Annotated in this window: 53 protein-coding genes and 1 pseudogene (2 of these 54 only partly in view); 35 read left to right on the forward strand and 19 right to left on the reverse strand. The window is 43.1% G+C overall.

Annotation, left to right across the window (positions count from 1 at the left end; genetic code table 11):
• Window positions 1-688: the 5' portion of an inosine/guanosine kinase gene (locus QV280_RS14895; protein WP_023403728.1), read on the reverse strand. The gene continues 617 nt to the left of window position 1, outside the view; the window shows 688 of its 1305 coding nt (coding positions 1-688); the start codon lies at window positions 686-688; its stop codon lies beyond the left edge, outside the window.
• Window positions 689-911: 223 nt separating this feature from the next.
• Window positions 912-1361: pseudogene (locus tag QV280_RS14900) on the reverse strand (CreA family protein); the annotation flags it as partial.
• A gap of 152 nt (window positions 1362-1513) precedes the next feature.
• Here QV280_RS14900 and QV280_RS14905 point away from each other — a divergent pair.
• The 3 genes from QV280_RS14905 to QV280_RS14915 all read left to right on the forward strand — a co-directional run bounded on the left by QV280_RS14905 (window position 1514) and on the right by QV280_RS14915 (window position 3450).
• Entirely contained in the window at window positions 1514-2086 is a 573-nt protein-coding gene (locus QV280_RS14905; RefSeq protein ID WP_152820788.1) for a hypothetical protein, read from the forward strand.
• Between the two features lie 126 nt (window positions 2087-2212).
• Window positions 2213-2869: an HAD-IA family hydrolase gene (locus tag QV280_RS14910; RefSeq protein WP_023403731.1), complete on the forward strand. Its 657-nt coding sequence runs from the start codon at window positions 2213-2215 to the stop codon at window positions 2867-2869.
• 89 nt (window positions 2870-2958) lie between these two features.
• Window positions 2959-3450 carry a LabA-like NYN domain-containing protein gene (locus QV280_RS14915; RefSeq protein ID WP_152820791.1) on the forward strand — a complete coding sequence of 164 codons (492 nt, stop codon included), beginning with the start codon at window positions 2959-2961 and terminating at the stop codon, window positions 3448-3450.
• Window positions 3451-3581: 131 nt separating this feature from the next.
• On the opposite strand, the gene QV280_RS14920 is transcribed toward QV280_RS14915, so the two are convergent.
• Window positions 3582-3794: a DUF2986 domain-containing protein gene (locus QV280_RS14920; RefSeq protein WP_023403733.1), complete on the reverse strand. Its 213-nt coding sequence runs from the start codon at window positions 3792-3794 to the stop codon at window positions 3582-3584.
• Between the two features lie 223 nt (window positions 3795-4017).
• Between QV280_RS14920 and QV280_RS14925 the strand changes: the two genes are divergently transcribed.
• Together QV280_RS14925 and QV280_RS14930 are read left to right on the forward strand one after the other, a co-directional pair.
• On the forward strand, window positions 4018-5109 hold the full coding sequence (locus QV280_RS14925; RefSeq protein WP_152820792.1) for a ketoacyl-ACP synthase III: 1092 nt from the start codon (window positions 4018-4020) through the stop codon (window positions 5107-5109).
• A gap of 243 nt (window positions 5110-5352) precedes the next feature.
• Window positions 5353-6987 carry a peptide MFS transporter gene (locus tag QV280_RS14930; protein WP_052029596.1) on the forward strand — a complete coding sequence of 545 codons (1635 nt, stop codon included), beginning with the start codon at window positions 5353-5355 and terminating at the stop codon, window positions 6985-6987.
• 114 nt (window positions 6988-7101) lie between these two features.
• On the opposite strand, the gene QV280_RS14935 is transcribed toward QV280_RS14930, so the two are convergent.
• Both QV280_RS14935 and QV280_RS14940 read right to left on the reverse strand, forming a co-directional pair.
• A complete protein-coding gene (locus tag QV280_RS14935) occupies window positions 7102-8172 on the reverse strand; it encodes a DUF1254 domain-containing protein (protein WP_216643776.1) in 1071 nt (356 codons plus the stop codon).
• A gap of 217 nt (window positions 8173-8389) precedes the next feature.
• Window positions 8390-10048, reverse strand: a complete 1659-nt coding sequence (locus QV280_RS14940; protein ID WP_152820794.1) for an FAD-dependent oxidoreductase — start codon at window positions 10046-10048, stop codon at window positions 8390-8392.
• A gap of 206 nt (window positions 10049-10254) precedes the next feature.
• Here QV280_RS14940 and QV280_RS14945 point away from each other — a divergent pair, with 206 nt between their 5' ends.
• The 4 genes from QV280_RS14945 (at window position 10255) to QV280_RS14960 (ending at window position 12420) form a co-directional block, all read left to right on the forward strand.
• Window positions 10255-10542: an ArsR/SmtB family transcription factor gene (locus tag QV280_RS14945; protein WP_216643777.1), complete on the forward strand. Its 288-nt coding sequence runs from the start codon at window positions 10255-10257 to the stop codon at window positions 10540-10542.
• A gap of 10 nt (window positions 10543-10552) precedes the next feature.
• Window positions 10553-10975 (forward strand): YeeE/YedE family protein, encoded by a 423-nt coding sequence (locus tag QV280_RS14950; RefSeq protein ID WP_367869570.1) that lies wholly within the window; start codon window positions 10553-10555, stop codon window positions 10973-10975.
• 3 nt (window positions 10976-10978) lie between these two features.
• The gene (locus QV280_RS14955; protein WP_152820798.1) at window positions 10979-11395 is read left to right on the forward strand and encodes a YeeE/YedE family protein; all 417 of its coding nucleotides are present in this window, start codon (window positions 10979-10981) and stop codon (window positions 11393-11395) included.
• Between the two features lie 182 nt (window positions 11396-11577).
• Complete coding sequence (locus tag QV280_RS14960) at window positions 11578-12420, forward strand: WYL domain-containing protein (RefSeq protein ID WP_152820799.1); 843 nt, start codon at window positions 11578-11580, stop codon at window positions 12418-12420.
• Between the two features lie 92 nt (window positions 12421-12512).
• Here the strand turns inward: QV280_RS14960 and QV280_RS14965 are convergent, their stop codons facing one another.
• The gene (locus QV280_RS14965; RefSeq protein WP_367869571.1) at window positions 12513-13373 is read right to left on the reverse strand and encodes an endonuclease/exonuclease/phosphatase family protein; all 861 of its coding nucleotides are present in this window, start codon (window positions 13371-13373) and stop codon (window positions 12513-12515) included.
• Window positions 13374-13709: 336 nt separating this feature from the next.
• On the opposite strand from QV280_RS14965, the gene nrdD reads away from it, so the two are divergent.
• The 4 genes from nrdD to QV280_RS14985 all read left to right on the forward strand — a co-directional run bounded on the left by nrdD (window position 13710) and on the right by QV280_RS14985 (window position 18323).
• Complete coding sequence (gene nrdD, locus QV280_RS14970; RefSeq protein ID WP_367869572.1) at window positions 13710-15830, forward strand: anaerobic ribonucleoside-triphosphate reductase; 2121 nt, start codon at window positions 13710-13712, stop codon at window positions 15828-15830.
• A gap of 51 nt (window positions 15831-15881) precedes the next feature.
• A complete protein-coding gene (gene nrdG, locus QV280_RS14975) occupies window positions 15882-16352 on the forward strand; it encodes an anaerobic ribonucleoside-triphosphate reductase-activating protein (RefSeq protein WP_152820801.1) in 471 nt (156 codons plus the stop codon).
• A gap of 412 nt (window positions 16353-16764) precedes the next feature.
• Window positions 16765-17481: a HipA family kinase gene (locus QV280_RS14980; RefSeq protein ID WP_152820803.1), complete on the forward strand. Its 717-nt coding sequence runs from the start codon at window positions 16765-16767 to the stop codon at window positions 17479-17481.
• Window positions 17478-18323 (forward strand): DUF3037 domain-containing protein, encoded by an 846-nt coding sequence (locus QV280_RS14985; RefSeq protein WP_023403768.1) that lies wholly within the window; start codon window positions 17478-17480, stop codon window positions 18321-18323. Before QV280_RS14980 ends, QV280_RS14985 begins: the two co-directional genes overlap by 4 nt.
• 89 nt (window positions 18324-18412) lie before the next feature.
• Here the strand turns inward: QV280_RS14985 and QV280_RS14990 are convergent, their stop codons facing one another.
• The gene (locus QV280_RS14990; RefSeq protein ID WP_152820805.1) at window positions 18413-18589 is read right to left on the reverse strand and encodes a type II toxin-antitoxin system ParD family antitoxin; all 177 of its coding nucleotides are present in this window, start codon (window positions 18587-18589) and stop codon (window positions 18413-18415) included.
• Window positions 18590-18856: 267 nt separating this feature from the next.
• Here QV280_RS14990 and QV280_RS14995 point away from each other — a divergent pair, with 267 nt between their 5' ends.
• The 5 genes from QV280_RS14995 to modC are packed head-to-tail and all read left to right on the forward strand — an operon-like array spanning window position 18857 to window position 23405.
• Window positions 18857-20038: an amino acid aminotransferase gene (locus QV280_RS14995; protein WP_152820807.1), complete on the forward strand. Its 1182-nt coding sequence runs from the start codon at window positions 18857-18859 to the stop codon at window positions 20036-20038.
• 54 nt (window positions 20039-20092) lie between these two features.
• A complete protein-coding gene (locus tag QV280_RS15000; protein WP_023403770.1) occupies window positions 20093-20746 on the forward strand; it encodes an ATP-dependent zinc protease family protein in 654 nt (217 codons plus the stop codon).
• Between the two features lie 47 nt (window positions 20747-20793).
• Window positions 20794-21564 carry a molybdate ABC transporter substrate-binding protein gene (modA, locus tag QV280_RS15005; protein ID WP_152820808.1) on the forward strand — a complete coding sequence of 257 codons (771 nt, stop codon included), beginning with the start codon at window positions 20794-20796 and terminating at the stop codon, window positions 21562-21564.
• 57 nt (window positions 21565-21621) lie between these two features.
• A complete protein-coding gene (gene modB, locus QV280_RS15010) occupies window positions 21622-22314 on the forward strand; it encodes a molybdate ABC transporter permease subunit (protein ID WP_023403772.1) in 693 nt (230 codons plus the stop codon).
• On the forward strand, window positions 22311-23405 hold the full coding sequence (gene modC / locus QV280_RS15015) for a molybdenum ABC transporter ATP-binding protein ModC (protein WP_152820809.1): 1095 nt from the start codon (window positions 22311-22313) through the stop codon (window positions 23403-23405). Before modB ends, modC begins: the two co-directional genes overlap by 4 nt.
• A 97-nt stretch (window positions 23406-23502) precedes the next feature.
• Here modC and QV280_RS15020 read toward each other — a convergent pair whose 3' ends face one another.
• Window positions 23503-23937 carry a DUF3069 domain-containing protein gene (locus tag QV280_RS15020; RefSeq protein ID WP_023403774.1) on the reverse strand — a complete coding sequence of 145 codons (435 nt, stop codon included), beginning with the start codon at window positions 23935-23937 and terminating at the stop codon, window positions 23503-23505.
• A 314-nt stretch (window positions 23938-24251) separates the two neighbouring features.
• Between QV280_RS15020 and QV280_RS15025 the strand changes: the two genes are divergently transcribed.
• The 8 genes from QV280_RS15025 to QV280_RS15060 all read left to right on the forward strand — a co-directional run bounded on the left by QV280_RS15025 (window position 24252) and on the right by QV280_RS15060 (window position 32331).
• Window positions 24252-25235 carry a Solitary outer membrane autotransporter beta-barrel domain gene (locus QV280_RS15025; protein WP_240432764.1) on the forward strand — a complete coding sequence of 328 codons (984 nt, stop codon included), beginning with the start codon at window positions 24252-24254 and terminating at the stop codon, window positions 25233-25235.
• Between the two features lie 258 nt (window positions 25236-25493).
• The gene (locus QV280_RS15030; RefSeq protein WP_023403776.1) at window positions 25494-25775 is read left to right on the forward strand and encodes an HlyU family transcriptional regulator; all 282 of its coding nucleotides are present in this window, start codon (window positions 25494-25496) and stop codon (window positions 25773-25775) included.
• 173 nt (window positions 25776-25948) lie between these two features.
• Window positions 25949-27487, forward strand: a complete 1539-nt coding sequence (gene pntA, locus QV280_RS15035; RefSeq protein WP_152820810.1) for a Re/Si-specific NAD(P)(+) transhydrogenase subunit alpha — start codon at window positions 25949-25951, stop codon at window positions 27485-27487.
• A 10-nt stretch (window positions 27488-27497) separates the two neighbouring features.
• Window positions 27498-28877: a Re/Si-specific NAD(P)(+) transhydrogenase subunit beta gene (gene pntB, locus QV280_RS15040; RefSeq protein ID WP_152820811.1), complete on the forward strand. Its 1380-nt coding sequence runs from the start codon at window positions 27498-27500 to the stop codon at window positions 28875-28877.
• 304 nt (window positions 28878-29181) lie between these two features.
• The gene (gene vxrA / locus QV280_RS15045; protein WP_152820812.1) at window positions 29182-30636 is read left to right on the forward strand and encodes a sensor histidine kinase VxrA; all 1455 of its coding nucleotides are present in this window, start codon (window positions 29182-29184) and stop codon (window positions 30634-30636) included.
• Window positions 30611-31273, forward strand: a complete 663-nt coding sequence (gene vxrB, locus QV280_RS15050; RefSeq protein WP_023403780.1) for a response regulator transcription factor VxrB — start codon at window positions 30611-30613, stop codon at window positions 31271-31273. Before vxrA ends, vxrB begins: the two co-directional genes overlap by 26 nt.
• Window positions 31273-32154, forward strand: coding sequence for a DUF2861 family protein (locus QV280_RS15055; protein ID WP_023403781.1), 882 nt, complete (start codon window positions 31273-31275; stop codon window positions 32152-32154). Before vxrB ends, QV280_RS15055 begins: the two co-directional genes overlap by 1 nt.
• Window positions 32155-32175: 21 nt before the next feature.
• Complete coding sequence (locus QV280_RS15060; RefSeq protein ID WP_021713585.1) at window positions 32176-32331, forward strand: YoaH family protein; 156 nt, start codon at window positions 32176-32178, stop codon at window positions 32329-32331.
• A gap of 280 nt (window positions 32332-32611) precedes the next feature.
• Here QV280_RS15060 and QV280_RS15065 read toward each other — a convergent pair whose 3' ends face one another.
• The 4 genes from QV280_RS15065 to yciH all read right to left on the reverse strand — a co-directional run bounded on the left by QV280_RS15065 (window position 32612) and on the right by yciH (window position 36241).
• Entirely contained in the window at window positions 32612-32752 is a 141-nt protein-coding gene (locus QV280_RS15065; RefSeq protein WP_156916962.1) for a hypothetical protein, read from the reverse strand.
• A 373-nt stretch (window positions 32753-33125) separates the two neighbouring features.
• Window positions 33126-34478 (reverse strand): ISNCY family transposase, encoded by a 1353-nt coding sequence (locus QV280_RS15070; protein WP_447026284.1) that lies wholly within the window; start codon window positions 34476-34478, stop codon window positions 33126-33128.
• A gap of 787 nt (window positions 34479-35265) precedes the next feature.
• Complete coding sequence (locus tag QV280_RS15075; RefSeq protein WP_152822749.1) at window positions 35266-35652, reverse strand: tautomerase family protein; 387 nt, start codon at window positions 35650-35652, stop codon at window positions 35266-35268.
• 277 nt (window positions 35653-35929) lie between these two features.
• Window positions 35930-36241: a stress response translation initiation inhibitor YciH gene (gene yciH / locus QV280_RS15080; RefSeq protein ID WP_021713801.1), complete on the reverse strand. Its 312-nt coding sequence runs from the start codon at window positions 36239-36241 to the stop codon at window positions 35930-35932.
• Between the two features lie 165 nt (window positions 36242-36406).
• On the opposite strand from yciH, the gene QV280_RS15085 reads away from it, so the two are divergent.
• A complete protein-coding gene (locus QV280_RS15085) occupies window positions 36407-37372 on the forward strand; it encodes a tyrosine-type recombinase/integrase (RefSeq protein WP_023405339.1) in 966 nt (321 codons plus the stop codon).
• Here the strand turns inward: QV280_RS15085 and QV280_RS15090 are convergent.
• A complete protein-coding gene (locus QV280_RS15090; protein WP_152822747.1) occupies window positions 37369-38361 on the reverse strand; it encodes a D-alanine--D-alanine ligase in 993 nt (330 codons plus the stop codon). The genes QV280_RS15085 and QV280_RS15090 overlap by 4 nt on opposite strands.
• A 30-nt stretch (window positions 38362-38391) precedes the next feature.
• Window positions 38392-39024: an SPOR domain-containing protein gene (locus tag QV280_RS15095; RefSeq protein ID WP_253912612.1), complete on the reverse strand. Its 633-nt coding sequence runs from the start codon at window positions 39022-39024 to the stop codon at window positions 38392-38394.
• Window positions 39025-39222: 198 nt separating this feature from the next.
• Here QV280_RS15095 and QV280_RS15100 point away from each other — a divergent pair, with 198 nt between their 5' ends.
• Window positions 39223-41598: a bifunctional acetate--CoA ligase family protein/GNAT family N-acetyltransferase gene (locus QV280_RS15100; RefSeq protein ID WP_152822745.1), complete on the forward strand. Its 2376-nt coding sequence runs from the start codon at window positions 39223-39225 to the stop codon at window positions 41596-41598.
• A 295-nt stretch (window positions 41599-41893) separates the two neighbouring features.
• Here QV280_RS15100 and galE read toward each other — a convergent pair whose 3' ends face one another.
• Complete coding sequence (galE, locus tag QV280_RS15105) at window positions 41894-42907, reverse strand: UDP-glucose 4-epimerase GalE (RefSeq protein WP_152822743.1); 1014 nt, start codon at window positions 42905-42907, stop codon at window positions 41894-41896.
• Between the two features lie 239 nt (window positions 42908-43146).
• Here galE and QV280_RS15110 point away from each other — a divergent pair, with 239 nt between their 5' ends.
• The 3 genes from QV280_RS15110 to QV280_RS15120 are packed head-to-tail and all read left to right on the forward strand — an operon-like array spanning window position 43147 to window position 45561.
• Window positions 43147-43875 carry a 5-oxoprolinase subunit PxpA gene (locus QV280_RS15110; RefSeq protein WP_023405334.1) on the forward strand — a complete coding sequence of 243 codons (729 nt, stop codon included), beginning with the start codon at window positions 43147-43149 and terminating at the stop codon, window positions 43873-43875.
• Window positions 43875-44612, forward strand: coding sequence for a 5-oxoprolinase subunit PxpB (pxpB, locus tag QV280_RS15115; protein WP_152822740.1), 738 nt, complete (start codon window positions 43875-43877; stop codon window positions 44610-44612). The genes QV280_RS15110 and pxpB overlap by 1 nt, the downstream gene beginning before the upstream one ends.
• A gap of 13 nt (window positions 44613-44625) precedes the next feature.
• The gene (locus QV280_RS15120) at window positions 44626-45561 is read left to right on the forward strand and encodes a 5-oxoprolinase subunit C family protein (RefSeq protein WP_253912611.1); all 936 of its coding nucleotides are present in this window, start codon (window positions 44626-44628) and stop codon (window positions 45559-45561) included.
• 343 nt (window positions 45562-45904) lie between these two features.
• Here QV280_RS15120 and QV280_RS15125 read toward each other — a convergent pair whose 3' ends face one another.
• Entirely contained in the window at window positions 45905-48361 is a 2457-nt protein-coding gene (locus QV280_RS15125) for an ABC transporter permease (protein ID WP_152822735.1), read from the reverse strand.
• Between the two features lie 8 nt (window positions 48362-48369).
• Window positions 48370-49074: an ABC transporter ATP-binding protein gene (locus QV280_RS15130; RefSeq protein ID WP_152822733.1), complete on the reverse strand. Its 705-nt coding sequence runs from the start codon at window positions 49072-49074 to the stop codon at window positions 48370-48372.
• On the opposite strand from QV280_RS15130, the gene QV280_RS15135 reads away from it, so the two are divergent.
• From QV280_RS15135 to QV280_RS15150, 4 genes are all read left to right on the forward strand, one after another.
• Complete coding sequence (locus QV280_RS15135; RefSeq protein ID WP_039971167.1) at window positions 49073-49669, forward strand: arylesterase; 597 nt, start codon at window positions 49073-49075, stop codon at window positions 49667-49669. The two genes, QV280_RS15130 and QV280_RS15135, sit on opposite strands and share 2 nt — an antisense overlap.
• Before the next feature lie 14 nt (window positions 49670-49683).
• Complete coding sequence (gene fabV, locus QV280_RS15140) at window positions 49684-50877, forward strand: enoyl-ACP reductase FabV (RefSeq protein ID WP_152822731.1); 1194 nt, start codon at window positions 49684-49686, stop codon at window positions 50875-50877.
• Between the two features lie 355 nt (window positions 50878-51232).
• Window positions 51233-53137, forward strand: coding sequence for a sensor domain-containing phosphodiesterase (locus QV280_RS15145; protein WP_152822729.1), 1905 nt, complete (start codon window positions 51233-51235; stop codon window positions 53135-53137).
• A 133-nt stretch (window positions 53138-53270) separates the two neighbouring features.
• The gene (locus tag QV280_RS15150) at window positions 53271-54929 is read left to right on the forward strand and encodes an ABC-ATPase domain-containing protein (protein ID WP_152822726.1); all 1659 of its coding nucleotides are present in this window, start codon (window positions 53271-53273) and stop codon (window positions 54927-54929) included.
• 229 nt (window positions 54930-55158) lie between these two features.
• Here the strand turns inward: QV280_RS15150 and viaA are convergent, their stop codons facing one another.
• Both viaA and QV280_RS15160 read right to left on the reverse strand, forming a co-directional pair.
• The gene (gene viaA, locus QV280_RS15155; RefSeq protein ID WP_152822724.1) at window positions 55159-56604 is read right to left on the reverse strand and encodes an ATPase RavA stimulator ViaA; all 1446 of its coding nucleotides are present in this window, start codon (window positions 56602-56604) and stop codon (window positions 55159-55161) included.
• A gap of 9 nt (window positions 56605-56613) precedes the next feature.
• Window positions 56614-57671, reverse strand: partial view of an ATPase RavA domain-containing protein gene (locus QV280_RS15160; RefSeq protein WP_152822722.1) — the 3' portion only. The gene runs 610 nt beyond the window's last position; 1058 of the gene's 1668 nt are visible here — the last part of the coding sequence; the start codon falls outside the window, past its right edge — the gene reads right to left on this strand; the stop codon is at window positions 56614-56616.

Consider the following 57671-nt stretch of genomic DNA (forward strand, 5'->3'; position numbering starts at 1 on the left):
TTGTGCCTAAGGTTAGCACTACCGGGATATTGTTTTGTTTGGCGATTTCCACAGCGCGTTGCACCGCTTGTGGCATCGGGTCTTCTGGCTTGCCACGCATTAGGTAAGAGGAAACCACGAGCGCACTGGCTTTTTCGAACACATATTCAGGAATGCTTTCTGGAAGCAGTTGATTCATGTCGCCTTCGTTAATTGCAAAGGTGCGTTCGCCATCATCGGAAATCAGGGTATAGCAACGACCAATAGAACCGTCTACTTTTTGCAGGTGATTAAGGTTTACTCTCGAAGAGGTTCGACATAAGTAACGATAGGCGTAGCTACCCACATCAATATTTTTCGACATCACGCCCAGTAACACGGATTTACTGTCGGCCAATACTGAATAGTTGTGCAAGGTGTTGCCTATGGTATCGCCAGGGTGCTCGTGGGTAATCAAGTCTTTTTCTACCAACTCTTGGTAAAGAGCATCAGCCACTTCTTGCTCAACCACCAGAGAATGGCCTTTGCTCAAAGAGTACTTTGCCAAAAAGTCATCACTTACGCGCGCTTCAATATCTACAATCGTTTGTCCTACACCCACTATGGTTGGTCTTGATAACTTAGGGGTTTGACGGATCTGATTTACTAATGGATCGCGAGAATGGATCGGGAAGTAATGCTTTGACTTTCTTTGACCTGGAAACTTCATAAATTCGTAACATAAAATATAGATATGCAGAGTATATCACAGGGAATACTCTGCTCTTATCTATAACTGGCTAATTTGTAGGCGGTTAAACCTGCATAAATAAACCTTAGTAGGATACATCACTATTTTTAGCCGTGGCATCACCAACCGTCATTGGTTTAGCCGGCTCGGTGGTATTGCTTTTAGCAGATGATGAGGCTGTTGGCGCTGTGCCAGCAGGGTATTGGTAGGCCGCTGTACCCCATAATGGAACCGTTGATAGGCTGTGTTTATAACTGCCGGAAGTCTCTTTAGTGGAGTAAGACACATACATTAAAGTTTGTGAGTTTTTATCCAAAATACGACGAATTTTCATCGTTTTAAAGAAGACACTTTTTGATTTTTGAAAAACGATTTCACCGGATTTTGATGTGTCAATTTTGGCAATCATGTCTGCGGTAATTTCGCCAGTTTGTCGGCAAGAAATTGCTGAATCGGAAGGATCGGCAAGATCTAGATTCGCTTCAATGCTCGCAACATGACAGGTAACGCCAGTGACGATAGGGTCAACTAAAATATCGATTTTGATATCTTTAGTCGTAAAAAGACCAAGCGAGACATCACCAACTTCGTTTTTATCACACCCAACAAGAGTGAGTGCCAGCAGTGGAGCTAAAAGAGCAATTTTCTTCATTGCGGTTTTCCGAGAAATTATTAAGCCTATTAAGTACGTTAGAGTTTAACACATAGCGTCAGTCTTGTTTAAATAAGCGTTTGTTTGATAAAGAATTGTTCCAGCGTTATTCCGGGTGTATCCTTTAATCAAATTTTAAAACGAGCATCATTATGAGTAATGAGAAGTCAGAATCTAATATTGAACAACTACAGCAACTAAAGAATCAGTGGCTTTTTTCTCAGGTGGATGTGGACTTTCCTACGCGCGAAAGTGTATTGGGTAAGGCTTGTTATCTTGATTTGATTGAAGCGGAAAATACGATTGATGCTATAGAATTGTCAAAGATAGAAGCGCAATTAGCACATGCACAATTAGATTGGATAAAGGCCGATTTTCACAAATTGACGGTGCTCTTTTCACAATTTTTTGCCAAACATAGCCAAGTTCCAGTGGCATCTAAAGAATATCTACAAGAGTTCTTTGCGCAGATCATTTTAGATGAACAAGCACCACATTCATTGTGGTTAGGTTTCTCTGGTAACGAGGTCGCAGGGGTTGCTATCGTTTCCCTGTCTCATGATCCGCTATCCCAAGTAGGCGTCTTAGTGTCAGATTTGCTGCTCGATGATTCGCTAAACAGCAACGCTGAAATTTCATCCATACTCAATATTTTTTCAAATCAGTTAGCTCAAATCGAACATAAGCAATGCATCTATGTGCATAAGGCGACATGCATAAAGTGATCTGAGTCGGTTAATGAAAAACTTATCGTGCCTGAGCTAACAGTAAATAAATTAGTCTTTTCCCACTAGGCAAATTCTTGGTTATAAAGGGATTATAATCAGTGGAATGCTACGGAAAGGCAATCAATGAAATGTGTGATTTTTGACTGTGAAGGGACGTTAGTTGATAGCGAAAAACTATGCTGCCAAGCTTTGGTCAGTGTATTTAACAGCTTTGGCGCGCAATTAAGTATGGAAGACACGCTCAAGCATTTTAATGGTGGCAAGCTCACTGATATTTTGCTAGAAACCTCTGAGAGGCTCGGCGTTAAAGCCGACATTGATCAGTTGGCGATGATGTACCGCGAGAAAAGTAAGGTACTTTTTCAAGACCAATTAAACCCATCTAAAAATGCCATTATGGTTTTAGATAAGCTTAAAGAAATGGATATCGAAGTGTGCGTTGTTTCAAACGGACCGCTGAGCAAACTAGAGTATAAATTGGAAATCAGTGGCTTAGCTGGTTATTTCAAAGATGCTATGTTCAGTGCTTTTGAGGCGAACAGCTGGAAGCCTGATCCTGATCTTATCCAATACGCCGCAATGGGAATGGGCTTCCAAGGCAAAGACTGCTTGTTTGTTGATGATACGCTACAAGGTGTCCGTGCCGGCGTGGCGGCTAACATCACCACCTTGCATTATCGTCCCAATCACTTATCACCAAAATCGACTGCAGAAGGTGCGATCAGCATTCATGATTTAAGTGAAATTTTGCAATTTTGTACTGCAGAGTCAGTTAATTAGCACTCGTATTCGTACTGGATTTAGCACTTAGCGTTCCGCCGTAAGTCGAGTATACTCAGTTAAAATTTAATTGAGGTTTCCTACCTATAATGAATCAGCTTGCGCCTAGAAACCAAGTGGCTATTTTTGCTGACGTGCAGAATATCTACTACACCACTCGTGACGCTTATCGTCGAAACTTTGACTACAACGCGTTTTGGGCATTGGCAATGGAATATGGAGACATCGTTTCTGCACATGCCTACGCAATTGCCAGCCAAGATCCTAAGCAACGTCAATTTCATCATATCCTGCGAGGGATTGGTTTTCAGGTAAAACTAAAGCCTTATATTCAACGTGCAGACGGCAGTGCGAAAGGCGATTGGGACGTGGGTATTACCATAGATATTATGGAAAAAGCTCGCGACGTAGATACCATCATTTTGCTCTCTGGCGATGGTGATTTTGAGCTTTTGGTGAAGCATGTTGCGCAGCACTATAACTGCAAGGTGATTGTATTGGGCGTACCTCAACTGACTGCCAATGGTTTGATTGAGGTGGCCAGCGAATTTATCCCCATTAAAGATGCGCTTTTGAGATAGCACTCTTTATATAAAACACCACAAAATAACCAGAGCGCCCGTCTAGGAATACACGGACGAATAAGTGGAGGAATACCGCTAAATACACTTACGCGTGATTAGCGTAAGTCAGGCGCTCTGCTAGGTAATTGTTAGTCTTCTTTTTGTTGTGACGGCGTAGCATCAGTCACAGTATCTGTCGCATTTTCGTCTGCTTGCACATCTTCAACTTGAGCTGCTTCTTGTTCCATCTTCGCCCGTTCACTTTTTGAAATGTACTTTGGCTTGTTTGAACTGTGCAGTTTAGAGTTCTGCTTCTTTATTTTCTTCTTTAGGATCTGGTTGATCTTCTTCTTACGGTTCATTTTTTGACCTTAATTCGCATGACGGCGCTAAGACTAACATAAACCGTTAATGCGTGCTGTAAATTGGTTAAAGAAGGCAAAAATTGTCTTTAAGTGAACTGGGGCTGTACCTTGGTCACGCTTTACAAAAAACACCATAGAACCGACTAGGCAATTACTTTCGTATTTTGGCAATGAACGTATACTCTTAAAATACATAATAAAATTACTAGAAGTAGGCGATATGACTAAAACGTATGCGGAAATTTCAGGCTGGGGAAAGTGCTTACCACCAACAGTATTGAGTAATGATGATCTAGGTACATTTTTAGATACCTCAGATGAATGGATAAAGCCAAGAACCGGAATATCTGCGCGTAGAATTAGTCATGTACAAACCTCGGATTTGGCCACCGTTGCCGCGCAAAGAGCGATGGATTGTGCCGGTATTGAGCCGGGTGATTTGGATCTTATTATTGTTGCGACTTGTTCACCCGACACCCTTATCCCTAATATTGCGTCTAAGGTACAAAATAATTTATCGGCATTTAAAGCCGCCGCCTTTGATTTAAACGCAGCTTGTACCGGCTTTGTGTATGGCTTAGAAACCGCAACGCGCATGATTCAAGCAGGCAGTTATCAGCATGTGTTGGTGATTGGCGCAGAGAGACTGAGCTTTTTCATTGACTGGACTCAGCGTGACACCGCCGTATTATTTGGTGATGGCGCAGGTGCGGTGGTGCTGTCAAAAACTGAGCAAGAAGTTGGGTTACTACAAAGTAAACTGGGCTGTGATTCTGAAGGGCGTGACATCTTAGCGGTGCCTAGCTTTGGCACGTCAATGCAAAGATTCGCCGCCGATAATGGCTATTTCACCTTTAACTTTGTCGGGCGTGAGATCTTTAAACGTGCGGTAAAAGGCATGGGCAGTGCGGCGCATCATGTATTAAACGAAGCGCAGTTATCGACCTCTGCCATTGACGTGGTGATTCCGCATCAAGCCAATGTGCGCATTATTCAAACTTTGTGCGATATGGCAGGGATTGAGCAAGAAAAAGCGTTTATCAATATCCAAAATTACGGAAATACATCAGCGGCGACTGTGCCGATTGCCTTGTGTGAAGCAGCCGAGCAAGGCGTGATAAAGCCGGGCAGTGAAATATTAACCGCTGCGTTTGGCGCTGGATTAACTTGGGGGGCAGGGCGTATTCGTTGGGGCCAGCGAGTGACGCCAATAAAAGAGAGCGATGCAAGGCTGCCTAAATGTGAACAAACGGCATTGCAGTTGCTAGACCAAGCTATTTTGCATTGTAAGAACAATCCTAATAGAGGCTAATCGGCTCTCATTGCATCAATTTTATTCCTTATCTTTGTTTGTCTTGCTACAGCATTAAGCAGCGCCTGTTTAATGCTGTAGCTTTTAATTTATCGAATTTTAAGAAACCGAGTAGGACTGGCTATTTTCTTCCCGCCATCTTCAATTTCATACTGTCTTTATTCATTACTATCTTCATTACTATCAATCCCAAGATGCAACTCATTGCTCTATTAATTAAATGCAATGAGTTGCAGGTGATTTGTGCAATATAAAAATGTGACCCACTTCTCAAGCGGTTTGTTTGCTAACGTAACGCGCGTGCTAGAAGGATTTCTATCGCCAAGATCCAGCTTTGCTGGTTTAGATATTCAAACCGTTTTAGAGATAAACATTTTGCAAACAATATCGAAAACACCAACACCTGAGAAGAAGCTCATTCGCTCTCAGGTATTTAACGTAACAACGATTACGTTCTTTGGGCAGTTCGCCTCTTACTCCATCATGTCAATCTTCATTCTGTTCCTAACCTTGCCAATGGCTCGTGATGGGCTAGGGATGACAGAGAAAGAAGCGTATGAATTCATGGGTGTAACCCAAGCTATCGGTTATATGATGCCAATTATCGGCGGTTATGTTATCGATAAATATCTCGGTATTCGCCGCGGTATTACTTGGGGTGTATGTTTAGTCGCACTGGCTTATTTGATTATTTATATCGGCAGCTCCAATGTTCACACGCTAGGCACACGTGCCTTTATTATGGCGTATGCGCTACTTCCTGCTATCAACTCATTGGTAGCATCACCGACTTCTGCACTTGTAAGCCGCATTTACAAAGGCGATGACGCGGGCAGTAAATCAGGCATGACCTTTTACTACATGGCCATTAACGTAGGCTCACTTATTGGTATTGGTCTTGCGCCAATGTTAATGGATAGCCCTTACGGCGTTATGTCTGTGCTAGCGTTAGTGGTTTTAGGTAAATCAGCCGCTGCAATTAACTTCATTGTTAAACGCAACATCTACACCAATGTAATTGATGATCTGGATAAGCAACCAATGACGATTGGACGTCTAATTCCGGTGGTATCTTACATCGTTGTGGGTTACGCGATTGCATATTACTCATACCTTAATCCGCACGTAAGTACCTATTTGATTGGTATTGGTTGTACTGTTGGTATTTTGGCGTTTTGTATTCGTACTATGTTGCTTAAAGGTGTGGATCGCACTAAACAATTAATTGCCGCATTTTTGATTTTGGTCGCGATTGTATTCTTCGTGTTATACAACCAAATGGCCACCACCATGATCATGTTTACTAAGAACAATACGGACTTTTCCTTGTTCGGTATTATTCTGTCTCCGGCTCAGTTCCAGTTGATTAACCCATTGGTTATCTTAGCAATTGGTTCGCAATTGCCTAAGTTCTACAACCGCTTTGTTCGCTTTAGTATTCCTTATCAATTCGCTGTGGGCGTAGTGCTCTCGGGTCTGTCGATGCTTGCGCTTTGGTATGGCGCATCAACCGGTTACGAAACAGGGATTGCTAGCGCAAACTATGTAGGTCTTTCTTACCTAATCGTAACTATTGCTGAACTGTTTGTGAGTGCGGTAGGTCTGTCTATGATTGGTCTCTATTGTCACCCTAAAATGATTGCCTTTGCGATGGGCGCTTGGTACTTAGCTTCTTCTATGTCGAACCTGATCTCTGGTCAGTTAGGTAAGATCGTTGCGATTCCACAAGGTGGCGAAGACAAAATTGCTAGCATCCACGCTTACGGTGATTACTTCTACTCTATGGGTTGGAGTGGCATGATCGTCGGTGGCGCACTGTGTGTTGTGATGTACATGTTGCACCGCTCACTGGCTAAAAAAGGCATTACTATCGCTTAATGTGATTTCCCCATTATTAAGGGAAACCTTAGTGGAATAGCAAAAAATGGCAGCTTAGACCAAGGTCAGCTGCCATTTTTTATGTCGTTAATTTGCTACCTTCACCAGTACCTTTTAGCTTTGTTTAAGCCCGGCAATAATAGGGTCATCTTTTGCTTTCATAACGCTAGGATTGACGCCGTAATGACGAGTGGTAAAGGTAAAATCTTGTCCTTTAGTATCGATATTGTTTTTGGCAGAGTCTCCGCAGTTGAACGAGACAGTGATCGTACCATCTTGGTTAGTATCCCAAGTATTTGAGCTAATGTGACGTACGCCTTCCATCAAGTATTTGTCGGAATCATACGCAGTAATCGAGGTGAAAAATTTATTTTGTGGGTCGTTAAAGGTCGCGCTGTAACAGACGTTGGCTTTTAACTTGGCGCTGTTGGCGTATTTATTCCCCACAAAGGCCTCTGGGCTTGCGCCGCCCCAGCCTGCTGCATTCTCTAAATTCCAATGATGCAAGTCAGTGACTTGTTCACTAGTGCGAGGGAAGGTATAGGTGAATTTATCCATAGAGTTGACCTCTTTGGTGTAGTTTTGCACCCAAGTTTCCACTTCGTCATAGTTATACGGCTGAACTTGGTAATCTGTGGCAAAGTTAAAATCAGCGACATTGACCTTGTCTAATTGCTCAACCGCGTGCTGGATGCCTTTTTCTGTGCCTGAGCGATAAATCAGCATCGCATATTCTGACTCAACAGCAAGTTCATACACACCATCTTCAACCACATAGTGTTGCCCATGACCGCGCTCGGTTACTACTTGTACGGCTAAATAGTTGTCTGTCTCTGGTATCGAAAAGCTCACCTTGCCATTTTTGGCTTTAACGATAGCCACGCCATATAGGGTGTCATCGTTCATCTGCACTGTTGGCGCCGCTTTGCCGCGTGGAGGCAGGTTCTGCATGATCACAAATTGAGAGTTCGCGCCTTTGCTTGTCCAGTTACGATAATTACGTGCGGTCTCAGCGTGCGAGAAGTTGTCCGCAGTGACGGTGAGTGTTTGTGCTTTTGAAGTGTGCGTATTTTCAGTAGCCATCACGTTTGGTGCTAGCGATACTGCAGTAAGCAGGGCGGTAGCGAGCACTACATGAGAAGAAAGTGCACGAGAAACAAATGTATTTGGGCGAGCGTTAAGCATGGTTGTAACCTCTAAAGTGCGAATAGCAAAGATGCCAATTTGAGTATAGAAAACAATATGTTAGTCACAAGCTCCGTTTGTCACTGTGTTGCTTTAAAGAGACTTTAAGAGGGTTTAGATGGAATTTGAAATGACGTTAATCAATAGCTGATATTCGATATGTGGATATGGTAGTGAAATCAATGACCTAGGAGTGAACTCCTAGGTCATAAAACAATTAGGCGGTGGCGATTTTGTAGGTGCGATAGCCACCAAGTAAGTTTTTCGCTTTAAAGCCATTATTGACTAACTGGCGATAGGCAACGTTGCCACGCAGACCAACTTGACAATAAATGATGATCTCTTTGTCTTTTGGCAGTTCATGCATGCGCTGACGCAGTTGATCAACAGGAATATTGATATCCCCTGCAATATGATTGCCGTTTTTGCGCTCGGCTGGGTTTCGCACATCAAGCAGTAATTGCTCATCAGTTAAGTGTGCAATCTCATCAAAGTGAATAGGGGTTGCGTCGCCCTCTATGATGTTGTTTGCCACAAAAGCGGCTTGGTTAATAACATCTTTAGCACTGCCAAAAGGTGGCGCATAGGTGAGCTCTAAATGTTGCAGTTGCTGTACGCTCATACCTGCGCGTTGCGCCACTGCCATTACATCAATACGTTTATCCACGCTGTCTTTGCCCACCGCTTGCGCGCCGAAAATTTTGCCTGATTGTGGGTCAAACAACATTTTAAAGGAGACGGTTTCTGCGCCCGGGTAGTAGCTAGCATGACTTGCGGTATGCACATACACTTTTTCATAAGCAGTGCCGCTTTGCTGTAATTGTTTTTCGTTCATGCCGGTTGAGGCAACGGCTAAGTCAAACACCTTACATATGGCGGTGCCTTGCGTGCCTTGATAGCTTTGCTCTCTACCCAGCATATTATCTGCGGCCATGCGTCCTTGACGGTTAGCAGGCCCTGCAAGGGGAACAAGAGTGGGGTTACCTGTGACAAAATCTTGCTCTTCAACTGCGTCCCCCACAGCGTATATAGAAGGATCGCTACTCTGCATTTGTGCATTGGTGTAAATGCCGCCAGTCGCGCCGATACGTAGTCCTGCTTCTTTAGCGAGCTGAGTTTCGGGGCGGACGCCAATTGCCATGATCAAAATATCGGTATTAAGCGACTCACCGTTGCTGAGCTGAAGCTTTAGTGATTCGCTGTTTTGATGATGAATGTGCTCGACTGATTGCAAGGCCACGCCAAGTTTAAGATCGATGCCTTTATTGCGGATCTCTTCATGGACAAAGCCTGCCATTTCGCGATCTACTGGCGTCATTACTTGCTCGGCCATTTCAATTAAACTGGTTTTGATGCCAAGTTGCTGGAACGCTTCCATCATTTCAAGGCCGATGAATCCGCCGCCCACTACAGTGGCGTGCTTGGGTTTATTATTGCGTAGCGTATTTAAAATGCGATCCATATCGGAAATGTTACGCAAGGAGTGGGTGACAGGGTTATCAAGCCCAGCAATAGGCGGAATTATTGGCGCAGCACCGGGGCTGAGCAGTAGGAAGTCATAGCGTTCGGTATATTCACTACCATCGATGAGATTTTTAACCGTGACGCTTTTTGCTTGGCGATCAATGGCAATCACTTCGTTCATCACGCGCACATCAACATTAAAGCGAGCTAAAAAGCTGTCTGGTGTTTGCAGTAACAGTTTACTTCGATCTTTGATGTCACCACCAATATGGTAGGGTAGACCACAGTTGGCAAAGGAAACAAATTCGCCCCGTTCAAACACGATGATTTCTGCGTCTTCACTTAAACGACGTGCACGAGCCGCCGTTGATGCACCACCTGCTACGCCACCGACGATGAGAATTTTAGTCATTGCTATCACTCCAAACTTAGGGTTGATTAATGTTGTGTAGTTACAATATAAGTTAATTCTAATATTAGTCCAGCTAAATTTGAAATTACTTATTTAGTGTTGACTAATATAAAGAATTGACTAGACTAACCCAATGTCGTTATCCAATTCTAAGCTGAGTTTATCGTATGAATATAGAAGATAAATTAACCTCAGAGACCACCTCTATGAAAGTACTTAAAAGCAAAGCGGACAATGTCGCATCAGTGCTAAAAGTGCTTTCTCATAGTGAGCGTTTGATGGTGCTGTGTCAGTTGATGGAAGGGGAAAAACAGGTCGCTGACTTGCAAAATGGCTCTGTGCTACATCAATCAGCACTCTCTCAACACCTTAAAGTGTTGCGAGATAATGAGTTTGTGCAAATAAGAAAAGAATCGCAAAAAGTGTTCTACTCGCTAAAGAATAAGCAGGTAGAGCAACTCATTACATCCTTATATCAAATCTACTGTCGTTAGGGAGAAAATTGTGGAATTTACTGTGCCTTGGGCTTCATTGTTTGGTGGTATGCTGTTAGGTGTGTCTGCTTCGATATTGCTGTTATTTAACGGGAAAATAGCCGGAATTAGTGGCATCGTGTCTGGTTTGTTAAAAAACAAAGCCGGTGATAAAGGTTGGCGCTGGCTATTTGTATTGGGCATGGTTGCTGGTGGATTACTAGGGGCAACGGCGTTTGGCGCTATGATCCCAATTAGCTATGACAGTCAGTTGTGGGTGCTATTGCTCGGCGGTTTGCTAGTGGGGTTAGGCACTAAAATTGGCAATGGCTGCACATCAGGTCACGGCATTTGTGGCATTGGTCGTTTATCTAAACGTTCGCTAGTGGCAACCTGCGTCTTTATGCTGGCAGCGGGTGTTACCGTATTTGTTCGTTTGCATTTGTTGGGGTAGATCATGTTTAAAATAGTGTCTTTAATCGCTGGCGTGTTGTTTGGTTTAGGTATGGCGGTATCCGGTATGGTCGATCCGGTTAAAGTGATTGGATTTTTAGATGTCGCGGGCAATTGGGACCCAAGTTTAGCCTTTGTTATGGGCGGTGCGCTTAGCGTATTTTTGCCTGTCTATCTTTTGGTGATTAAGAAACGAGAAAAATCTGTGCTTGGTTTGAGCTTTTCGTTAGCCACTAACAATGCCATTGATAAACGTTTGCTCACTGGTGCGAGTATTTTTGGCATTGGTTGGGGATTAGTGGGGATTTGCCCTGGACCGGTTATTTCATCGTTAGGCAGTGGCAATATTCAGGCAGTGTTGTTTGTGGTTGCAATGCTAGTAGGGTTTGTTTTAGGTGACAGGGTCACTAATTTAAAGTGAGTAATGCTAGGTGTACATCAATGGTGAGGTTGAGTGGTGAATCTTGAGAATGTGAGATAAAACGTTTATTAGACAATAACTTATGATTCTTGAACCGTACATCAAACACTACGTATGCTAAATTACCGCCTAGAAATATGATATGCGACAAAGTAGACATATCCTGATGCGTAGAGGGTTTTATGAAGTGGGATCAACACCAAAGGTTTAGGCTAATAGAGTTAATTGCCTATTGGGAAGGTCGCTTAACGACCAAGCATTTGTGTGAAAGTTTTGGTATTGGTCGTCAGCAAGCCTCAAGGGATATCAACTTTTATATCCAACATATCTCTAAGACCAATCTTATTTATGACAGCAGTCTGAAAGGCTATGTGCCGAGCGCGTGTTTTTCTGCCAAGTTCATTACCGGTCATGCTCAAGAGTTTTTGAATTTGCTGGCAAGTCAGGAAGCCAATGCCAATATCTTCGCGCCGATGGAGTTTACGGGCGGAGCGGCATGTTCATTGCCTATCCCTGTGCGCGAAGTTAATGCTGAACATGTACGGAAAATTTTGCTAGCCGCAAAAGGAGAATTAAGGCTAGAGATCGCCTATCGCTCCATGAGCCAACCCGTTGCCGAAAAACGTGTTATCACGCCTCATTCTATTGTGTGTACGCCATTGCGCTGGCACGTTCGTGCTTATTGTGAAAAAAATCAACAGTACCGAGATTTCATTTTAAGTCGATTTGAAGGGTTATTGACGCTTCTTGATGGATCACCATATAACAAACAACAGGACACTCAGTGGCAACGCAGTGTCGATATTGTATTTGCGCCCGATCCGCGTCTTTCAGATAAGCAAAAAGCGATCATTCAATATGAATATGACATGCAACAGGGCACATTTATTGTGCCATGTCGTGTGGCGCTGCTTCGCTATACCTTGTATGCGCTGAATGTATACCTAGATTATGAGGATACGCTTGTCGGGCGCCAGCAATTGATTGTGGTGAATCGCGATGAGATCCTTCGGCATATGGGTTAGAGTATTTTTATCTTCTTTCACATCACTTGTATAACGCCCTGCAAACAAAACAGGGCGCACTTGCTAGCCTCTATTTAATCCTGCAAAGATAATTAATCCTCCAAAGAAAACGACACTGGACAGTGATCGCTAAGCTGATACTTCAGCACATCTTGCTTAGCATACACATTCTGTTTCGGCAGCGAGTAGCTTAAATCCGAACTGACGATGATGTGATCAATCAAGCTTCTAAATCTATGGGTTTGATTTGGGTTACGGTTTGAGCGTATTTCACATTTAGCTTGGCTAGTTTTACTGGCAAGTTGTGCTTTATGGGTGCCTTGGGTGAGGGTTTTCCATAACCAGTCGCCTTTATAAGCAAGGTTATGATTGAAATCCCCCAAAATGATATAAGACTGCCCGCGACTTTCTCGTTGTACTATCCATTGGTTTAACTTTTGTGCTTGCTTTTGCACTATGTCGCAAGAGCGGTTGCGGTTCTTCTTGCCCTGACAACCGGCTTTGAGATGCACTGAGAGCAGGTGAATGTGTGTGGGGGCTTTTGCAGATGGGATTGCGGATGCGATTTCGATGTAAGTAGCAAATCGCAGTTTACCGCCTCGCTCGACATTTAAATCAATGTCGGGGTGTTCAATTACATTAAGGTCTTTTTTAAAGGCAACTCCGGTGTACTGATTGATGTCACCAAATTGCTTGGCGGAGTGTTTAGCAAGTGCACGCTCAGAAAGCACCACAGTGTATTGCCTGCCCACTACGCGCTGAATGGCCTCAATACTGTCGACTTCTTGAAAAGCGAGTAGATCCGGTTGAATGTTTTGCAAGTAACGAGAGAGGGTGGAAAAGTCATTTTTGTCACGCTGACTTTCGGCAAACTGTGGATAACTTTGCGTAGAAAGCCAGGCTAAATTCCAAGTGGTTAATTTTAAATCTACCGCATAAGCACTTGCGGACACACATATTAGAAGCAACATATAGCAAGTAAATGCAAGTGCTTTTTTTCTAAATATTATTTTCAAAAGTTGTCATCCCCGTTCATCGCCCATCGCAAAAGTACTTTAAAAATTGCAACCCATACTAAAAAAAAAATACGTTTTTTTTTGTTCTGTGAGTGGAGTAATTTACTCGCAAAAGATCGGCCCTAAAAAAGGACACTTGACCTTTATTTTGATCTAAATCAATAAAAAAGTGTGGCACATCTCGTTAAATACGCCCACAATATGTAGTGTCGAATATCAAATTAAATACCCTATATAGTGTATCTGTGTATATGCTGTGGGTAAGGAGAAATTGTGAAACCAGTTGTTTTAAAAAGAGACGGTTCTCTTGCCCCTTTCGCCAAAGATCGCATTGTCGAAGCTATCAAAAGTGCAGGATCAGATGTTGATCAGTGCCTATCGGATTATGCTGAAGACGTTGCAAAGCAGGTAGAGGGACAACTGGCGGGTAGCCACGAAGTGGATATCCAGCAAATCCAAACCTTAGTCGAAAATGAACTTATGCAAGGCCCATATAAAGGTCTGGCTCGTTCTTACATCGAGTATCGCCATGATCGTGATAAAGCGAGAGAGAAGAAAAGTGTTCTTAACCAAGAGATCCAAGGCCTTATTGAGCAATCAAATGCCGATCTGTTGAATGAGAATGCCAACAAAGATGGCAAAGTGATTCCAACTCAGCGCGATCTGTTAGCGGGCATCGTGGCTAAGCACTACGCCAAAACACATATTCTTCCTCGTGACATCGTACAAGCTCATGAGCAAGGCGATATCCACTACCACGATCTTGATTACGCACCGTTTTTCCCAATGTTTAACTGTATGCTTATCGATCTTAAAGGCATGTTAACACATGGATTTAAGATGGGTAATGCTGAGATTGATACACCAAAATCAATTTCTACAGCGACAGCGGTCACCGCGCAAATCATCGCGCAAGTGGCTAGCCACATCTACGGCGGTACCACCATCAACCGTATTGATGAAGTGCTTGAACCGTACGTGATGAGCAGTTACGAAAAACATTTAGAAGTGGCGAAAGAGTGGGATATTCATGATCCTAAAGCATTTGCGCGCTCTCGCACGGAAAAAGAATGTTACGACGCATTCCAATCTTTAGAATACGAAGTAAACACACTGCATACCGCAAATGGTCAAACCCCATTTGTGACCTTTGGCTTTGGTTTAGGCTCTTCTTGGGCGTCTAAATTGATCCAAACTTCGATTTTGAAAAACCGCATTGCAGGTTTGGGTAAAAACAGTAAGACCGCTGTTTTCCCTAAATTAGTCTTTGGCATCAAAGATGGCTTAAATCATAAAGCAACCGATCCAAACTACGACATTAAGCAACTGGCACTAGAGTGTGCAACCAAGCGTATGTACCCAGATATTCTTAACTACGACAAAGTGGTTGAAGTGACAGGTTCATTTAAAACGCCAATGGGTTGTCGCAGCTTCTTAAACGTTTATGAAGAAAACGGCGAGATGATCCACGATGGTCGTAATAACCTTGGTGTGGTAAGCCTTAACCTGCCACGTATTGCACTTCAAGCGCAGGGCAGTGAAGAGCGTTTTTACGAGCTATTGGACGAAAAACTAAGCACAGCACGTCGAGCATTGGAGACGCGTATTAGCCGTTTAGAAAACGTCAAAGCACGCGTTGCACCTATCCTATATATGGAAGGCGCATGTGGCGTACGTCTGAAACCAGACGATGCGGTTTCTGAAATCTTTAAAAATGGCCGAGCTTCTATTTCTCTTGGTTATATTGGCGTTCATGAAACGATCAACGCTCTATACGGCACTGAGCAACATGTGTTTGACGCCGCAGAACTACGCGAAAAAGCCGTGGCTGTTATTGCTTATCTAAAACGTAATGTGGATGCGTGGACAGAAGAAACAGGCTATGGCTTTAGCTTGTATGGCACACCAAGTGAAAACTTGTGCAGCCGTTTCTGCCAAATTGATACTAAAGAATTCGGCGTAATCAACGGCGTAACAGATAAGGGTTACTACACCAATAGCTTCCACTTAGATGTGGAGAAAAAGGTTAACCCGTACGACAAAATTGATTTTGAAATGCCATACCCAATGATCTCAACCGGTGGCTTCATTTGCTACGGTGAGTTCCCGAATATGCAGCGCAATGTCGAAGCATTAGAGAACGTCTGGGATTACGCTTATACGCGCGTTCCATACTACGGTACTAATACGCCAATTGATGAGTGTTATGAATGTGGCTATAACGGTGAGTTTGAGTGTACGAGCAAAGGCTTTACCTGTCCTAACTGTGGCAACCACGATTCCGCCAAAGTATCGGTAACACGACGCGTGTGTGGTTATCTAGGTAGCCCAGATGCACGTCCGTTTAACTTCGGTAAACAAGAAGAAGTGAAACGTCGCGTAAAACACTTATAAGTAAGTGACTATAGCAATACCATTTAAACAATTAGCACGAGCAACACACTGATGAACTACCACAATTATTATCCAGTTGACGTGGTCAACGGGCTAGGAACACGCTGCACTTTGTTTGTTTCTGGATGTATCCATCAATGTCGTGGCTGCTACAATCAATCGACTTGGTCGCCAAGCTCAGGGCATTTATTTACCCAAGAAATGGAAGACCAAGTGATTGCTGATCTCAACGATACCCGCATCAAGCGCAAAGGGCTGTCACTGTCTGGTGGCGATCCGCTTTATCCGGGTAATCTTGAAGCAATCTTTAAGCTGGTAAAGCGAGTAAAAGAAGAGTGTCCCGGAAAGGATATCTGGATGTGGACGGGTTACGTTCTCGCAGAGCTTAGTGAAGAGCAACAACAAGTAGTTAACTACGTAGATACTTTGATTGACGGCAAGTTTGTAAAAGACTTAGCCGACGCTCGTTTAGAATGGCGAGGCAGCTCAAACCAAGTCATTCACCGCTTTACATTAGATTAAGCGCCTGCAGGTTACTTTGCGTCTTGTTATGAGGTGTTGAGTGATGTCTGTTATCAAAACGACCTATTGAGGGACAGATTTTATAATCTGTTCCTTTTTTCATTCTAACCAAATTAAAAGTCTATAACTAATTGAATCTAAAGTGGTTCGAATACGCCCTTCATCTGCTTAGAACAAATTTGCTGTAGAAAACTTCTCACTTTATATCGAGCAATGTTTCCTAATGTGGACAGTTCTTTTTTGAATTGATTCTAGCTCTAATTGTTTCATATGAACTGAAGTTAGCGGAGGTTTCCGCGTTATTTAGTGGGAAATCGATATCATTCGTTATTATAACCACCCAACTAGATATCGACTTATGTAACGATTATGATAACTTACAAGCATCAATTTTACATAGTTACAGCTATATATGATTTACATCGAAAGGATAATTAGGAAGATGAAACAAGGCCAAACAGGGCCTTACCTCTGTGTTGGCGATGATGGTAATCAGTATATTGTAAAAGGGCCTAATACTACATATCGAGGATTAATTAACGAATGGGTATGTGGAAAGTTAGGAAAGGCTATTGGGTTACCAGTACCTGATTTTGAAATTGCGTACGTTGATGGTTCTCTACTTGAGTTTGGACATTATGAGCTCAGCGAAGGGGATTGGTTTGCATCTAAGTACGAAGAGAATATTCAAGATGTCCCTTACCAAAAACTATGTGAACTTGACTTGGAAGGTTTAAAACTACTGTTTCTATTTGATTACTGGATAAAAAATGGTGATCGCAATCTTACGCAAAGTGGCGGTAATCCGAATCTATTTATCCGCTCGGATCTTCAGTCATTTATTGTTTTAGACCATAACCTTGCCTTTGATAAAGATCATGATGAGACGTTTAGTCAGTTGAAAGAACTCCATGTGGGGTCAAGTGCTTGGTTTGCTGAACAAAGATCTTTACTAGATCATGACTACTACAAAGAACTACTGGAAAATTGTGTTAGTGAACTAGACTCTATATTAGAGTCGATACCGGACGAATGGCTCGAAAACTGCGGTGATATTGGTATTGTAGAAGATATTCGAGTAACATTATTGCGCTTTAGAACATCTGTATTTTGGGAGGGTATAAAATGAAAAATCTAGTACGTTATTCAGTAATACGTTTTATGCCTTTTACTGAAACTCAAGAGTTTGCCAATGTCGGTATCGTGATTCATGCCCCTCAAACAGGTAGCGTGTTATTTAAACTAGCAAATAAAAGATTTGGTCGAGTTTCTCAGTTTTTTGATGACCTTGATGGTCAGTTATACTCTAATGCTATCGAAATGTTTCATTTCGAGCTTAAGCGTATTCAAGATTTTGCTAAAGGAATGCGAGGAAAGGACTTGGCTGGTTTCATGGATGAAGTTACCAGACAAAGAGAGGGCTTCCTTACTTTTAGTGAAACTGCGGCTCTTTTGACAAATGAATCATTTGAACTTGTTCTAGAGAAGTTGTTTGAGCAATATGTTGGTAGAAGCTTTAACACTAAAGAGCATCGAGAGACGCTTTTAGTTCAAAACCTGAAAAAACAATTAGATGGCATAACGAGATATAAGTTTACTAAGAGTAAACTAAATGCAGATTATGTTTCTTTTGAGCTACCTCTGGTTGCGACAGATAGAGTCACAACGAAAGCGATTAAACCTCTCAGTTTTTACCAAGACAAGCCTTTAAAGTTACTCGATCATGGTGAGTTTTGGATTTCAAGAGTGAAGCATTTACTAAACTCAAACACTCTTGATGCTAGTGACTTTCTTTTCGCAATTGATCGTCCTGAGTACAATGATAAAAACCTTAAGGCTGCATTTAACTCTATAGAAGATGAAATGAACTCATTAGGTGTTAATGTTTATGATGTCCATGATCTTCGTAATATTGAAAAATTTGCAAGGTTTGAGTCAGAAAATGTAGATAATTTTAAACTCATTCACTGACAAACAGGTTTTGCTATACAAGTGACTAAGGCGTCGAAACTGCTATAGATTCAGTGTATTTTGCGATTTTAATAAGATCTAATTCTACATTATCTGGTAATACAAATTTGGGTATTAGTGCTCATGTCATCTTGCTCAAGTTCTTTAATTAAAGACTCGTAACTATAATTAGCGATTGCGCTTTGCTCGCCTTGTTCTAGCTTGTTGCGCAAGGTATGAAGTTTGGCTTCTCGGTCTTCTAAAGTCGCATTTGTATTCTTAACCATGATTTCCTCTTCGAATTGATAGCAATATAGTGAATCAAGGAATAAAAATATAGCAAGGCAATGAAAGGGAGTAAATCAGCTGTCTTTCACTTGTTACGTAAACAGACTCCAACAGCACAAATGAGCCAAGCATCAACACTTTCCAATCACCTCAATCCCAATAAATTTCCCCAGCAAGCCAGTTTAACCCCGATTAACGGTTTCGATTTATCCGCGCAAATGATAACGTGACACTATCCAAATGAATTTCAAAGGGTTGTGACTTTCATGTTCTCCAACTTAACAGCACCTAAACAGGATCCTATCCTGTCTCTTTCTCAAGCTTACCGTTTAGACCAACGTGATAATAAAGTTGATCTTGGTATTGGCGTCTATAAAAACAGTGACGGTGTCACTCCAGTCATGCAATCGGTACTTACCGCTCAAACGCGAGTGCTTGAACAGCAAACGACTAAGGCATACGTGGGTATGGCAGGGGACGAAGAGTTTAATGCTGCGGCATTAAACCTTGTATTACCTGATGCTACGGTGGCTTCTCGTGCTAGCTCAATTCAAACTCCGGGCGCAAGTGGCGGTCTACGCATGTTGGCTGAATTGATAGCCTTTAGTAACCCGGGCGCCACGGTTTGGCTGAGTAATCCAAGCTATGTAAACCATCAACCAGTGATGGAAGCAGCGGGTCTAAAAGTTAAGCATTATCGCTATTTTGATGTGGCGACTAAGCAAGTTGACACATCAGCACTGCTGGAAGACTTGGCAAAAGTAAAAGCAAAAGATGTGGTTCTTTTGCATGGCTGTTGTCATAACCCAACGGGCGCAGATTTAACGCCTGAGGCGTGGAAGAGCGTGACTGAATTAGCGCAAAGAAACGGCTTCTTGCCATTTATCGACATTGCTTATCAAGGCTTTGGTGATGGATTAGTGCAAGATGCGTTTGGCGTACAGCATATGGCGAGCAATTTACCTGAGCTACTTGTAACCAGTTCTTGCTCTAAAAACTTCGGTTTGTACCGAGAAAGAACCGGTAGTGCAATTATTGTGGCGGATCAAGCAACACATGCCACAAATGCGCGCGGCAAATTATTACAGATGGCCAGAACAACTTATACTATGCCTCCTGCTCATGGTGCGTCTATAGTTAAAACTGTGTTGTTAGACAATGAGTTAAAAGCGGCATGGCAACAAGAGCTAGAGCAAATGCGCCTGCGCTTGGTCAACTTGCGCGCCAACTTGTGTTCAGAGCTTGTAGAGCGCACAGGTTCGCACGACTTTGACTTTATACAGCAGCACAAAGGCATGTTTAGCGTTTTAGGTTTCACGGCTTCGCAAATGGTTCGATTGCGTGAAGAATTTGGCGTGTATGGTGTTAATGATGGACGTATTAACATTGCCGGCTTAAGAGAAAAAGATTTAGCGTATGTCGCATCTTCAATTGCGGCGGTGCGTTAATGCGCGACTGAGCAACTAAAAATATAACAAACTAAAATTGTACAGGTGGATAGGATGAAACATTGGAAAATTTTAAGTATCGCATTAGCAGCAGGCTCTATGGCTGCATGTTCAACAACAGCGCCACCTGCTCAGGAAGAGCAACAAGAGGTGAAGTTTGAGCAGCCGGTTATGGAACAAGAGCCTGAAGAAGCGATTGAAGAAGTCGTAGAAAAAGAAGAACCCAAAGCTGAAATGGTAGAGAAGGAGGTAAAGCCTGCTCCTTTACCGACTAAAACAGCCGATGGTAAGTTGATTCTTGGTGAAAGAGAATGGATTTACTTTCCTGAATTTAAAGCGACCGTTAAGGCGCGCATAGATTCAGGTGCGACGACTTCTTCATTGTCTGCTGTCGAGATAAAACAGTTTGAACGTGACGGTGAGCAATGGGTTAAGTTTAAACCGTCACACAATGGCAAAATCGGCAAAGAAATTAGCTTGCCTGTTGTTCGTTTTGCCAAAATAAAACAATCGAGCACCGAGGATACTGACAAACGTCCTGTGGTTGCTGTATGGATACAAATCTCAGATCTGAAAGAAAAAACAGAGTTTACTTTAGTGGATCGTTCTCATCTTGATTTCCCTGTATTACTTGGCCGAAGTTTTGTTCGAGATGTTGCCATTGTCGATGTAAGTCGACGATATGTGCAGCCTAAAGCGAGCAAATAACTCATGATTCGGTGCCCTAAAATGGGCACCTTTACAATAAGCACATTATGTACCGTTTTCTCACTCTTCTGTTACTGACCCTTTCTTGCAATACATTTGCCAACTCTTCACAAACTGTTTATGTCTACGCTGCATCGTCTATGACGCAAGTGGTGCAAAATCTGGCGCAAATCGCCGCTAAGCACAATATCGAAGTAAAAGGTGTATTTGGCTCATCATCTTCATTGGCGAGACAAATTGCCAATGGCGCACCTGCGGATATTTTTATTTCGGCGAATACGCAGTGGATGAATTATTTAGAGCAGCAGCAAAATAAAGGCGTTCAACCTGCGCATGTGATTGCGGGGAACGAGCTGGTGGTGATCAGTGGTGATGATTTACCGCGTGTTCCGACACTTTCAGACAGTATGGTTTGGCAGGCGTTAATAGGAAACGGTAGGATAGCCATTGGCGAAACCAATACGGTGCCAGTGGGTATATACGCTAAACAAGCTTTAGTATCGCTTGGCGTGTGGTCGTCATTGTCGAAGAAGACCGCACCGATGAAAAATACTCGTGCGGTATTGGCAATGGTTGAGCGCAAGCAAGTGCCTGTTGGCATTGTGTATGCCACTGATGCCAAACAATCGAAGATGGTTAAGGTTCTGGCTCACATACCGGCGAAACATTACGCACCTATTCAATATCCGATGTTATTGCTGACAGACAAACCAAACGCAAGTCAGGTATATACGATGATGCAAGCGCAGCCAATGCAAGATGTATTGAGTGAGCTAGGCTTTAGTCCAGCACCAAAAATAGTGGCGGCGACTCACTAGTTATATGAAGCTCTACAACCGATAAGCACGCTACAAGTATTGAATTAGAGGACCCTCATGCTTACCGAGATCGAATCCATTGCTCTTATTCTTAGTTTGAAAGTGGCGCTTGTGGCCAGTATTTCGATCTTGCCTGTGGGTATAGCGTTAGCATGGTTATTAGCCAAGAAAGATTTTTATGGCAAAAGCCTACTTGATGGCCTGATACATTTGCCGCTAGTCTTGCCCCCAGTGGTCATCGGCTATGTATTGCTTATTGTGTTTGGTAAGCAAGGCGCAGTGGGCCAATGGTTAAATACCTATCTGGGTATCGATTTCTCATTTAGCTGGAAGGGTGCTGCCCTTGCCTCGGCGGTAGTCGCTCTGCCTCTCATGGTACGCTCGATACGGCTGAGCATTTTGTCGGTGGACAGCAAACTAGAACAGGCGGCTATGACGCTTGGCGCAAACCCTATCACTGTGTTTCGACGCATTACCTTACCCTTGATTATGCCAGGGGTAATATCGGGCTTGGTTTTGGCGTTTGCTCGCAGTCTTGGCGAGTTTGGCGCGACCATTACTTTTGTTTCAAATATCCCCGGTGAAACACAAACGATTCCTTTGGCAATGTTCAGCTTTTTGGAAACTCCCGGCGCGGAATTTCAAGCCATGCGCTTGTGCATCATAGCCATTATCATTGCCTTACTGTCGTTATTTTTTAGCGAATGGCTGTCGCGTCGCTCTCAACAAAAATTGGGGTTAATTAAATGACCTTACAATTCTCATTTACCCATCAATTTGATAGTCAACATTTTGATATCCAAGGTGAACTGCCAGCAAAGGGCGTCACTGCGGTGTTTGGGCGCTCAGGAAGCGGTAAATCAACCCTGCTGAATGTACTGTCAGGTTTATTAACGCCTCAATCAGGGCATGTAAAATTAAACCAGTTAACCATGCTAGATACACAACATAACACCCATATTCCGGTGTGGAAGCGTAAAGTGGCGGTGGTTTTTCAAGATGCGCGTTTGTTTCCTCATCTTTCTATCAAAGACAATCTGTTATTTGGCGCGGCCAAGCATGGCGCTGATGTTCGCCTTGCGGAGCTCACGGCATTATTAGGGATTGATCATCTATTGCAAGCTAAGCCAAACACCTTAAGTGGCGGCGAAAAGCAACGAGTGGCGATAGCGCGCGCCTTGCTGAGCGATCCGCAATTATTGTTAATGGATGAGCCGCTTGCTAGTTTGGATATTCCGCGTAAAAGAGAGGTGATTCAATACCTTAATCAGCTTTCATCGAAGATAGAAATCCCCATTGTGTATGTGACGCATAGCCTAGAAGAGGTGATGCATTTAGCCGATCACTTGTTGGTGCTTGAGTCAGGCAAAGTGGTGGATTTTGGGAACGTCGAAACGGTATGGAATAGCGGCACTCTTGCCTTGTGGCAAGAAGGAGAAAGGCACAGCACTTTGCTTAACGCAAAGGTTGCTGAGCGCCACGAACGTTATGCAATGCGTAGAATGAAAGTAGCGGATCATAATTTATGGGTACCAGACCAAGGATTGGCCGATAAAGTGGGTCAGTGTATGCGTATTAGAATCAATGCGCAGGATGTGTCCGTGACGCTGTCACAAAATAGTGATAGCTCTATTCGAAATCGGATACCTGTGTCGATTGTGGATATCAGTGCTATTAACGCGCACTCAAATTTGATTACCTTAAAGTTAGATGATCAATTACTACTGAAATCTACTCTAACTCACTGGGCTACCGAAGAATTGAACTTAACCCTTGGGCTAAAAGTGTACGCACAAATCAAAGGGGTAAGCTTTACCCAGCAAAACTTGGCATCGTATTAAGCACTAAAGATTAGTTAGACGATTAATGTGTTAAGAAATGATTGAATGTGGCTAACAAGCCCTAGCAGCGTCAAACTCACTAGGGCTAAATAGATGTCTAATTTTTTAGAAATACGTTGTTAAAGTCACGCTTCAAGATAGGATCTCGACGCGCTTTTTTCATCTGTTTAACCATATCTTTAATGCAGTTAAATAGCACTTGATCGAGCAACTGCGCTTTATAGTTATTGGTCTCTTCTTCGGTCATGTTTTCCGGAATGTTCAGGGTAGGGAATTCTTCTAATAGCCCCACACCTGCAAAAGATTGGCTTACCGAAGTGAGCGCATGGAATTGTTCAAAGTTATCGACAACGTTTTGCGCACTGGCAGGAAGTTCATTCCACGCTTTACGCACTTCTTCTTCACCGGCCTCATGTATGGAAACAACCATTTGGAACATTTGCTCAGGCACTTCATCGAATTCGATAACCTGGCGTAATTCCGCTGAAACTTCACTTAGATCGATGGTTTGATCTTCAATTATTTCTGACATAAGTACATACCTAGTTGTAATGGTATTTTCATCGTAAAAAGTTACTGAGAAATGTCAAACTATTCGGCTCTATTGGGTGATGAATCTATAATAAATAAAGAGGCAAGAGATTTTGCTGGTGGAATTAGCGACATTTTGTGTGAAAAAAAACCTTATGCTGTCGTTTGGTATGCGCACTCTTTCATTTTCTAAGATCAAATATTAGTCAATTAGAATTTAAAACAACTTAAAACCTTAAAATAGTTAGTGAAAGCAAAGATTAAACTGGCTATTGTTTACTGCAATGGATTGTTATGCATTTTTACGGGGTAAGTTTGAATCGTTGTTTACTATGCCTGATGGCGCTGTTATTGACAGCGTCGGCACACGCAGATGAAGTATTACGTAAAATACTGGAGCAAAACTTTGCTACTGCGGTTCTGCTCAGTGATAGTGAAGCGATTTCATTTGGTTTTCAAGATTTCGACCCGAATAGTTTTCTAACAGACAATAACGATAATATTGGCAGTGAAGAATCACTAGAACTGCGTAAACAGATCACTATTTACACCATTCCTTATACTTTAGATCTACCCGCAGTGCCGTTGTCCGATGGCACCAGTATTACCCAAGATTTGACCTTTGTTGGCTCGTATTTAGAAACCAAGCGTAATATCTCCTATGGTGATGATCCTCTAGAACCACAAGACACGAGCAAAGAACAAAATTATACGTTTGCCACCAAATATGGCGCAGGTTATGCCTTTACCGATCATTTAACCTTAAATACCGGTATTGGCACTAACTTAATGTACTACCGCAATGATTATACGTACCGAAATTCATTTAGTAGCTTCTTCCGAGAGCAGCTAGATGGACGGGCATTTAATACCGATGCGTGGGCATTTACCGTTAAACCGAATATCGAGCTGCATTACACTAAACCACAAGATTGGGGACATTGGGAAACGTTTACCGAACTGAAGTTCTTCTACGGCGTGGGCTGGGGTGAAGCAAACGAAGGGAATGTTGGGAACCCAGGTGGTTGGTATTGGATCAATGGTATTAAAGGCTTTTACGACATTGGTCATTTAGGTGGCTATGGCCAGACAGTCTTTACCAGTTTGCGTCGCATTGATGTGGGTGGCGATCTTGAAGATCCTATGGGCACAACCAATTATTACGAATGGAGTGCGGGCTGGGTAATGTCAGTGCCATTTTTAAAAGACTATATTGATAATATAGGTTTAGGGCTAAATATTAACTACGGAAGTAGCTTGAAAGGGGGCACCTTGGTCTTCCTTATTAACGAACATTAATACCCAGATTAACGAACATTAATACCCAGATTAATGTTTTAGAGCCGATTATTAGCATGACAACGAGGCCACTGTTTGTGGCGTTTGTTCACTTCACTATTTTTTCATTTTGTGTTTCTCCTCTTAAATTTAACTGATCAAGATTTTTAATCGCATAAGCTTGTGATGCATAACGACAATTTCTACGAATAGTGCTCGCCTTTAAACTCTGTTTAACATAGATTTAGTAGCAGTAAATCTAAGAGTTTTGGAGAGTTTATGGGTTGGTTTAGTCGTCTTTTTGGTTCATCAGATACTCAAAAGCAAGAAATAGTCGAACCAGTAGAATATAAGACGTTTTTAATTTATGCAGAGCCAATTGCCGAAGGGGGTTTGTTTAGGATTGCGGGCCGCATTACTAGTGGTGAAGGCGATTCAGTAAAAACTCATCGCTTTATTCGTTCGGATGTTCTCGGTAGCAAAGCAGACGCAAATGAATTAATGATTAAGAAAGCCCAGATGTTTATTGATCAAATGGGTCAGTCAATCTTTGATAAATGATCACTCCATCTAGTCTGATCAGTGCCTTATAAGACAATGATGTGTTGTTTTATAGTAAACAATGATGATAACTTTTTGTGATTGCTTGGTAACGTTTCTGCCAAATGACAAGGCAGTCGAGCCAAGATTTTTTATTTTGTATTTTTAATTTGTGCCAATAGTAGGGAATAGCTATGCAGATTGGTGTACCTAGAGAAAGTCTCGCGGGTGAAACACGAGTAGCCGCCACACCTAAAACGGTGGAGCAGCTTATAAAATTGGGATTTGAAGTCTCAATAGAAGAGGAAGCGGGCGCGTTAGCCAGTTTTGATAATCAAGCGTTTGCAGCGTCTGGGGCAACCATTGTTGACCACAGTACGGTATGGAATGCTGATCTGATTTTGAAGGTCAACGCACCATCAGATGAAGAGATTGAACTGTTAAAAGATGGAGCAAGCTTAGTCAGCTTCATTTGGCCAGCACAGAACCCAGAGTTGATGGAAAAGCTTTCCAGCAAAAACATTAATGTAATGGCGATGGATTCAGTGCCGCGTATCTCACGTGCGCAAGCACTAGATGCATTGAGTTCAATGGCAAATATCGCAGGCTACCGCGCTGTGGTAGAAGCGGCGCATGAGTTTGGTCGTTTCTTCACCGGGCAAATTACCGCTGCTGGTAAAGTGCCGCCTGCCAAAGTTTTGGTTGCAGGCGCAGGTGTTGCCGGTCTTGCGGCGATTGGCGCTGCAGGCAGTCTTGGCGCAATCGTACGCTCGTTTGACGTTCGTCCTGAAGTAAAAGAACAAGTGGAATCAATGGGCGCAGAGTTCTTGGAAGTGGACTTCCAAGAAGATACCGGCGCCGGTGATGGTTACGCGAAAGAAATGTCAGATGAGTTCAACAAAAAAGCTGAAGAGCTGTATGCCGCTCAAGCGAAAGACGTTGATATCATAGTCACAACCGCACTTATTCCTGGTCGCCCTGCGCCTAAGCTTATCACCAAAGAAATGGTTGATAGCATGAAAGCGGGTAGCGTGATTGTCGATCTTGCCGCGGCAAACGGCGGTAACTGTGCTTACACAGAAGCCGATAAAGTGGTGACTACCGCCAATGGAGTAAAAGTCATTGGTTATACCGACATGGTAGGTCGCCTGCCAACTCAATCTTCACAGCTTTACGGCACCAACCTGGTTAATCTTCTAAAACTGCTTTGCAAAGAGAAAGACGGCACCATCAATATCGATTTTGAAGATGTTGTACTGCGTGGCGTTACTGTAGTTAAAGAAGGCGAAGTTACTTGGCCTGCGCCACCAATTCAAGTTTCAGCTCAGCCTCAAGCCGCTCCTAAAGCTACGCCAGCTAAAGCAGAACCTAAAGTTGAAGAGCCTACGTCTCCTGTGAAAAAACTGATTGGACTGGCGGTAGGTGTTGGCGCATTTGCTTGGGTTGCATCTGTAGCTCCAGCGGCGTTTTTAGCGCATTTCACCGTATTTGTTCTGGCATGTATTGTCGGCTACTACGTCGTTTGGAACGTAACACACGCATTGCACACGCCACTTATGTCGGTAACGAATGCCATTTCAGGCATTATCATCGTCGGCGCATTACTCCAAGTTGGGCAAGGGAATGGCGTCGTGACCTTCCTTGCATTTATCGCTGTATTAATTGCTAGTATCAATATCTTCGGTGGCTTTACGGTCACTAAGCGTATGCTAGAAATGTTCCGTAAAGACTAAGGAGTAACGAATGTCTGCAGGATTAGTTCAAGCCGCATATATTATTGCTGCTGTCTTTTTTATCATGAGTCTGGCGGGCCTTTCTAAACAGGAAAGTGCACGTGCAGGTAATTACTATGGTATTGCAGGTATGGCGATTGCCTTACTTGCGACGATCTTTGGTCCACACTCTAGCGGCATCGCATGGATTCTGTTAGCCATGGTGATCGGTGGTGGTATTGGTATTCACTTTGCTCGCAAAGTAGAAATGACCGAAATGCCAGAATTGGTGGCAATCCTACACAGTTTTGTGGGTATGGCCGCAGTGTTAGTGGGTTACAACAGTCTTATTGACGCGCCAATTTTAGCCACTCACGCTGAACATATGATTCACCTTGTTGAAGTGTATATCGGCGTATTCATTGGTGCAGTGACCTTTACTGGTTCCATCGTCGCCTTTGGTAAATTGCGCGGAGTAATTTCGTCATCACCTTTAAACCTACCGCATAAGCACAAGCTAAACTTGGCAGCCATTGTTGTCTCAGCATTGCTAATGAAATGGTACTTAGGTAGCGACGGCGGTTTATTGCCACTGTTCTTGATGACGCTAATTGCGTTTGCTTTTGGCTATCACTTGGTGGCGTCAATTGGCGGCGCCGATATGCCAGTAGTGGTTTCTATGTTGAACTCATACTCTGGTTGGGCCGCAGCAGCCGCAGGTTTCATGCTTGCTAATGACCTATTGATTGTAACGGGTGCATTGGTGGGTTCTTCGGGCGCCATTCTGTCCTACATCATGTGTAAGGCAATGAACCGCTCATTTATCAGTGTCATCGCAGGTGGCTTTGGTCAAGAAGTTGCAGTCTCTACAGGTGATGAAGAGCAGGGCGAGCACAGAGAGTCCAGCGCTGAAGAAGTGGCAGAAATGCTGAAAAACTCGAAGTCAGTAATCATTACTCCGGGATACGGCATGGCCGTAGCTCAAGCGCAATACCCAGTGCACGAAATCACTGAAAAGCTTCGCGCGCAAGGCATTGACGTTCGCTTTGGTATTCACCCAGTAGCGGGTCGTCTACCAGGACACATGAACGTACTGCTTGCTGAAGCAAAAGTGCCGTACGATATCGTTTTAGAAATGGACGAAATCAACGACGACTTCCCTGAAACCGATACCGTGCTTGTTATTGGCGCAAATGACACCGTAAACCCTGCCGCCCTTGACGATCCAACGAGCCCAATTGCAGGCATGCCTGTACTTGAAGTATGGAACGCGCAAAACGTGGTGGTGTTCAAACGTTCAATGAACACAGGTTACGCGGGCGTACAAAACCCATTGTTCTTTAAAGAGAATTCTTCGATGCTGTTTGGCGATGCGAAAGAGTCGTGCATGAAGATTATTGAGCATCTTTAATGGGCTAAATGAGAAAACATAAGCCGAGATTCGCGTTTATCGCTGTGTATTAAAGCTGAGTTTGCTAAAAATCCGATAAACTTTGTTTATCGGATTTTTTATTGCCTATTTAACTTCTAATTCAATTGATTACCTAAATAACTGATCAATCAACCATATCATCTATGTATGGAAAGCGTTTTGTAAAAGACTGTTCAATTTTTGTATAGTTAAGGCACAGATCTGTCATTTCGTTGTCAATATTGGCGTTGGATTTGGAACGCATGACGGTTTGGGAGTATAGTGACACAATTCCAGTTAAAACATGTTGTACTCTTTGAGAACTTTACTTCTATTCATCAGCTTACTGCTAGTAAGCCCTGTATTAATGGCGAAAACACTGCCCCAAAGATTAGATGCTTTGGTGGGTTTGTTCGTCTTTAAAGATGCTAAAGATGTGTACGATATGCAGGTCATCCAAGCGGATTTTCCTACCGCTTTAATTGACCCAAATTCTATGTTGCCGCAAACCAGCAAGTATCCGTTAAAGGATATTCAATTGCTGTATCGTTTGGAGCAAAACTGCAAAGGAAAGTTGCCTCTTAGCCCGGTAGTTACCGAGCCATTGGTGTTTACGCGAGCCATGTGTCGCGGTACCAAACTGCCATTAAAATGGTTTGCTCGTTCAAACCCCATTCATCCAGGGGGCGGTACGTATGCGGCTCGCTATGTAAAAGCGCATCCAGAGCTCGCTAAAGAGCTTGAGCCTTACATGCACATCAGTGAGAGAAAATTAGCTGAGCCAGGCACTTTGCTTGGTCGCTTGCAAGTGATGCACAGTGATGGCATTGCCTCGTTATTATCGGGTGCGCCTATGTTCTTACAAGACAAAGAATTTTGGCTTCGTAAGGGCGATAGTTACTTTGTGTTTGATATTAAAGCGCTAGAGCAAAATGCGACCCAAGCCGAGTTGAGTTTTATGCCCATTTCTCAAGTGAGCGAATGTTTCTTCGAACGAGGTAATATTTGTTGGAAGCAACATGATAATAGCCACCTTATCAAGAACTTAGTCTATGTGTTAGTGTTCTTGAACGTCACCCTGATTGTCGGTTGGTCTATCTATCGCTGGAACAGCAAGCGCGAAGAAATGCGCAGTCGCATGTTAATATTACAGATCTTAACTCATGAGTTACGCACGCCGATTGCCAGTTTATCTATGACGGTTGAAGGCTTTCGTCGTGAATTTGAACGCTTACCGGAATCGGTATATGACGAGTTTAGGCGTTTGTGTGAAGACTCACGAAGGTTACGTCAGTTAGCTGAGGCGAGTAAAGATTATCTGCAGTCGGATAATCAAGCACTAGCAACTGAGCATCTGCCGTCGATGCAAGAATGGCTCGAATATAAAGTAGAAAATTATCCCGGTGACGTTGAGCTGAAACTGGACAAAGACATTGAAGTGCAAATCAATATTTATTGGCTAGGTACGTGTATCGATAACTTGGTCAACAACGCTATTAAGTACGGTGTAGGTAAAGTAAAACTTTACGTACATAGAAGTGATAATACGCTCACTATTGAGGTTCAAGACCAAGGTCAACTCAGCGCTAAAGATTGGAAGCAAGTACGCAAACCTTTCGTTAGCGAAGCTGGCTTAGGCTTAGGCTTGACCATTGTTGAATCTATGGTGGGCAGAATGGGGGGCAAGATGAAACTTATCGGCCCACCGACAAAATTTGTGATGGAGATCCCTTGTGGAACAGACACTACTACTCGTTGAAGATGATAAAAACTTGGCCGATGGCCTGCTAGTGAGCTTAGAACAAGCTGGCTACACCTGTCTGCATTCTGAAACTATTGCTGCGACGACTGAGTTATGGTCAAAAGCAGATTTGGTTATTTTAGACAGACAATTACCCGATGGTGATTCCATTTCACACCTTGCGGAGTGGAAAGCAATCAAACCAGTGCCGGTTATTCTATTAACGGCGCTCGTGACCGTAAAAGATAAAGTATCTGGCCTTGATGCTGGTGCAAACGATTATCTGACCAAACCATTTGCAGAAGCTGAGCTATTTGCTCGTATTCGCGCAAACTTACGCGTGGTTGATGGTGAGTCACAATTTGATGATTCAAAAGTAACCACAGACAGCTTAGTGATTGATAAAGCAACGCGTGAAGTGTATTACCACGATGAAAGTATTTCACTAACTCGTACCGAGTTTGATTTGCTTATGTTCCTAGCTAGCAATCTTGGTCGTGTATTCACTCGTGACGAATTGTTGGATCACGTATGGGGTTATAACCATTTCCCAACAACGCGTACGGTTGATACTCACGTACTGCAACTGCGTCAAAAACTGCCGGGTATCGATATCGAAACCTTACGTGGCGTTGGTTACAAGATGAAAAGCTAATGAAGCGATTGTTAGCGACGTTATTGTTATTACCGCTTGCCACGCCAGTAACGGCGAATGCCCAGTGGTTTGAAGAAAATAATATCGTTACGCAAATGCATCAAAAACTGTTAGAAGATGATCTCAATGGAATGTTTGAGCTCATGGTACAAGTGTGGCAACAGGAATCGACCGATAGCCTAGCGTCGCACTTGGATTCATTGCTAAAACAAGCCACGGAAAAAGACTGTGGCAAAAGCTTAATCGCTGAGGGCTTCCCAAGTTGGATTGACTCAATCACTATCGAGAAAGTGTCACTGCAACGACCTGGTCGATTGTCGAACAAACTGGCTTTGAATATTTTGACTGATAAACCATTGGTTTCGGTCAAACTGATCGCATGGCCAGATTCGAGCATCTCGAATAACGTTATCGATCAACGCAGCTACCAAGAAACCACCGACGATAACCGTACCTTGCAACATACCGAAGCAACGTACAGTTTAAATAAGCCATTAAAATCAGGTTTGTACCAGCTTGTTTTAGAAGATAATGCGCAACAACTTTGGACGCATTGGTTAATTATGAGCGATGCTGACCCTGTGCACGTGGTGCGTTGGGATTCTCAAGACAGTTGGACGGTCGATAAAAAGCGATTGCTGAATCGTTACTGTCCATTGCCTGTGCAAAAAGTTACGGTCTATGACTATAAGGATGGCAAGTACAATACGGTTTGGAATAAGTCGTATGAATCTACCTATCCTGTTAGACTACCTGCCAACGCAGTACCGCCAAATCGTTATGTTGTAAGCGTCTCGATGACACAATCACAATGGCAAGGCCCAATCCTGTTTCAGGACAAGCGTATAATCAGTAAGACTGTCGACTTCGCAGACGAGTAGGGCAGAACCAAAGGAAACACTATGTTTGATGATTTACCTCCGCTGACTCACGAAGAGCAGCAGAAAGCGGTTGAACGCATTCAAGAACTAATGGCTAATGGCATGAGTACCGCCCAAGCGATTAAGCAAGTAGCCGAAGATATTCGTAAAGAGTTCAAAAAAGACCAAGAGCAGTAATGCTCTTGTTTTTTAGGCTCCTGACGCACTATAACTAAATATATTTAAAGGTGTAAATTGGCTTAATCTATGAAAAAGGCATAGAATCTGCATGAAAAAAGTTGAGCCAAAATAATGAGTTATATCTTATTTATGTTGTTTATCAATGGCTTATTGTATTTAGTGAACATGCGGTTTCGTTCGAGGCTTTTCAATGACTATGTCGTCAGTATTTTATGCTGTATGAGGTTTGTTGTTCGAAATGACGATAAGAACGAGCGTAATAAAGACACAAAACACGCTATTTGACATGAAATAAAACAGCCGGATAGATAAAGGGAGTTGGGTTATTCACCTGATTTAGGTCATTGGCAACACCTAGTAAAAGAACTGCTTGTGTGACATTGTCACTAACAATGTATCGAATCCATGTGTAAGCCATGTATGTAAATTCCTTTGTTATGTGTGGAAAGCAAGAGCAACCTTAAACCATGCTTGAGATACGGCTACGGTAGTTATTTCATTGCTCTCAAGAGTGTGTTGTGCGAAGGCATTTGATTAGTTTTCGAAGAGATGAACTTTAGAATGATTGGAAAGCGACATGCAGGTTTCAGATCTATGTTTATGAGATATTGGAACGGACGTAATCGAGTTTTTGTTATATGTTGGCTTTAGTCATAAAATCCGACGGTACTGGTTATATATACAGTTAAATTATAGTGGAAGTACTAAATTAACATTTGCATTTTATGTCAATCCAATTTAAAAATGTCCCTCTATTTTTCTAATTAGAAATGTCACTTTTTAAAGATTGACTATTCTTTGGTATTGGAGGATTTGAATAACTCAGGATTGGTTAGAACTGGATTAATAGCCCTGAGTTGTTCTTTTAAAGCTCGTTGTTGGGCTTTTCGTCTTGGTGATTTTTTACTTCTACTGCGTTTTTGTTGTTCATCAAAGTCATCTTGTTTTTGCTTAGCAAACTTCAGTACATTGCCTAAACGTTTGTTATCGACTATTTGAGCTTGATTTACATTTTCTAACTTATCGAAGATTTTGAAGTTAAGCTTTTTGTAGCCATAACAAATGGCAATATGTCCATCTGGATAGTCGAGTACTTTCACTGTTTCATGAACCAATCGAGCGTTTTCTTCAGTGTTTTCAATTAGGTAAACAACCTTGTCATACTGGAATGTCAGTGCATTTGAGAGCTTTCTTGTTTCTTGCCAACTAAAGATATCATCAAGTTCTTCAGAAGATTCGCGAACCTTACGGTGCATGTCTTTTGGGTAGTTTGCAGGCTTACTAAAACGGCGGTTAAAGACGTCAATAAAGTAGGGCAACCATGTATTAGCTTCCTCAATGGTATTAATACCTTGTAGTCTCATTTCCTTAACTAAACGATCTTGAAGCGTCAAATTAGCTCGCTCAACACGGCCTTTAGCTTGAGAGCTATTAGCACATATTAACTCAATGCCAAGCTCTCTAAGAATACGGCCATATTGCGTTTCACCAACACGTTTATGTTTTTCTTGATTTACACGAAATATCGAGTGTTTATCGCTGTAGAACGCAACTGGTTTTCCGTGTTCATTCAGGTATTCACGAGTCGCAAGCATATAGTCAAATGCAGACTCAGTTTCACTGAAACGAAGGTTCATTAGGCGACCAGTGGCATCGTCAATAAACACCAGAAGACAACACTTATCACTGCGTCCTTCAAACCAGTCATGGTGAGAGCCATCAATTTGAATTAGTTCACCAAGGCAATCTCGACGATAACGTGGTTGGTAAACTCGGGGCTTACGTTGAGAATGAGGGATCCAGAGGCCATCAGCTATCATCCATTGCCGTAAAGTTTCAACAGATACTCGGAGGTTATGGATTTCAGATAATTTTTCATGAGCCAACGAAGGACCAAAATCAGGATAATACTGAGTAATAGTATCTAAAATATAACTTCGATAATCCGATGGGAGTTTATTATTGCTGGGTTTACCTCGTGACTTATGAGACAAACCGGCTGCGCCATATTGGCGTAGCCGATTCATCAGACGTTGAACTTGTCTAACACTAAGATTTAAAAGTTCAGCCGCATCAATACGGCGGAGTCGGCGTTCACATACATCTTGAATTACTTTAAGACGATCGATTTCATTATCACTCATAGCTATCAACATTCCTAAGCCTCCAAAACTAAGTCAGAGATTAAAACGATAGTTCAAGACTCAGTTATAGTGACATTTTAACTTTGATAAAAAGTGACATTACAACTTTGGACTTACACTTGTAGTGCGTATTATCAATGTTATGTTAAATGGGGTTTATTAGAACCATCAACTTCTTGTACTTCTCTAGGTTCCTATCCCCTTTTTGCAACGCATACATTATAAAACTCGCTTAGCGTTGTCTTAATCAGTCAGTATTCGAACTTCAATTTACACCATCGTACATGGTGGTGTTAATTTAGATAGGACCGATTACGTACAGAAGGATTAGCTTTGAATCACTATCAAGTAGTTTGTTGGCCTGAAATCGCAGTACTGAATTTGTGTAGGATCTTGTAGCCTGTCGCAATGTATGAACTTTAGGCTTTACGTGGTTAGTTCTTTTGTATCTGCTGCTGCGTATAATTACAAGCATTCGAGAACCCAACAACATTCAATGTTTCTAACCCGCATGCCAGTTGGATTGGAAGTTAATAGTCCAAGATTTTCGCTGATGACTGAATCTAAATGATTTAATCTTTTAAGCGCCAGTCATCAATAGATAGATGAAGCGAATTTGGGTGGATTGTTGGTAGAGGTTAGCTTTGTAATAAACGGTTAGATATTATCAGGCTGCTTACATTACTCGGATTAAAAGCGTTTCCTGTTATCTTTTACCACAAAACAAAGGACTCAGTCGTAAATAGTCTTCTATTTACGACTGAGTGTTTGAAAATATAAAGATTACTTACATCTTCACTTTATACTGCAAATCGCGAGCTTCATCACCGGTCATGCCGCGAAATCCCCAGCAATGTGCAGGTTGTTCTTTGATAGTGATTTCTACATCAATCGGTGAAATACCTAATTCACTTTCGATATCATTAAATAAGGTTTTGATGATATTCTTTTTGGTATCAATTTGACGGCCTTCCATCATATTGATTTCTATCACAGTGTAAGCCGCTGTTCTTCCGCCAGGAAAGAAGAAATCATCTTGGTTCATTGGGATAAAACGATGAGCACGCTTATCGTCGGGCAAACTAAGAGATTTACTCATAGCACATTGAATGATGTCTGACAGTTGTGCTTTGATTGGGTTTAAATGCTCTTTGATGCCGTAAATTACTATCATTGCGTGACCTATTTTTGATGATGTTTATGGAAAAATTAAACGTGATGTGATTTTGTGATCAATGCACGTTTATAGGTGCCGCAATCATACGCTTAATCTAGTGCCTTAATAGTATTACTTTGTTTTTTAATGACTTATGTGATTTTAATATAAGTTTTTGCGTTGGTATTCTACTTTTACATAAACATAACTAGAATTAGTTATAGTGCATTAGTCTTGCTTTTAAAAGCCCAACGTCAATATTGGGCTCAATAGAAATAGGCAATTACGGTGAGTATTAACCGCCAGCAAGTTTTACTGTATGCCCTTTCTTCTCTAAGTGAGCTTTGATCTTATCGCGGCTATCACCTTGTATTTCGATAACGCCATCTTTAACTGACCCGCCACAACCGCATACTTTCTTAAGTTCTGCTGCCATCAGTTTCAGTCCTACATCATCAAGGTCTAAGCCTGTAACCAAACAAACTCCTTTTCCCTTACGACCTTTGGTTTGTCGTTGAATACGGACAATACCATCACCCTTAGGGCGTTCAATTTTTTGCTCTTCAGGCTTAATGCGCCCTACGTCGGTTGAATATACAAGAGACATACGTCTGCCTTATCTTAGAAGTTATAGGGATGATTTTAACACTTAACTCAGCCAATATTCACTATCGGTTTTGCATTACCTAAACAATATTTTTAGTTAACTCTTTCCAATCAATTGGTTAGCGTCTATTATTCGTTTAATTGTATTTAGTTATAGTGCGCTAAAATGAGAAAGAAATGTATTCCAATCACAGATCCTGTACTAAAAAAGCAAAGCTGTGCTCGTTTCAATAACAAAGTGAGCATTGAAGACTTCGATACGCTGACCCAGCGCCAATACAGTCGCAATTCATTGTTATCTATGTATAACGACTGGAATAAGTTTGTTGAGTTCTGCAGGAGTAAAAAAGTCTCTGCTATCGTAGCATCGACGTTGGCTGTGCGGCTGTTTTTGGAAAAACAATCCCAAACGAGTAAATACGCCACTATCAAACGTATGGCGATTACTATTGGTTTAGTGCATAAGTTTCACGAGTTCCCCGACCCTTGTAACCACCGTCAAATTAAAATGTTACTGGCTCAATTGCGCCTAGATAAAAAAGGCGATGCTAAACAGGCTGAAGCATTTAACTCAGAACACCTACATCTTATTCAGCAACAGTTAGACGCAGAAAGTAGCCTGAAGCAATTGCGGGACGCCGCCATATTATCGGTTATGTTTGAGTGTGCGATGAAACGTAGTGAACTAAGAACCTTGCATTTTCATCAACTGACCTTTGATATTATCGATGATAAGCCGATTCAGTTGAGCATCAACGACAACAACTACCAGTTGTCTGAGCAAAGCAGTGAAATCGTTAAGCGTTGGCTGCTAATGTTACCCGAACATTTAGGTCCGGTGTTTCGCCGTATAGACAGACACGGTAATATTGGTGACGAGCCTTTAGATTCATCTTCAATTTATCGGGTATTTAGGAGTGCAGAGACGCAATTAGACATTCCACTGAAGCTGTCCGGTCAATCGGCTCGAGTAGGCGCAACCAAGGAGTTGGCTAAACAAGGTTATAGCGTGCGAGATATTACAGATTTTGGACGTTGGTTAAGCCCTGCAATGCCTGCGCAATATCTTGGTAAACAAGTATTGGCAGACAGTGAAAGACTTAAATTTAAATCGATAAAACCTTGGGATTAAAGTGCAGATTTTACCGCTTGAGCGAGGTAGTCAGAAAAAGAGTGACCGTTGTTGCTGAGCATTTTAGGGAACATTGAAATAGGCGTCATACCTGGGAAGGTATTTACCTCGTTCAAATAGATTTCTCCGTCCTCAGTTAAGAAGAAATCGATTCGAGACAGATCTTTCAAACCCATCTGCACAAAGACTTTGTGTGAGTATTCTTCAATCTTCTGACGTTGGATATCAGTCAGACCTTTAGCTTCGATTTCAGTAGTTGAATGGCTATCAGAGCTGTATTTCTCTTCATAAGAATAGAAGGTACCCGATGGCGCAATCACTTCACCTGGAGCGGTAATGTACAGCTTACCTTGGTATTGATAAGCGGCAACTTCGAGCTCTCTCGGTTTCACCGCTTTCTCAACCAACACTTGTTCAGAATAGTTAAATGCATCATCCACCGCGCGTTGTAACTCTGATGATTCCGTTACCTTGTAACAACCAACAGAAGAACCTTGACGTGCTGCTTTGACAAATAAAGAACCCCAAGTATCAAGGGCTTGCTGAGTCTTTTCGATACTTTTTGAACTATTTTCTGTTAGGAACAAATACGGCGTATTTTCTACGCCAATAGCGTCATACCAAAGCTTAGAGGTGATTTTATTAAAACTGTTGCTACTTGCTTCAGGCCCACACCCAAAATAAGGAATACCAGCAAGTTCAAACAGAGATTGAATATCACCGGTTTCGCCCGGGTAGCCATGAATACAAGGCACGATGTAATCGATATTCGACCTTGCACCGCCAACAACCAAATCTCCAGAATGAATATCTAAATAGCATTCTTGCTTATCATTGTTAAGCCATGAATTATTAACGATTTCTACGCGAATCACCTTGAATTCGCTGGTGAGTTCTAATTGTTGCTGCACATAATCAGCGGAAACTAAAGACACCTCATGCTCTGAAGAACCACCACCACAAAGCAAAAGAATATTAATGTTCGACATCTTGATAAACCCAATAGATCTTATACGTAATTATTTTAACAGCAAAAAGTGATCGGTTGCTGCCAATTCTTTGTCAGTAAAATTCTTAACAAATGGTTGTAGCTTTTGTAGACGCTCAGGTAGTGCGGCAACGGCCGCTTTAGCATGATCATAATCGGCATAGTCACCCATTACGACTGAGTAAACCACTTTGTCATTGATAGTTTTAGTTTGTACCCAAAGCGTAGAATCAGCTTTCAGTTGCTCGGCGAATGCTTGTGCTTTTGTTTTGTCAGAAAGCGTTGCCAATTGGATTGAGAAACCTTTACTAGGGGCATTTAATGACGCAGTTTCAACCTCAGGCACTGCAGTTGAAGCAGTTAAAGCAGTTGATTCTACACTGTCGCCTTCTTGGGCATCCGTCATCGGTTTTGCATTGGTAGTCATGTTATCCGCAGTCGCATTATCTGTAGTAACATTACTTGTGCTCGTATCTTGTGCAATTGGCGTCACTACAGGCGTCAAATCTTGCTCTTCAATCTGAGGTTTTTTTGCATCCACTTCAGCTTGAGTTGTTTGATAATTCTCTTGATAACTTTCCGATTGTATATCTGTTTCGTATTCGCTTGAGCTACATGCCGCTAACAACAAAGCAAGTGAAACTATCGCCGTTTTTTTCATCATAATTCTCATTCACACTCGGTTATCAAAATCATGCCCATCATCCCTTGCATAATCAAGGAAAAGCCTTGCTCTAAGTGCAATTAGACGTGATCAAAAGCTCACTTTTCAGCCTTAATGCTATAAACAGGTTAAATTTGTCACACTGATGATGTAAACAGCTTTAAAATTAAACAGATACTTCTTTTAGGACACACATTTATGAGCCCTATGGATTCATTGTTTAACCCAAGAGCCATCGCCATTATCGGAGCGTCAAATAAACCCATGTCTCCAGGAAAAGTGATGGTCGATAACCTCCTTCATTCTGGATTTAATGGCACAGTGTTGCCCGTCAACCCTAAACATACCTCTGTATCTGGCGTGCTGTGTTATCCCAATATCGACTCCTTGCCCCTGACGCCAGAATTGGCAATCATTTGTGTGGACCATCAAGAATTGCCTTCTTTATTTACAGATTTAGATGACAAAGGGATTCGCGCGGTCATTTTAATCGCCAATTCGTTGTTTGATGAGCAGCAACACCAAGCCCTAAAACAGCAAGCCAAATTGCACAATATCCGCATTGTGGGGCCAAACAGCTTAGGCTTGTGTATGCCTTGGGCTTCTATTAATGCCTCTTTGTCACCAGTTAAGGTACTACCGGGTAAAATCGCGTTTATTTCTCAATCGGCAGCCATCGCCACAACCGTACTGGATTGGGCGAATGACAAACAAATTGGCTTTTCAGCCTTTGTTTCCATTGGCAGTATGGCCGATGTTGGCATAGCGGAAGTCATTGATTATTTGAGTATGCACAGTAAAACTGAGGCTATCTTGCTGTATGTAGAACATATTCAAGACGCAAGGCGCTTTATGTCAGCGGCGCGCGCCGCGTCACGCAACAAGCGAGTTTTAGTGTTAAAAGGAGCACGTTCCGAGGTAGGAAAAGAACTCTCCATGCTCCATCACGGCGGTAGCAAGTCTTTGAATGTGGTTTATGACTCAGCATTTGATCGCTGTGGATTACTTAGGGTGCATTCTACCCACGAACTGTTCGCGGCAGCTGAAACCCTCACCCATTCTATTCCGCTGAAAGGTAAACGCTTAGCCATGATAAGCAACGGCTCTGGCCCTGCAGTCATTGCCAGTGACGTACTGCAACACCTTGGTGGAAAGTTAGCTGAGTTTTCTGATGAGATTCTAGGGAAACTAAAAATCGTGTCCAACGAATGTGCTGTTAACCCAATCGATTTATCAGGGGACTGGCAAAGTAGCAAGTTATTAAAAGCATTTACACTGCTGTTAGACAGCAAAGACATCGACGCTATCTTAGTGCTCTACAGCCCATCAGCCATTTCTGATCCTCTCAGTACCGCTTCGCAGCTTCTTGAGATTTACCGCAAACACCCAAACAGAAAACGGATCAATTTATTAACCAACTGGCTCGGTGAAACCTCGGCAAAACAAGCGCGCAGTTTGTTTTCCAAACATGGCATCCCTACGTATCGAACGCCGGAAAGCAGTATAATGGCGTTTATGCATTTGGTGCGCTATCGTGCTAGCCAAGTTCAATTGATGGAAACGCCTTTATCAATCGAGCATATCGCGCAAGCCGGAATTAAAGCAAAAACCCTATTGCAACAACAAGCCGAGCCTGAACTCAGCATCGATAAAATAGCGCAGTTATTGGATTGCTACCAAATTCCTACGCTTAGCCATGAAAGTTCTAAAGAGGCAACGATAAGCTTGCACCTTAACTGTGACCCTACCTTTGGACCAGTAATTTTACTGGGTAACGAGCAACAGCTTAATGACCAACACTGTGTGGCTGGGTTTCCGCCCTTAAACGATAAACTCTCTAAACTGTTGATCAAGAGCGCACTGCAGCGACGTAAAATATCCCCCATTTCAAACACACAATTTGAGTCATTAACACAAACATTAGTCCGTTTTTCTCAGCTCATCGTTGACCAAAACGGTATAGAATCAATGCATCTCAATGTCAGTTTTAATCATCTTGGGCATTGCCAAATCACCCCAATCCACACTCGTATTAATCATTTAATCGAGCGCCCTCTGGCAATACTGCCGTATCCCATTGAGCTCGAATCAACCGTTACCCTAAAAGACAACACCCAACTACTATTGCGCCCAATCCGCCCTGAAGACGAACCATTACATGCGCAGTTTATTAATAATGTCAGTAAGGAAGATCTTTATAAGCGATTTTTCAGTGACGTCGGTGAGTTTGATCATCAAGCTCTCGCCAATCTCACTCAAATTGATTACGACCGTGAAATGGCCTTAGTGCTGGTGAACGGTAAGCAAATCTTAGGTGTGGTGCGAGCCATTACCGATATTAGAATCAATAGCGCCGAATTTGCGGTACTGATTCGCTCAGATATGAAAGGCAAAGGACTTGGGCGGATATTGATGCAATCCATCATCGATTATTGTAAACATAAAGGTATACAACGTATTGATGGGATGACGATGCCATCAAATAAAGGCATGGTCACCTTGTCGCAAAAATTAGGGTTTTCAGCCAAAGTAGATTTTGCAGAAGGCGTTGTTGAGATGGAGCTTAATTTGTAACGGCAAATTCTGTTTAAAGAAGTCACCTTTCACATACTAAAAAGCCAACTCATTTGAGTTGGCCTGCGTATTTTGCAATCAAAAAGACAAACAAAAACTGGATTATTGCAAAATAATCGCAGTTATTTGTTGGCTTTGATTTCTTTAATCACCATTATCGTTGAAGCAGCAATAAATGTGACGATTAGCGCTAGTTCCATATTTCTTCCACCAGTTATCAGTACGTTGCGTTAAAGATATAAATCTCAACGCAATTGTAACAACTAGTAAGAGAATGTATAGCCTTTATTCGGATTTATTCAGGGTAACCCTTCGGATTTTCCGATTGCCAGCGCCAGGTATCTTCGGTCATCTGTTGCAAAGTGCGGTTTGCCTTCCAACCTAACTCGTTTTCAGCCTTGGCAGGATCGGCCCAACACTCCGCAATATCACCCGGTCTGCGCGGGGCAATTTTATAAGCAATGGTCTTTCCGCTTGCTTGTTCAAAGGCTTTTACCATATCAAGTACACTGGAACCATTACCGGTACCTAAATTGAAAATATGCAATCCAGACTTAACGCCAACGCGCTGTAGTGCGGCAATATGACCATCCGCTAAATCCATCACATGGATGTAATCACGCACGCCAGTGCCATCAGGTGTTGGGTAATCATCACCAAATACCGATAGATACTCACGACGTCCAACGGCAACTTGCGAGACAAATGGCATCAAATTATTTGGAATACCTTGTGGATCTTCGCCTAATTGACCGCTTGGGTGAGAGCCCACAGGATTGAAGTAGCGCAGTAAAGTGATGCTCCACTCTGGATTTGCCTGTTGGAAATCCGTTAAACACTCTTCCACCATAAGTTTACTGCGACCATAAGGGTTGGTCGCACTGGTTGGGAAATCTTCAGTAATTGGCACCGTATGCGGGTCGCCATACACAGTCGCAGATGAGCTAAATACTAAACGGTTCACGCCAGCATCACGCATTGCATCTACAAGTACTAGTGTGCCATTCACATTGTTATCGTAATACTCTAATGGCTTAGCCACTGATTCACCGACTGCTTTCAATCCTGCAAAATGGATCACAGCATCAATATCGTATTGCTTCAGTGTTTTGACCAATAGCGCTTTATCGCGAATATCGCCTTCAACAAATTCAACCGTCTGCCCTGTTACCAAGCGGATACGCTGATTCACACTGGCCTTACTATTGTATAAATTATCAAAAATCACAGGCGTGAAGCCTGCTTCTAAAAGCTGAATGCAGGTATGGCTACCGATATAGCCCATACCGCCAGTTACAAGTACTTTCATGAGTTTCGCCAACTGAGTTATTTACGCGTCAGATTACCTTATTTTAGCCCTTTTGAAAATTTGTCAGGCGTTAAATTATGGTGAAGATTATCGGTTATCAATCAAAAATCCGTTTTATATCAAATGGATTTATAAAGGCAAATTGCTATTATCGAGTTTGTTTAATGAGGCGCAACAACATAAAGTTGCTTATGCCACGCGTTATACTTGCGCTAAGTGCTTTAAAAAGGAGATAAACAATGAAACTCAATTGTGATGTCGGTGAGAGCTTTGCTTCATGGAGCAAGGGCGATGATCAACTGATCATGCCCTACCTCGATATGGCCAACATTGCCTGCGGTTTTCACGCCTCCGACCCTGATACCATGTCCCAGACTGTCGCTTTAGCAAAAGCGCATAATGTTTCTATCGGTGCACATCCTGGATACGCCGATCTGCAAGGTTTTGGGCGCCGTTCAATTGCGCATACTCAACAGCAAATCGTACACCTCACTCTTTATCAAGTAGGCGCATTGCAAGGGATCTGTCGCCTGCACCACACGCAAGTTGATTACATCAAACCCCACGGTGCACTCTACAACGATATGATGCAAGACATTGGGCTTTACAGCGCCATGCTACAAGCGGCCAGTATCCTCAATTTACCGTTAATGATATTGGCTACCGAACGCAGTGATTATGTGCAATTAGCCAAGCGAGCAAATGTCACTTTGATTCATGAAGGGTTTGCTGACCGACGCTATGGCGCCAACAAACAACTTGCGCCTCGCTCTTTGTCTGGCGCTGTGCTTGAAGACGTTAAGCAAGTCGAGTACCAAGCAAAAGCAATGCTCAATAAACACACTTTTAAAAGTATCGACCAACAAGATATTCGTTTGCATGCCGATTCTATATGTCTACATGGCGACAATGCCAACGCACTTGTTTTCGCAAAATGCCTGCGCAGCTTAATTGACGGCCAGCAATAATGAATGATCCCAAAGCCGCTATCTACTCAGCAACTAAGATACCTAGCCTTGATATACCTACTATTGCGCGCGTCGGCGAATGTTGCCTGTTAATTGAATTTGCGCAAAACATTACGCCCACGCTGCCAGCTGTGATAAATAGCGCAGTACAACGCATCAACCAAACACTGGTACCTGCGCCAATCAATTGCATTCCTTCTTACACAACTCTATTACTGGAGTTTTCGCCGCTGAGTTTTAATTGGGCACACATTACAACCCAGCTTACCAGTTTACTGGCAGAACAAACGGCAACAGATAAATGCACTGCGCACCCCATTATTGAAGTCCCCGTTTATTACGGAAAATCAGTAGCATTAGACGCCGAGCGCTACCAACGCCTGACAGAGCTTTCATTATCAGAAATTCAAACGCTACACAGCAGTGTTATCTACCAAGTGTACGCCCTTGGTTTTTCGCCAGGCTTTGCTTTTATGGCCGATGTGCCTAAAGCTTTGCAACTTCCGCGTTTAGATTCCCCGCGAGCGGTTGTGCCACAAGGCAGCGTCGCAATTGCGGGGCCACAAACTGCAGTTTACCCGCAAGCCAGCCCCGGAGGATGGAATGTCATTGGCAGAACGCCAATCGAACTGTATACACCCAATAAACCGTCGATGACACTACTGTCTGCAGGCGATCAGGTGCGCTTTGTGCCTATCACAAAAGCTGAGTTTAAATTGCTCGGAGGCGCGCTCTAAATTGCACAAGATAATGACAATTTTAAAAGCCAGTCCACAAACTGGCATTCAAGATGGCGGCCGGTTTGGATTTGCACATTTAGGTATCACCCAAGGTGGTGTCGCCGACGAATACTCCTACCACTGGGCAAATAAGCTGTTAGGCAATCCATTTGCGAGTGCAGTTATTGAAGTGACATTAGGCGGTTTTGAAGCCGTGATACATCAAGACACCCACATTGCGATAACCGGAGCCACCAGCCCTGTGTTATTAGACGAGGTGGTTACCTCGACATGGCGATGCATTAAGGTCAAAAAAGGCCAGCATCTTTCCATTCCGCTACCTCGCAATGGTTTGCGCCACTATATTGCCCTGCCCGGCGGTATAGACGCTCCAACGCACCATCGCAGTCTCGCTACCGTACACAAAGAAGGATTAGGTGGCTTGCAAAGCAATGGCGATCACTTAACCAAAGGCGACCTTATTTACGCTCGCTTACCAGACGCAAACAACGCCAAACAAGTTGCGGTCGCTGCGAGGTACATCCCAAAATTCAAACCTTCACACAGCACTAATCTCAATGTCATATTAGGGTCTCAGTATCGTACTTTTAGTCCGCAAGCATTGGATGAGTTGTTTCATTCTCAATATTGCGTTGGCACACAAAGCAACAAAATGGGATATCAAATGTCGGGTAACGCAGTCGACTCGCCAAAGCAACATTTGATTTCAGAGGCTATCTCTTTAGGGGCGATTCAAATTCCGCCCAACGGGCAACCCATAATTATGCTTTGTGAAAGACAGACCATTGGCGGCTATCCGAAAGTAGGAAATGTCGCGCGAATGGATCTTGGGAAACTCACGCAACTTAAGCCTGGAGCCAAAGTTAACTTTGTTAAAAGTGATGTAGATAAATGTATGCTTGAATACACACAATGGTTAAGGTTTTTCCAAAATACAACCTCGTGATAACAGGCAAAATAATCAAAAAAATTCTTGACCTGTTTCCAAAGAAATCGCGTTGCATTGATATTGTGAATAACGATGTTTCGCAATCCTTGAATAGCTATAGCCTAAGACCAGATCCCCTTAATTTCAGTAAAAACTTATCCAAGTAGTTATCCACAATTCGTGTGGATAACCGAATCCGAAGAAATCGACTTAGTGACAAACATTGTGTTGTTTATAACTATCAATAGTGGAGATATAGTCCCCACTATTGATAGGCTAATGTGTGATGAATAACGAAAACTCAACATAAAAAATGCCATACACAGCGTGTACCTACACACATTTCATCAATATCGCTCTGTTACAGAGCACCATTTTTCACAGGTTGTAACAACTGATTTATCAAGCTGTTAACTACTAAACCTAACACAACAAAGGTCAGCAGCGGTAAAGCAAGCCATAGCTGTGGATGAATACGAGCAGGCAAATCAAATCCCCAATACAATAATCCACTCACGCTTGCCTCCGCACCAATACTGGCTACGACACCTGCGATCAGCGCCATCAGACCGTATTCACACCATAATGTGGATGAAATTCGTTTCTTGCTTGCACCTAATGTGCGATACAGGCGGATCTCTAACTGCCGCTGTGAAATACTTAATCTTAATAAGGTAAATATCAGCAATAATCCGGCTACCACCCCAAGTCCGGCTAAAACAGTAATCGACCAGACAATTTGCGACAATAAAGATTGAATTTTGTCACCCATGATACGAATATCGAGCAAACTAACCGTAGGATATTGCGCTGACAGTGCTTGCACCATAGCGTCATTTTCCGGCTCAATTCGATAAGAGACCATAAATGCGCCCGGCATCTTATCAGCGTATTTAGGTGAGAAAATAAAATAAAAATTCGGCTTCATTTCGCGCCATTCGACTTTGCGGATGCTATTGACCACCGCCAACACCGTTTGCCCGCTAATAGAAAAGCCCAACTCATCACCCAGTTTAAGACCTAATGCCTGTGCCACTTCTGATTCAACCGACACTCCATTATCACTGCCCCATGAGCCGCTAAGGGTGTCGTTATAATCCGGTAATTGCTGTGCCCACGTCAAATTAAGCTCACGGCGCACCGCATCAGTTTCTTGATGCTCTTCGGAGACTTGCTTAGCATCGCGACCATTTACCGTAACCAAGCGACCGCGAATAATAGGATAAGCTTGCGAACGCTCAATATTATCTTGATCTAATTGCTTTAAATAATCGTCAACTTCATAAGGGGCAATATTGATAGCAAACGCATTTGGCGCGTTTTCCGGTAAAGTGTTTCGCCAATCCCCTAATAAATCGGTTCTTACTAGCCAAACAATGGCCAGTAACATCAGCGATAGTGCCAGTGCACCAAATTGCAAACCACTGGCAAGTGATGAGCGATTTAGCCGACTGACCGCCAGCGCCATAGCCGGCGAAAGTTTCAGTTTACCAATGCTCTTTGAAATCAACACCGCCACTAATGCCAACACCGAAAACAGCAGCAGCATGCCACCCAATACAATCCAAACCAAAGTATTGCTGCCATACGCAATCAACATTGGCACGATAGGCACGGCCACCAGCCATAATGCTTTACTTCTGCCTTGTGTTTCAGGTTGTAAAACCGCACTTGCAGAAGTATTGAGCAAGTTGATCATAGGAATGCCAAGTGCCGGTACACCAATTAATAAGCAAGTGACAATAGACAGCACTGCCGGTGTGACGCCGTAACTTGGTAGTGGATCAGGTAATAAATCCGCCAGAGGGACTCGCAATAACACTTCTAATAAGTAACCAATACTGACCCCAAAGAGTGCGCCGATGACAAACAGCAACAACACCTGAATCATCAGCCAGCGCCCTATCCACTTTTTACTGGCACCGATACTCTTGAGCATAGCCACCGTTTGACGCCGGCCGGCAACATAGTGCTGACAAGTCAATACCAAGGTGGTCGCTGCCATAATCACCACAATTGCCACCGTTAACGACAAGTATTGGGTGGTGCGCGTAAACATGTCGTTAGTACGACTTGGGCTATGTTGATCTCGCCAGCGATCTCCTGAACCTAACGTTATGCCTTGTTTTAACTGCTGTAAATCGGCATTGTCGCCATTAAAATACTGTAGATATCGAACCCGAGAACCAATTTGTAAAGCTCCCGTTTTTTCAATATCGCTGTGATGAATCATCGCCGTTGGCATCTGCTGGAACGGATTAAAGCTCAACCCAGGTTGCTGCTCAATTTCACCACTGACCACAAAATCGGCATCACCAATAGAGACCACATCCCCTATGTTGGCCTCTAATGCCAGCATGGCGCGTTTTTCTAACCACAGTTCGCCTTGCGAGACATGGGATTCAAGGCTCTTCCCCTTAGAAAGCTGTAAATCACCACGCAGTGGATAAGCATCATCCACCGCTTTTACCGTCACGAGCAACATATCTTGGTCACTAAATGCCATAGTGGCAAAACGCACCATTGACGCAGTCTGGATCTGCGGCGGTAATGAATGACGGCTCAGTGTCTCTGGAATTGGGCTATCAGAGCGATATACCAGATCGGCGGTAAGTGCATCCGCGCCCTGCTTCACAATCACTTGTTCCATTCGCTCCGCCAGTGCTGACAGCGCAAACACACAAGCGATGATAAGAGTCAGCGCCACCGAAATTGGCCATAACTGCCCATGACGGATCTCTTTAAAACTCCACGCCAATAAACGGCGATTGAGTTTCGGATTATCAGGAGTCAACGTCTCTAAATGTGCTTGAGTCATCTTGCCCCCTAATTGCTATCAGCGAAAACAGATTGAGCCTTTGCCACCTGCAACTTACCCGACTGCATAGTCAACACTCTATCGCATCTAGCCGCTAGCGCATTATCGTGGGTAACCATAATTAAGGTGGTGCCGTGTTGCTGATTTAAGCTAAATAATTGCTCAACGATATTTTGTGCGGTTTCATGGTCGAGATTTCCCGTTGGCTCATCAGCAAATAAAATTTGCGGACGCAACATAAATGCGCGCGCTAGTGCTACTCGCTGTTGCTCACCACCAGAAAGCTCTGAAGGTAAATGATGCACACGCTCTTTCAGCCCAACAGAATCCAATAATTGCATAGCTCGATGTTTGTCTTCGGCCTCTCCACGAAGTAAACACGGCAAAGTCACATTTTCTAACGCGCTTAAACTGGGGATCAATAGAAAGCTTTGGAATACAAATCCAATATGTTGACTGCGCAAATCCGCCCTTTGCTCATCGTTCAAACTTGATAACGAATGCCCCAACAATTGCACATCGCCCTCGCTCGGCACGTCCAAACCGGCAAGTAAGGTCATCAGCGTAGATTTACCGGCACCAGAAGCACCAACAATGGCAACACTTTCTCCTGAATCTATATCCAAATTTACATTTTGTAGGATTGTTAAATGTTCTTGTTTGGTAGAGACTGTTTTAGTTAAAGATTGAGCCTTAATTACGGATGTGGTCATGATACGTTTGCTTTCCTTACTTTTTGTTTGTTTTTCCATGAATGTCAGCGCAGCGACACTGCTTGTGCTCGGCGATAGCTTAAGTGCGGGTTATCAAATGCCCATAGAAAAAGCTTGGCCAACATTATTACCCGATGAACTGGCACAAAACGGCCATCAAATGAGAATCATTAACGGTAGCATATCAGGTGATACTACAGGTAATGGTTTAAATCGACTTCCGGCACTATTGCAACAACATCAACCGGACTATGTGCTGATTGAATTAGGTGCTAATGATGGTTTACGAGGTTTCTCACCTAAACTGGTCAAAAATAACCTCAATAAACTCATCGATTTGAGTCAAGACAGCGGTGCTAAAGTGATTTTAATGCAGATCCAAGTGCCACCGAATTACGGTAAACGCTATGCGCAAGCATTTGCACAGGTTTATCCTACCGTAAGTAAAGAAAAGAACGTTGAATTGATTCCATTTTTTCTGGCCGAGATCATCACTTCTAAAGATTTAATCATGCAAGATGGCTTGCACCCTACACAAAAAGCTCAACCTTGGATTGCTAAGTTTGTGGCACAGCAGCTTAATCCAATACTGTAAAGGACAAGTGAATCATGAAGATTGAACCGGTAATCAATGGCGTTGTCGCCCGCACTGCGCATCCTGCAGGATGTGAGCAAGCAATCAAAAACCAAATAGAAATCGTTTCTCGTTCAAAGCCCATCAGTGATGGACCTAAACGGGTATTAATTCTAGGAGGCTCATCGGGGTTTGGGCTTGCAGCGCGCATTGCGCTCACCTTTGGCGGAGCGAATGCAGACACCATTGCCGTTTCGTTCGAGCGTGGGCCTTCGGAAAAAGGCGTCGGTAGCGCCGGATGGTACAACAACATTTATTTTAAGCAGCAAGCGCAAACTAAAGGTGCAACAGCGGTAAATATTATTGGTGACGCCTTTTCAGATTCAGTTCGCCAGCAAGTATTAGACGCGATTGAGACACAATTTAACGGACAAGTCGATTTAATCATCTACAGCCTTGCCACTGGCGTGCGCCCTAAACCGGATTCAGACGAACTGTGGCGCTCATCAATAAAACCGATTGGCGAGTCTTTAACAGGCGCAAGCATTCGACTAGAAGATGATGTTTGGCAAGAAACTGAATTGCCGGCGGCGAGCGAGCAAGAGATCATAGATACGCAAAAAGTAATGGGCGGAGAAGATTGGCAAAGCTGGATAGATTTACTGATCAACAAAGACGCCATTGCGCCAAATTGCCAAAGCATTGCTTTTTCTTATATTGGCCCAGAGTGTACCCACCCTATTTACCATCAAGGGACATTGGGACGCGCTAAGGTCGATTTACACCAAACCAGCCATGCCATTAATTTAAAATTGGCGCCTTTTAAAGGCGGTGCATACGCCTGTGTTTGCAAAGCATTAGTGACCAAAGCTAGCGTATTTATTCCTACCTTTGCCCCTTATGTATTAGCGCTCTACAAAACCATGAAAGCGCAGGGACTGCATGAAACTTGTATTGAACAGATGCAGCGCTTGTTTAACTCTAAGTTATACCCACAACCCATTGTGGATGGAGAGCGACTGATTCGGATGGATGATTGGGAATTAAAGCACAGCGTGCAACAAAACGTCTCGGCACTGCTTCCTCAGTTAACGGCGGATAACTTTAGCCAGCTAGCCGACTATCACGGCTTTAAAACCGAGTTCTTACAACTGAACGGTTTTGCCATCGATGGGGTCGATTATCAGCAAGATTACACCCTAGAACAATTGCAGGCGTTACGCCCTTAACATCTTGAATATCGTCTCTTCGCGGTTGTCATACAAGATAACCGCGAATCCCTCTGCAGGTCAGGCAAACTACGGCTATCCTTATACTAGTCACCAAATTTAAGTGAGTTTTTGTCGGGTTGATCATCTATTACTGGCTAAATACCCAGTACATGTCAGCGTGTTAATCTCAACCGGTGATCGGTGAAAGGTCCACCTTAAGCAATTGCCGCAAAATACTGATTCGTTTTATTGCATAGCCTTGCTATTGAGTTAGCTCTATCTCGCACAAGCATGAACACCTTATCGGTATGGCATAAATAGATTTAATCGACACTCACTTAATATTCATCAATGGCAAAGTAATGGATTACGTATGGCCAGAGTTAATACACAACAGTTAGAAGTCCCTAATAAGATCTACTGCTCATGGCAAGATATGTTAGAGATCCTAGCGCAGTTTTCGCATGTGCCTGTGGCCATGATAAATCGTTTAAATCAACATCAACTGGATGTATTTTGTTGCAATCACAATATTGATAACCCAATTCGAGTGGGCGACACCTTTGCCCTTGGAGAGGATCACTTTTGTGAAACAACCTTAAAGACGGATTCGATTTTGGTTGTCCCCGATCGTAACTTAGATCCAAAATGGCAACAATTATCTAAACCTCTCACAGCTAAAACCCAATCTTACTTAGGGATTCCGTTGCATTGGCCTAACGGTACTCCATTTGGCACCTTATCGATTCTGGATAATAAAATTAATCACTTTAAAATCTCTATTCGAGAATTGTTATCGGTGTTTAAGGATTCCGTCGAAGCGCAACTCACCGTCATCTATCAAAACCAAAAACTGCAACTGGTCAATAAAGAGCTACATTCACGCATACAAAACCGCACTGTCGAGCTGGCTAACCTAAGCTATCAACTGGACAAAGAATCCACAAAACGTAAACAACTTGAACGAGAAATTCACTACCAGCAACATCATGATACCGGTAGCGGACTGTTAAATGCCAAAGCGTGGGAATTAGAAACCAATCGCATCGTTAATCAAGCGGATCTGCATAACCAAGAAGTGTCAGTGTTTTATCTTGGTATCAGTAATGGGCAACGAATCCAAATTGATATGGGCGCTGAAACGCTCGATCAGATCATCAAACAAATCAAAGACAAACTTGGTGAACTGGGGCCAAAAACTCAATTGAGTGCTCGCCCGCGATCGAATGACATCGCCTTTACCCTATTATCGAATAACGACAACAAAAACTACGACGCGATTATTCGCCACATCATGGACGTTACCTCGCAAGACTTTGATGTGCCATCGGGCAAAGTGCGCTTACAAGTGTATGTCGGCGCTTCTATTAGTCATCCGCAACGCAACCCACAAAACATGGCTTTAACGGTGCAAGCCTATCAAGCGATGCAAAATGCCCGCGAATCGGGTAAACGTATTCTATTTTATGATGATAACCAGATTGAAGGCGGCACTAAGCTCAATCGTCTTGAGAGCTACTTTATTGAATCCATTCGCGACAATGCGATCAAACTGTTTTATCAACCTCAGATAGCGATAAAAAATGGTCAATGGCATAGCGCCAGCACTTCTATTCGTTGGGACCACCCTATTTTGGGAAATGTGTCTGAACTCTCTATTAGCCAGTTGTGCGATCAGCCGGAAATTGCGGACGCGCTGTGCCATTTTATGGTCAGAAAGTCCATTTATATCGCCAAGCAATGGCGCGCGATTAAGCCTCACTTTAGAGTGGCAATTAAGCTCAATGCTTGCCAACTCGCCTCTAAAGATTTAGCTATGTATCTACACTTATGGCTTAAAGAAGCACAGATCCCCGGCGAAGCATTAGAAATTGAAGTATCGGAAAAACAACTGTTTGCCAACGAATCTACCCTGCAAGCCACACTAGAACAAATATCTTCACTGGGCATTAATTTAACCTTGTGCGATTTTGGGCATGGGCACGCCTCATTTAGCTATTTAAAACACAGCCCGTTTAAGCGCATTAAAATCGATAAATCCTTTACCGATAATTTGCAGCACAGCTCCGAAGATCGCAGCTTTTTACATTCGTTAATGCAAATTACCACCCGTTTAGGCTTAGATACCGTGCTTACGGGCGTGGAAAGTAAAGAGCAAGAACAATGGTTATTGCAGTTTGATACCCCGTATGCCGAAGGCAAGAAGTATCACGGGCCTATGACGCGCAAAGACTTTGAGCAGTTCTTATATAAACAAAGTGAGATGAACCAGCATTAGCATGGCAATTGGCCAAATAACTGTCTTAGGGTGTTTATAAAGGGGTTTATGAACATTTTTATAAACATTTTTATAAACATAGTCACCAAAGGGTTGTTATAATCCGCCAATGCTTGAAATCTAGGGTTCCCAAATGGATCTGCTTACCGCAAAACTGAAAAAACTCGAAAAACAAAACTACAGCGCTTATCAACAGATCAAGGGAAGTTACGACTTCACTGACTTCACCTTGCACATCGACCATGTTCAAGGTGACTCCTACGCTTCCCCTTCCCGATTTAGAGCCATTCGTCCGTGGTCTGTAACGGGTTTAGATTTCATAAAAGAAACCTCTGAGGCGTATCAATTAGCGGCGCGTGATTTTATTGGGCGCACCCTTGCCGAATTTGCTAAACAAGACAATGCCATCTCTGTTGCCACAACGGCGCAGGTAGTGTTAGATAACACCGCAGTCTTGTTTACCGAACAAGGCATAGAGCTACGCTTTAGAATTAATCTTCCGGCCGATGGACGCTCTATTCTGGCTAAGAAAGCGCTCAATATCATTACTTTCTATTTGCCGAAATACATTCGTAAAGCCACGCTGTGGCGCGAGCTTGACCAAGCCCGCTTTGCTAAACATTGTGAAGTGATTGAAGATCAAAGCGCGCTTAGAGAGCAACTTGCCGAGCACGATTTAGTCAGCTTTATCGCCAACAACAGTGTATTGCCACGCCTATCTGGTGAAAGTGATATGCCCATGAAAGATGCCCTGCCAATGAAAGCGCCGTCTGAGCTTGCAGTGACATTGCACACGCCTAATAGAGGCTATGTCACCGGTCTTGGCATTAAAAAAGGCATCACCTTAATTGTCGGCGGTGGTTTCCACGGTAAATCGACGCTGCTGAACGCCATTGAAAAATCCATTTACGATCATATCCCTGGTGACGGTCGTGAATATTGCGTCACCGATCCATTGAGCATGAAGATCCGTGCTGAAGACGGACGTTGCGTGCATAACCTCAACATTGCCAACTTTATCAATCATCTGCCAATGCAGAAATCCACTACCGATTTCTCCACCCAAGATGCATCTGGCTCAACCTCACAAGCGGCTTGGTTGCAAGAGTCGATAGAATCTGGCGCTAAATGTTTGCTTATCGATGAAGATACCTCAGCGACCAACTTCATGATCAGAGATGAGCGCATGCAAGCGCTAGTGGCAAAAGATGCCGAACCTATCACTCCTTTGGTCGATAGAATTGCCGAATTGCGCGACCAAGAAAACATCAGCTCCATCATAGTGATGGGAGGATCAGGGGATTACCTTGACGAAGCGGACAGTGTGATACAAATGCATGAGTATCAACCTGTTGATGTCAGTGAAAAAGCCAAACAAGTGATTGCGCTACACCCTTCTGCGCGCAGTCATGAGTGCGAACAACCGCTACAAGAAAGCAAGCCGCGCTCGTTTAATCGTGCTTGTTTGCAAACCTTACTTGCAGAAGGCAAATTTAGAGTCGGCGCGAAAGGGAAAAGCGCTTTGCGTTTTGGTAAAGAATTTATCGACATCTCGGCCCTAGAGCAGCTACAAACATCCAATGAAATCAATGCCATTGGCTGGACACTGTTTCAATTGGCTCAGCAACCGGGTTGGAGTTCCGATCTCAGCCTTGAGAGTGAAGCGATACTAGAAACCCTCGATTGGCATGCCGCTATGCCAAATAATGGTGATATTGCTAAGCCGCGAGTATTAGATTTACTGGCAACCGTAAACCGCTTACGCAAAGCGCAATTTAAAGCCGCCAAATAATTCCATTAATCATACTAAGTAAGTGATCAGAACTAGCGCAGGAAAAATGCTCAAGAACAAGGCAGAATTTTTCGATAAGTAGTTATTCTACAATCAAAAATTCTAACGCCGTTATCGAGCATTTTAACAAGCTAGAATGACCCGTTATTTAGTACGATTGGTATAAGACAAAGCGCTCCCTTACTTAGGTAAGGGAGCGCTTTATGCTTGCTTTGAGTTATTTCAGCGATCACAGCTTCTTAATAAATCGTCCCATCAACCCCGGATGATAGCTCCAATGATGGCTAAAGATATCAAGCAATTCGGGGTTGCCATATTTAGAAAGGCAAAGGGCATGGAAACGATTATGCCTAGCTTGTAACTCAGTCACCTTATCCACCATCTCTTGCGACTGTTTAGGCGCAATAAAGTCTGACAGCACCACCATATCTGCATTTAAAAATTTATCGGTGTGCATTAAATCGATGCATTTTTGCAATACAGGCTCAAAGTCTGTGCCGCCATGAAATGTGTACGAAAGAAAATCACTCGCTTCACGCAAGCCATCTTTTTTGGTTAATTCATAGGTAATTTGTTCGGTAGAAAACATAATCACAAAGCAGTCTCGCTGCTCGGCTAACGCAATTTGCATCAAAGCATACGCCATCGCTTTGGCGCACTGCTCAGGGAAACCGCTCATTGAACCAGAGGCATCCACGCAAACAATAAATGGTCCTTTTTCTAAATCTAACTCACTAGAATTTGGCGTATGCGCATTCACTTTACGTAACTTACGAGACTTACCTGCGGTGCGATAATTCATCAAACGTTTATCAACTAAATGCTGGTAGAAAATCACTTCCAGTTCAGGATAAGCTAGAAACATAGTTTCGTTGGGCAGCAGTTTGCTCAAATCGTCACTTTCATGAATGCCGACAATATCATCGGTCGCTTCATCTGACTGCTCTTCGACTAATTGCAATTCCACCGCCGGTCTTTTTCTCAGCGCAGGGTCGTCAACTTGACTTGCCATGCGTCCAAGTTCATTGGCTATCTCTTTTAAGCCGCTGTGCTTGCGTAAAAAGGTGGCGTATTTTGCCATGGTTGCAACATCGGTACGGCTTAGCTTAGCTGCCGCCATATCCCATAGGCGACCCAGTTGCGCTTCGTCCCCCGCATCGCCGATTTGACGCATGTTTTTCATGTTTTCCATACGATTATACAAATCGTCTAAAAACTTTTGCTTATCAACTTCTAGCTCATCAAGTTGCAACTGCTTCACCGAATGATACAAAGATTGATACCATTGATCGCAGAAAAAATGCGCAAACATAGGATTGGGCGCACTTTCTTGTCGCTCCAACAAGCGTTTTGCGGTGGAGTAGAAATTGCTATTGCCTTTTAACTGACGAATCGTCGATTTTATCTGTTCTTCAAACTGAGCTTCATCCCAGTGAATCACGGTTTGATAAAGCGCCAACTCTTCACGAACTTGTTCCGACTCGGATACCTTGCTAATGCGTCGTTTAACAGAACCTTTCCACTTACGCAGATGGTTGGTAACCGACGCTTGCATGCCCGGTTTTTCCGATGCCATCAACACCTGACTGCGGCCAATCAAATCATTGACTGCCGTTTCAACCATACCGGATTCGGCGACCGACATTGCCAGATTTAACGCATCAACTCCAAGCATCGCGCTCTCCTATTCGGTAAAGAAATCGGCAAGCATACCGATCCTTTGCGCCACTTTCTTCGATCTTTGCTGTGACTCATTTAAGGTCACCGATAGTTGCTGCAAACTTGACTCCATCGCAGTCGGCAATTCAGGCTCAATAAAGTTATGCGGCAGAGCGCCATGAAAATCTGAGCGCACTTTGGTAAACAGCAGTTCAGCTTGCATCAATTGATTTACCGCCTCGTTGGCACGCGCATGCCAAGTTTGATGTTTTTCCACATCTAACCCTGCGTTAGTGACTAAACCTAGTAACACCGAGCGATTCGCAATATCTTTGATAACAAGGTGATTTTCGCCATCTAATGCAAATTTGAGAGACATCAAATTAGGGTTGTGATTGACATAACCATACACATCTCCCCCGCCATGGTTAATGGCGTTGACTAATTCAGTATGCGGTACGTACACATAACGGGTATCACCTTTATCATGCTCTGAAACGGACTGATTACTTTGCAATAGCACCAATTTCACTAAATTTCGCGCGTTACCTACGCTGTGCGAGCGCCAGTCATCCAGATCAACTTTAAAGCCTTCCTTGCCCTTTCGCAGCAGTCCAGAGGTGTGCTCTGATTGTACTTGCATGACGTTTTCGTCTTCGATTTCACATTGAATATCAGTTAATACATCGTTGCTATCTTCAATGATTTGCAAAATTTCTTTTTGATTGAAGGCGTGTTTTAAGGCAAATTCATGCATCACTTCCCTGACGATAAGGCGCGATGCAGGGCTATTCCACAAACAGTCTTGAATGAGCAGTAAATCAAGGGCATTGATTTTTTGGCGGCCATTAAAAAACGCACTCGCTTTTAATAATTTCACCGCTTTTTTCCAGCGACGATCCGACACATACAACTCATCAGAGTTAAGTTTGTCTTCGTTTTCTTTGTGGCGAGTTTCGAGCATGGTTTTTAGCTGATACAGCTTGTTAAATACTTCATCAGATAGTGGCATGCTATCTAGTTCATTTAACCATTGAGTATATTCTTGGTTTGAAATGGTCAGATCTTCAGGCACTTGCGCTT

This window comes from Vibrio sp. B1Z05, from assembly GCF_052955985.1.

What these genes read in the sequence shown, in the direction of transcription:
- QV280_RS14905 (WP_152820788.1), top strand. Translation starts at nt 1,514, where the DNA reads ATGAGTAATGAGAAGTCAGAATCTAATATTGAACAACTACAGCAACTA.
- QV280_RS14910 (WP_023403731.1), top strand. Translation starts at nt 2,213, where the DNA reads ATGAAATGTGTGATTTTTGACTGTGAAGGGACGTTAGTTGATAGCGAA.
- QV280_RS14915 (WP_152820791.1), top strand. Translation starts at nt 2,959, where the DNA reads ATGAATCAGCTTGCGCCTAGAAACCAAGTGGCTATTTTTGCTGACGTG.
- QV280_RS14920 (WP_023403733.1), bottom strand. Translation starts at nt 3,794, where the DNA reads ATGAACCGTAAGAAGAAGATCAACCAGATCCTAAAGAAGAAAATAAAG.
- QV280_RS14925 (WP_152820792.1), top strand. Translation starts at nt 4,018, where the DNA reads ATGACTAAAACGTATGCGGAAATTTCAGGCTGGGGAAAGTGCTTACCA.
- QV280_RS14935 (WP_216643776.1), bottom strand. Translation starts at nt 8,172, where the DNA reads ATGCTTAACGCTCGCCCAAATACATTTGTTTCTCGTGCACTTTCTTCT.
- QV280_RS14940 (WP_152820794.1), bottom strand. Translation starts at nt 10,048, where the DNA reads ATGACTAAAATTCTCATCGTCGGTGGCGTAGCAGGTGGTGCATCAACG.
- QV280_RS14945 (WP_216643777.1), top strand. Translation starts at nt 10,255, where the DNA reads ATGAAAGTACTTAAAAGCAAAGCGGACAATGTCGCATCAGTGCTAAAA.
- QV280_RS14955 (WP_152820798.1), top strand. Translation starts at nt 10,979, where the DNA reads ATGTTTAAAATAGTGTCTTTAATCGCTGGCGTGTTGTTTGGTTTAGGT.
- QV280_RS14960 (WP_152820799.1), top strand. Translation starts at nt 11,578, where the DNA reads ATGAAGTGGGATCAACACCAAAGGTTTAGGCTAATAGAGTTAATTGCC.
- nrdG (WP_152820801.1), top strand. Translation starts at nt 15,882, where the DNA reads ATGAACTACCACAATTATTATCCAGTTGACGTGGTCAACGGGCTAGGA.
- QV280_RS14980 (WP_152820803.1), top strand. Translation starts at nt 16,765, where the DNA reads ATGATTTACATCGAAAGGATAATTAGGAAGATGAAACAAGGCCAAACA.
- QV280_RS14985 (WP_023403768.1), top strand. Translation starts at nt 17,478, where the DNA reads ATGAAAAATCTAGTACGTTATTCAGTAATACGTTTTATGCCTTTTACT.
- QV280_RS14990 (WP_152820805.1), bottom strand. Translation starts at nt 18,589, where the DNA reads ATGGTTAAGAATACAAATGCGACTTTAGAAGACCGAGAAGCCAAACTT.
- QV280_RS14995 (WP_152820807.1), top strand. Translation starts at nt 18,857, where the DNA reads ATGTTCTCCAACTTAACAGCACCTAAACAGGATCCTATCCTGTCTCTT.
- QV280_RS15000 (WP_023403770.1), top strand. Translation starts at nt 20,093, where the DNA reads ATGAAACATTGGAAAATTTTAAGTATCGCATTAGCAGCAGGCTCTATG.
- modA (WP_152820808.1), top strand. Translation starts at nt 20,794, where the DNA reads ATGTACCGTTTTCTCACTCTTCTGTTACTGACCCTTTCTTGCAATACA.
- modB (WP_023403772.1), top strand. Translation starts at nt 21,622, where the DNA reads ATGCTTACCGAGATCGAATCCATTGCTCTTATTCTTAGTTTGAAAGTG.
- modC (WP_152820809.1), top strand. Translation starts at nt 22,311, where the DNA reads ATGACCTTACAATTCTCATTTACCCATCAATTTGATAGTCAACATTTT.
- QV280_RS15020 (WP_023403774.1), bottom strand. Translation starts at nt 23,937, where the DNA reads ATGTCAGAAATAATTGAAGATCAAACCATCGATCTAAGTGAAGTTTCA.
- QV280_RS15030 (WP_023403776.1), top strand. Translation starts at nt 25,494, where the DNA reads ATGGGTTGGTTTAGTCGTCTTTTTGGTTCATCAGATACTCAAAAGCAA.
- pntA (WP_152820810.1), top strand. Translation starts at nt 25,949, where the DNA reads ATGCAGATTGGTGTACCTAGAGAAAGTCTCGCGGGTGAAACACGAGTA.
- pntB (WP_152820811.1), top strand. Translation starts at nt 27,498, where the DNA reads ATGTCTGCAGGATTAGTTCAAGCCGCATATATTATTGCTGCTGTCTTT.
- vxrA (WP_152820812.1), top strand. Translation starts at nt 29,182, where the DNA reads ATGTTGTACTCTTTGAGAACTTTACTTCTATTCATCAGCTTACTGCTA.
- QV280_RS15055 (WP_023403781.1), top strand. Translation starts at nt 31,273, where the DNA reads ATGAAGCGATTGTTAGCGACGTTATTGTTATTACCGCTTGCCACGCCA.
- QV280_RS15060 (WP_021713585.1), top strand. Translation starts at nt 32,176, where the DNA reads ATGTTTGATGATTTACCTCCGCTGACTCACGAAGAGCAGCAGAAAGCG.
- QV280_RS15065 (WP_156916962.1), bottom strand. Translation starts at nt 32,752, where the DNA reads ATGGCTTACACATGGATTCGATACATTGTTAGTGACAATGTCACACAA.
- QV280_RS15070 (WP_447026284.1), bottom strand. Translation starts at nt 34,478, where the DNA reads ATGAGTGATAATGAAATCGATCGTCTTAAAGTAATTCAAGATGTATGT.
- QV280_RS15075 (WP_152822749.1), bottom strand. Translation starts at nt 35,652, where the DNA reads ATGATAGTAATTTACGGCATCAAAGAGCATTTAAACCCAATCAAAGCA.
- yciH (WP_021713801.1), bottom strand. Translation starts at nt 36,241, where the DNA reads ATGTCTCTTGTATATTCAACCGACGTAGGGCGCATTAAGCCTGAAGAG.
- QV280_RS15085 (WP_023405339.1), top strand. Translation starts at nt 36,407, where the DNA reads ATGAGAAAGAAATGTATTCCAATCACAGATCCTGTACTAAAAAAGCAA.
- QV280_RS15090 (WP_152822747.1), bottom strand. Translation starts at nt 38,361, where the DNA reads ATGTCGAACATTAATATTCTTTTGCTTTGTGGTGGTGGTTCTTCAGAG.
- QV280_RS15095 (WP_253912612.1), bottom strand. Translation starts at nt 39,024, where the DNA reads ATGATGAAAAAAACGGCGATAGTTTCACTTGCTTTGTTGTTAGCGGCA.
- QV280_RS15100 (WP_152822745.1), top strand. Translation starts at nt 39,223, where the DNA reads ATGAGCCCTATGGATTCATTGTTTAACCCAAGAGCCATCGCCATTATC.
- galE (WP_152822743.1), bottom strand. Translation starts at nt 42,907, where the DNA reads ATGAAAGTACTTGTAACTGGCGGTATGGGCTATATCGGTAGCCATACC.
- QV280_RS15110 (WP_023405334.1), top strand. Translation starts at nt 43,147, where the DNA reads ATGAAACTCAATTGTGATGTCGGTGAGAGCTTTGCTTCATGGAGCAAG.
- pxpB (WP_152822740.1), top strand. Translation starts at nt 43,875, where the DNA reads ATGAATGATCCCAAAGCCGCTATCTACTCAGCAACTAAGATACCTAGC.
- QV280_RS15120 (WP_253912611.1), top strand. Translation starts at nt 44,626, where the DNA reads ATGACAATTTTAAAAGCCAGTCCACAAACTGGCATTCAAGATGGCGGC.
- QV280_RS15125 (WP_152822735.1), bottom strand. Translation starts at nt 48,361, where the DNA reads ATGACTCAAGCACATTTAGAGACGTTGACTCCTGATAATCCGAAACTC.
- QV280_RS15135 (WP_039971167.1), top strand. Translation starts at nt 49,073, where the DNA reads ATGATACGTTTGCTTTCCTTACTTTTTGTTTGTTTTTCCATGAATGTC.
- QV280_RS15130 (WP_152822733.1), bottom strand. Translation starts at nt 49,074, where the DNA reads ATGACCACATCCGTAATTAAGGCTCAATCTTTAACTAAAACAGTCTCT.
- fabV (WP_152822731.1), top strand. Translation starts at nt 49,684, where the DNA reads ATGAAGATTGAACCGGTAATCAATGGCGTTGTCGCCCGCACTGCGCAT.
- QV280_RS15145 (WP_152822729.1), top strand. Translation starts at nt 51,233, where the DNA reads ATGGCCAGAGTTAATACACAACAGTTAGAAGTCCCTAATAAGATCTAC.
- QV280_RS15150 (WP_152822726.1), top strand. Translation starts at nt 53,271, where the DNA reads ATGGATCTGCTTACCGCAAAACTGAAAAAACTCGAAAAACAAAACTAC.
- viaA (WP_152822724.1), bottom strand. Translation starts at nt 56,604, where the DNA reads ATGCTTGGAGTTGATGCGTTAAATCTGGCAATGTCGGTCGCCGAATCC.